Below are 56,320 nucleotides of genomic sequence, written 5' to 3'. Positions count from 1 at the left end.
GGTCCCGCTCTCACGTCGGCAACGGCTAACGCCGGTGGTCTCGGCATCCTGGCTTCGGCGACGATGACGTACGACGAGCTCGAGCACGCGATCAAGAAGACGAAGCAGCTCACGGACAAGCCGTTCGGCGTCAACATGCGTGCCGACGCCACCGACGCGCCGCAACGCGCCGACCTGCTCATCCGTGAGGGCGTCAAGGTCGCGTCGTTTGCTTTGGCTCCCAAGAAGGAACTGATCACCAAGCTCAAGGATCACGGCATCGTCGTCGTGCCCTCGATCGGCGCCGCGAAGCATGCGGTCAAGGTTGCATCCTGGGGCGCGGACGCCGTCATCGTCCAGGGCGGCGAAGGTGGTGGTCACACCGGCGGTGTGGCAACAACATTGCTTCTCCCCTCGGTTCTCGACGCGGTCGATATTCCGGTCATCGCCGGTGGCGGATTCTTCGACGGCCGCGGGCTGGCTGCCGCACTGGCGTACGGCGCTGCCGGTGTCGCGATGGGAACGCGATTCCTTCTCACCAGCGACTCTTCGGTGCCCGATTCCGTCAAACAGGAGTATCTCAAGCGCGGACTGACGGATACGACTGTCTCCCGCAAGGTCGACGGCATGCCTCATCGTGTGCTCAACACCGACCTGGTCAACAGCCTCGAAGGTTCCAGCTATGCAACCGGTTTGATCGCCGCGGCCAAGAATGCCACGAAGTTCAAGGCCATGACGGGCATGAAGTGGTCGACCCTCGCCAAGGACGGTCTCGCGATGAAGCGGTCGGGTGACCGCACGCTGATGCAGATCATCATGGCAGCCAACACCCCGATGTTGCTCAAGGCCGGACTGGTCGAGGGCAACACGGAAGCCGGTGTTCTTGCTTCGGGTCAGGTTGTCGGCATGATCAACGATCTGCCCAGCTGCAAGGAACTGATCGAAAGCATCATGGAGGGTGCCGCGGGGCGTATCGACGCGCTTGCGGCTCTTCGCTGACACAGCTCTATCCGAGTGCGTCTCCCCCACTGCGCTTTACGCGTAGTGGGGGGAGGCGCACTCTTTGCGTTTGTCGGACTATCCCGTCTTCTCCTGTCCGAACCCGTCGATCACTCCGAAAAACTGGGAGATCGCCACCGCCGCCATCTGCACGGGAGCGGAGTTCCTCTTGTCTATCGTCCCGCGAATCAGCGGCCCACAGATCGAGAGACCCACCTGCAAGTGATCGAGCACCCCGATTCGCGCGCCGATACAACCCATCCCGGAATTGCAGATTCCGAACGCAACAGCTTGTTGGCGAACGTCATTGGTGTTTTGCAGCGACGCCACCGGTCTGTGCCCAGCGCTCAACAGTGATTTCCCGATGGTCGACGATTGCGCAGGGATGCGTGAGCCGACGCGAGTCTGAAGGTCGGGGACCATCTGGCTCCCGATCTTCTGGATGTAGCGCACATGGTTCCCTTCCAAAACCCCAAGGTGCACAGCATGTCCAGTCACGAGATGCAGCTGCTGAAGTAGGGGCGTAACCACTCGATCCACTTTGTTTCGATACAGCGAGAGCGCGCCCAGATCTCCTAGCTTGTCGCCTATCTCGTACTCGAGTCCTTCGCGGCGTAGCCAGTTCATCCTCACGAGTTTCAGTAGCATCCGGTGCACGGACGATCGCGGAATCCCGGTTCGGCGCGCCACCTCCCCCAATGTCAGCCGAGGCGCGTCACGAAAGCAGTCCACCACCACCGACAGTCTATCGAGAGTTGACATGGGGATGGACTCTTCGGTGATCGGTCCGACCAACATCGATGTCTCCGTTCCGGTGGCCCGCCGCTTCGGCAGCCAACATTCGTTCCGCCCATCTGAGCTTCCGTGGACTCACGACGCCAGTACGTCTCCCACGCAGCGGGAGATGCATCTGCATGGGCTTTCACCAGCATCGATACCGATGATCGGTCATGTTCGTTGAGCCCGAATCCATCCCTCGTCACAGTGATGACCGGAGCCCATCGGATCATGCGGCGCCGAGCAGAACGCTCCAAAATCAGGAGGACACATGAATGCTTCATCCCCGTCGACAGGCGTGATCATCACCGGCGGCGCATCCGGAATCGGATTGGCCTCCGCCCGCGCGCTCGCGGCGATCCGACGACCAGTCGCTCTCTGGGATATCGACGAGGCAAAAGCGGTCGATCAGGCAGCAGTGATCTCCTCCGAATTCGGCATCGACGCCATCGGAGTGGGAATCGATCTCACGAGAGCGGACGACTACGCGGCCGCATTGGCCACAACCCGTTCCTCACTTTCCTCCATCGGCGGACTTGTTCATTCCGCCGGGGTTGTCGATACCGGATCCCTCGAAGGAGTGACGCTCGACGTGTGGGAGATGGGTATCAACACCCATCTACGTCCGCTCATCCTGTTGGTTCAACAGTTGATGCCTGATTTCACGGCCAATCCCGGTTCGGCAATAGTCGGAATCGCCTCGATCAACGCAACTTTGGGCAATGCAATCAACCCTGTCTACTCCGCTGCAAAGGGTGGGATGTTGTCGATGGTCCGATCGCTTGCGGACCGACTGGGCCCGGACGGCATTCGGATCAACTGCGTCTCGCCCGGACAGATTCTGACCCCTATGCTTCAGCCAACCGTAGACGCATTGGGCGACGGGGCATTCGAACGACGCATCCTCCTCGGCAGGCTCGGTCGCCCGGAGGAAATCGCACACGCTGTCCGCTTCCTGCTGTCCGACGAAGCAAGTTACATCACCGCAACGGAATTGGTTGTCGACGGCGGCAACATCTCGTCGCAACGTATGTGACTTGCCCAAAGATTTACACCCCTTCGACTGTCGTACAACGTCGCTCGGTCCAGCCCACCGGGTGCACTCACGAAAGGAAGAACATGACAATTGCGGATGTCAATGAATCGGAAGAGGTTCGCATCATCGACCAGGGAGAACCTCCCACTCGATTTGCCCGCGGATGGCACTGCCTCGGCCTCGCCAAGGACTACAGCGACGGGAACCCCCATTCCGTCGAAGCTTTCGGTACCAAACTGGTCGTCTTCTCCGACTCGCATGGCGAACTGAAGATCCTCGACGCGTACTGCCGTCACATGGGCGGCGACCTGAGTCAGGGCACGGTCAAGGGCGATTCGATCGCGTGTCCCTTCCACGACTGGAGGTGGGGAGGCAACGGTAAGTGCACCGCGATTCCCTATGCTCGACGTGTCCCCCCGCTTGCCAAGACCCGCGCTTGGACTGCGCTCGAACAAGACGGACTGCTCTTCGTCTGGCACGACCCCGAAGGCAATCCGCCTCCTGCCGAAGTCGCCATACCGATCATCAAGTCTGCGGAGTACGAGTGGACCGATTGGGTGTGGAAGTCGATAGTCATCGATACGAACTGCCGAGAAATCGTCGACAACGTCGTCGACATGGCGCATTTCTTCTACGTGCACTTCTCGTTCCCCACCTATTTCAAGAACGTCTTCGAAGGACACGTCGCCATCCAGGAGCAGAGCGGCATCAACCGCGACGACATCGTGACCTGGACCGACCCCGACGTACCGAAGTTGGTGTCGAATCTTTCGACAGCGGCCTACCACGGACCGTCGTTCATGATCGACGACTTGCGCTACATCTACGAGAACTTCACGACCGATTCTGTGCTGATCAACTGCCACTACCCGGTGAGCCCGAACAAATTCGTACTCATGTACGGCATTACCGTCCAGAAGTCCGAGGAGATGCCCGCCGAGTTCGCGGATCAACTTGTCGACGCAATGATCGGATATATCGGCGTCGGATTCGAGCAGGACATCGAAGTGTGGAAGAACAAGACTCGCATCGACAATCCTCTGCTGTGCAGCGAGGACGGCCCGGTCTACCAACTGCGCCGTTGGTACGAACAGTTCTACGTGGACGTCGCCGCCATCACCCCGGACATGGTCGACCGCTTCGAATTCGAGTTCGACACAAGCAAGCCCACCGAAGTGTGGCACCAAGAAGTTGCGGACAACCTTGCACGCAAAGCCGCAGCAGGAGCGCCGCAATGACCATGGAGCCGCTGGACTGCGAGCGGTGCGGAACATACGTCCTCGTGGAGAAGAACAGCTGGCATCACACTTCGACCCAGTGGCGATCAGATTCGCGCACCGCATGTTTGGAGTACCGCGACGATGCTGCACCGCCGAGAATTCGATCCGGAAGTTGTTCCGCATTGAGAAATTCCATCAATCAGGCAGCGACTGACGGACGCATAACAGTTCCCGAATGACAATCGTCCTCGCGACCCTGAAGGCTCACGTCATAGCGGCGGCCAACTCCTGAGACAACGTACCTTTGTTCTCCACCTCAACGGTGTCGCAGCCCTGCCAATGCGCAGTTCTGCGAAGGAGTTCCGCTAACCGCGGCGCAGTCTCTGCGTCCGCGGTGGGTTCGGCCCATGCCGCGCGGACAAGCAGTCGAGCGTTCTGACGGTCGTTCTTGAGATCGACTCGGGCGCAGATTTTGTCGTCGATCAAGACCGGGAGCACGTAGTATCCGTGAACTCGCTTGTGCGCCGGAGTGTAGATCTCGATCCGGTAGTGAAAGTCGAAGAGCCGCAACGCTCGATCGCGTGCCCACACTACCGGGTCGAAGGGTGACAACAGCGCTTCCGCACGAATGGACCTGGGACGCTTCGCTCGCGGATCGATCCACACCTCCCTTGCCTTGCCTCGACGCTCCCAGCCGTCGACGGACACCCGGCGCACACTGCCGGCATCTTCGAGTTCCTGCAATGCCGTTCGTGCTTCTGCGCTGGGCAGACGAAAGTAGTCGGCGATGTCGTCGAGTGTGCCAAGACCATGCGCCCGCACTCCCCGCACCACCAGCTCGCGTATCGCCTCCGACCGCTCGACCCGTGCGTCGAGTATCTCGGGTGCAAGCATCTGCTCGGCCAGGCCGTAACGACGCTCGAAGCCGGCTCGACCTGCCGACACCACCTCGCCCCAACGGAACAGCGTCTCGAGGCCGACTTTCACGTCGGACCACCCCCACCACGGACCCCGTCGTGTGTTCGCTTCGTGTTCGATCTCGCTCGCCGCCATCGGACCGTTGTCGCGCAACTCCTGCCGCAACCAATCGAGGAAGACACTTCGATCGGAAGCCCATCCTCCCTTGTCGCTCAACGCCTTGGCGCGAAACTGGTCCATCCGCCAGCGGAACAGCGGCCACATGTCCACCGGTAGGAACGTAGCCTCGTGGCCCCAGTATTCGAGGTACCCCGAGCCGGGGGCGAAGGCGAGCTGATCGAGCCTGGATTTGTCGTACGCGCCCAGCCGAGCGTAAACCGGCAGGTAGTGGCTGCGTTCGAAGACATTGACCGAGTCGATCTGCAGCACCTGCAGCCGGTCCATCACGCTGACCAGATTGCGACGCGTCACCGTTGTGGGGTGCGATCTGCCGAATCCTTGAGCGGCAAGCGCTATGCGACGGGCAGCTGCCGGAGACACGACTTCGCTCATAGCGGGTCAGAGTACGCACACCCTCCGACACGTTTCAGGAGGGCGAAGTGTGACAGCCGTACAGAACTGCCGACATGAACATCTGCAGTCTGGTCGCATTTTCTGCGGCCCCGTCGAACTTCACCATGCGTCCGACATCCGGAACCAGGTTGAGCGCAGCATGAACAACGAACTTCGCCTCTACCGCCGAAAGCTCCGGACGGATTTCGCGGAGAACTCGCGCCCATTCGACCACGTAAAGCTTCTGGCGATTCTTCAGATCGCTTCGATGACTCGGCAGAAGGTTGTTCATCTCGGAAAAGTAGACCGACATCAATTCGTGCTGTGCAAACGACAACTCCACGTACATCGCCGCCAGTGCCCGGAGTACTTCTTCGTGCGACGTCGCGGAATCGAAGACCGCTGCCGTCGCCAAGTCCAAGCGATCTGCAGCTCGATAGAACACGGCGCCGAGAAGCTCGGCCTTGCTGGGAAAGTAGCGGTACATACCGGAAGCATTCAAGCCGGCGGCCGCGGCGATCTCTTCGATGCTGACGTCGTGATATCCGCGAGAGTCGAAGAGCCGCACCGCTTCCTGCAAGAGACGTTCACGTTTGTTCGTGGTCACGGTCCTAGGCAGCGAGGACTGCTCCAAGCGGCTTGCGGTGGTTGCACCCTCACCTTGATCTATCGCCAGGCACGCGTCGAGCAGAACCTGTTCCATCGCCCGTTGAGGCAGCAACAGATTATGGACGGTGATGCTGCCGATCACGCTGAACATCGCTACCACGACAAGGGTCTCGTCCCGCGCCGTCATCGCCGGATCGGAGCGCGAAAGATTCCGGGCCACTCGACTATTGACCGCGTCGGCCTGTGCTCGAACGGATTTCCGATCGGCAGCATCGAGAAACCGGCTCTCCCAACGATAGATTCCGGCCGTGCGCCGATTGCGAATTGTCGTTCGTATCACTGCAATCAGATCTTCGCGCAATCGGTCCGCATCGGTCGCTGCTGGGGCAACCGAGACGTCGTCGAGCGCACTACCGAGCGCTTCGGTCAACTCCAGTGCCGCGTGACGGAACATCGCGTACTTGTTCGGAAAGTGCCGATACAGCGCCGAACCCGAAATACCCACCGCCGACGCGATGTCATCGACACTGACAGCAGGATATCCGCGCTCACTGAACGCGATTGCCGCAGCTGCCGCGATCTGAGCCTTGCGATCCTTCGGGCGCCTCTTGACGGAGTCGGACCTCACCTGCCGAACAATCCCATTCGACGTCTGCGCGTCGACGAACTGATCGCCCAGGCTCACCATGTACCCCACTCTCCAGCCCACACGCTCGACGCACCTCTATCCGCCTGTCCATCAAACGAGAATCAGCATAAGCATGATCCCGGGAATTCATACACTTTTTTCATCACTTCGCCCGCCTGCAGCACAATCGTGGCAGTTCAAGAGCCTATCGATCGCAAGAAGAAACCGCCCCTCGGCGTTGATCGTCATGATCCCCGACCAGAATTTGCGTTAACAAAACGTTGCCTGAGGGCGCCGATGATGGGTAGGGTCACCGCTCGAAGCATCCGCTACACAACCGCGACTCAACCAGGCTGACAGATCCGGAATATTCGTAAACATACACCGGGTATGGATTCGAACAGTTCCAATACTGGCACGTCAATTGCGCGAACTCAACCAACACCGCTAGACACGCAGCGAGAATCTCGGTTCACATAATGCTTGCTTGGACACATATATGTGTGAGATGCTTCACAAGCAGTTCGCTCGACCGCCAGCGCTCGAACAGTTCGAACTCCGTGCCGAACACTGTTGATCTGCAAAGGAATTCAATTAGATGACCTACGAGCTACCAGCCGCGAAGGGCCCGGTGCGAGACGTAGCGTTACAGGGGGGCTATCTGATCGGATTCTCGGTTCAGGCACTCTTCGGCCTGTTCACGGCAATCCTCCGCAGGCGACTCTCGTTGCACGAGACTATTACTCAGACCCTGTTCATCGGTCGTGTCAGCACCGGCCCGTCGTTGCTTCTCATGATTCCGATCGGTGTTTTCATCGCCGTGTCAGTCGGTGAACTGGCCGGCCGGATCGGTGCCGGCGGATACTCCGGAGCTGTCGTGGCTTTCATCATCGTCGGTCAGGCTGCGGCGCTGGTGTGCGCGTTGATGATGGCCGGTGTCGCAGGGTCGGCGATCTGCACGGATCTGGGTTCGCGAAAGATCCGGGAAGAGATCGACGCGATGGAAGTGATGGGCATCGACGTGATCGAGCGCCTGGTCGCACCGAGATTGGTTGCAGCAGTGATCGTCTCCCTTGCACTCTGTTCGATGGTCACCTTCGGCGGCGTGATCGCGTGCTACCTGTACCACATCTACGTCCAGCACCTTCCGGCCGGAACGTTCATGGCAACGTTCAGTCAGTACGGGCGATCTTCCGACTTCGTCATGGCTTTGGTGAAAGCCGCGATCTTCGGCCTCGCTTCGACTTTGGTCGCCACCTTCAAAGGTCTCCATGCAAAAGGCGGCCCACGCGGCGTTGCCGACGCAGTCAACGAAGCCGTCGTCATCGCTTTCGCGCTCGTCTTCATCGTGAACACTGTGTTGTCCGCGTTGTATACCGTGATCGTGCCGGCAGTCGGTGAATTCTGATGTCGCTCGTCGATCTCCGGATCCGAGCGCGGCAGGCCGGCAGACCGTTGCGGACCGCAGGCGACGGCTTGGTGTCGCTCGGTCAGCATGTCACCTTTTACATCCGCACTGTCGCCTCGATCCCCTTTGCTCTCACCAAGTACCGCAAACATGTACTCGGCCAGATCAGCGAAGTCAGCTTCGGAACGAACTCGCTGTTGTCCGGCGGCGGCACTATCGGCATCGTGTTCGCGATGTCTCTTGCAGCCGCGATGATGCTGGGCGTGGAGACGCATCGCGGACTCGAACTTGTCGGGATGACCTCACTCTCCGGCATGCTTTCCGCAGTTGCCAACACACGCGAACTTGCCCCTGTTGTCGTCGCTATCGCGTTGGCCGCCAAGGTCGGGACGGGTTTCACCGCCCAGATCGGCGCAATGCGTATCTCCGACGAGATCGACGCACTGGACTCGATGGCAATCAGATCGATTCCCTTCCTCGCGGGTACGCGGGTCATCGCTGCCATGATCTGCGTCATCCCGATCTACATGATCGGACTGCTGGCCAGCTACCTCTCGACCCGACTGGTCGTCGTGTTCTTCAACGGTGCATCGGCAGGTACCTACGACTACTTCTTCCATCTGGCGATCTCGCCGCAGGACCTCCTGTACTCGGGCCTGAAGGCAGTGGTCTTCGCCGCCGTCGTCGCGCTCGTGCACTGCGCGTACGGCTATTACGCCTCGGGTGGACCGGCGGGTGTCGGTCAGGCTGCTGGCCGCGCACTACGGTCGGCCATCCTTGCGATCGGAATCCTGGACGTGCTGATGACTTTCGGCCTGTGGGGCCTCGTCCCCCAGATCCCGGGAATGGGGATCTGAGCCGTGGACAGACTCACTACACGCACGAAGATCGTTTACGCCTTACGTGGCGCGATCGCCGTCGTGGTGGCCGTCGTAGCGGCAGTAACGATGGTGCTGCGTGGATCCGGAAACCTCGAGCAGAGCACCGACGTGATCGTGGCTGTTCCAGCCACGGCGGGCCTGATCAGCGGCGAGGCACCGGTCCGGTACCACGGGGTCAACATCGGCCGAATCGGCGAAATCGAATCAGGTACCACAGAATCCGTGGTGCAACTACAGATACAGACTGAGGATGCATCGAAGATTCCCGCCGACGTGATGGCTCGCGTTGTTCCACGCACGTTCTTCGGTGACATCTACATGCAGCTCGTGGACAACCCGGCGCCGCACGGCCGAACAACTCTCGCGGACGGAGACGAGATCCGCATGGACGACGGACCCGAGGCCGTCGCCCTCTATGACGTGTACACCAAGTTGGTCGGAGTCCTCACAGCAATGCAACCCGAAAAACTTCAAACGGCTCTAACCGCGCTCGGTCAAGCCCTGGACGGAAACGGTGCCGAAATGGGCACCACGATAGACAATCTCAGTGCTGCTTCCGGAGTACTGGCTCCCGCTGCACACCAATTCCTGCGATCCACTCCGGAATTCCGATCTGTCATCGACGCATTGGACCGCGCAACCCCCGGCATTCTCGATACCTTGGCGGCCGCTACATCCGTCTCGAACAGCATGGTCGCCAACAGAGCAAATCTCGAGACCTCGATCGGCGCGGCCGCAGTCTTCGCCGCTACCGTCGACGATTTTGTCGGGGCGAACAACCGAAACATCATCACCGTGATCGATTCCGCCGGAAAGATACTCGCAACCACCGCGGCCAATCCCGGAGGACTGCGTTCCACCCTCGCCAATGCCAGTACGTTCGGCGCCTCCGGTGCGCGAGTCTTCGCCACCGGAAAGTTCGACATCACAGCAGTTGCCACGTTCGCCGAACCGCTCCCGTATACAGGCGATGATTGCCCGCAGTACGGGAACTCGCACGGGGCACAGTGTTCCGGCTCCAACCTCGCGCCTGCACAACCCGTCAGTGCCCCAGTCGTTGGCGGCGAAGCCGAAGCCGCCACCCTGCGTTTCCTCGAAGATCAACTACTCGGCGGCTCGCCGAAGCAGTCGGACGGCCCCAACCCGGCAACAACCCCCAACCCGGCAACAACACTGATGTTGGGGCCGATGGTCAGAGGTAACGAGGTGACCGTCCCGTGAAGGTTCGTCCTGGCCAGGTCATTCGGTTGTCACTCTTCTGCATCACCGGCGTCGCCTGTGCGTCGTTCGTGGCGAACACGCTGTCGGTCCCGGTGCGCGGAAGCACTGATTCGTACTCGTTCGAGTTCACCGACGTCGAAGGACTCAACCCGGGTAATCCGGTAACGATGTCGGGTGTGCGTATCGGCCGCGTGGACTCGGTTGCGTTTGCCGGCAACGGCGGCGGCACGAGCAAGGCGATCGTCGACGTCGAAATCGAATCACAGTATTCGCTCGAGTCGGATGTCCGTGCCGCGGTGCGTTACGGCGACATGCTGGGCGCTCGATATCTCGCACTGACCCAGAATGGCAGCGCGGCAACGGCATCCGCACAAAGGCTCGAACCAGGTGACACGATACCGCTGGCACAGACAACACCGCCGATCAACTTGACCGCACTGATGAACGGCTTCAAACCGTTGTTCGAAGCACTGCAGCCCGAGCAGGTGAACACTCTCACCCGAAGTTTTGTCGAAACTTTCAACGGTCAGGGACAGGCAATGACCACCCTTCTCGATCAGATCGCGACCTTGAGCTCCGGCCTGGTCGACCGTCAGGACGTCTTCGCGCAACTACTCACGAACATGAACACTCTTCTCACTTCCGTCGACGAGCGTCAACCCGAATTGGTCGGTCTGCTGGACGGTTTGAACAGTCTGAGCACCTCCGTCGCCGGGCAGAACGATCAACTGGTCTCGCTCTTGGACCAAGGAAACCGCACTGTCTCGTCGCTGGCTCAGATCATGGCCGGGTCGAACGGCGCATTCGGCCAGACCGTGCAACAACTCGAAAGTGTCACCGGCAGTTGGATTGCAAGCACCGACGAGTTCAACAGACTTCTCGCCAACCTTCCCCAGTTCGCCGACGCCGCCAACCGTATCGGAAGCTACGGAAGCTTCATCAGCCTGTATCTGTGCAATTTCACACTGAAGGCAGGCGACATGGAAGCCAACATATTCGGTCCGACACATTCGCCGGTGTGCTCATGATGTTTCTGGTCAAGCTGATCGACGTGTTCGTCGGCATCATGCTCTTCCTGTTCAAAGGGGATCGCCGACGCAGCGGCAGCGGGACAGCTCTCGCCCTGGGCAGTCTCGGGATTTTTGTTCTGGTGGTGGGGCTCGCAGCAGCACTGGGCATTCCGAAACTCTGGTACAACGTCCGCACGTCGGCATACACCGCTGAATTTGCCAATGCCAGCGGGCTTTCCGATACCGACCCCGTCTACGTGGCCGGAGTTCCTGCGGGCCGCGTGGATTCGATCGACCTTGCCGGCGACCACGTGGTCGTCAACTTCCGCCTGGACAAGGATCAGCCATTGGGAAACCAGAGCACGGCGACGGTCAGGCTCAAGACGGTCTTGGGCAAGCGTTACCTCGAGATCGTGCCGGCCGGAGTGGTCGACGACTCCGACGGGCGGGTCATCCCGCTCTCGCGCACAACCGTGCCGTACAGCCTCGACGACGTCAGCAGTGATGCCACCAACGCGGCCACCGGCGTCGACCTACAGGCGATGGAGTCCATGATGAACACCCTTTCGCAGGTGATTCCCACGGATTCCGATCAAGTCGGGCGGGCCCTGGCCGGAATCAGCGGCGCCTCGGCGGCTTTCGCGCAGAATGGTGAACAGATCGACCAGATCCTCACGATGTCCCGCGAGCTGTCCGACATGGCGGTGGCACAAACCGATTCGATTGTCGGCACCGCCGCAAACGCTCAGACGATCGTGCGTACTCTGGCCGTCCGCAAGGACGCGTTGACTCAGTTGGTAGACAACCTGACAATCATCATCTCGAAGCTCTCGACGACGTTCACAGACCGTCAGGACGAGTTCGGAGCAATGACCGACAACCTCGTCGCAGTCACCGCCACGCTGAAGAACAACGCCGATCAGATCGACCTGCTGTTGACTCGTCTTCCGTCCGCTCTTCGTTCGGTCACCGACTCCACCGGCACCGGCAATTGGACCGATGTCAACGCCCCGGCAGCCGTGATCCCGGACAACCTGCTCTGCGCGCTCGGCATCATGGAGGGCTGCAAGTGAATACACGAAAATCCGTCACCGCCATGCTGGTCGTGACCCTGGCGATTGCTCTCCCCGGTTGGTACATCTTCGGACGAACCGATCAGTCCAAGACTGTGTACGCCGATTTCAGTTACGTCGGTGGGATTTACGAGGGAAGTAAGGTCACCGTCCTCGGGGTAGGCGTCGGGACGGTCACGTCGGTGGAACCTCGCGGAACTTCTGTTCGAGTAGCGATGTCGATGCCCAACTCCGTCGATCTGCCCGCCGACGCTTCGGCCTATGTTCTCAATCCGTCGGTGATCAGCGATCGCCACATCGAACTCGGTCCGGCGTACACCGGTGGAGAGACGCTCGAAGACGGCGACGAGATTCCGATCGAACGTGCTTACTCCCCCATAGATTTCGACGGGTTGATGGGAAGCGTCAGCACCTTGGCCGACGCATTTGCCGGGGACGGTGGCAATCTCGGCGATCTCGTGAGCCGCGGCGCCGCCGGGTGGCAGGGTCAGGGCGATCAATTCAACACCGCCATTCGCAACCTCAGCACGGCCACCGGAGTTATCGGCGCTCGGTCGGAAGACATCGGTGCACTCGTCGACAATCTCAATACCTTGATGAATGCGTTGGACACTCGGCAGGTCAGCTTGGACGAACTTGTCGGTGACCTCGGCGAATTGGGCGATCAGTGGGCGAGCCAGAACATGGACATCTCCCAACCGCTGCAGGATCTGCAGGTCGTCTTCGATCAACTGAACAGCTTCATGACATCTCACGGCGACGATGTCGGTGCCATAGCCGACAACGTGAGAGTTCTCGGTGACACTCTGGCTGCCAAACAACCTGGCCTCGCCGAGTTCATGGACCTGGTGCCGTTGATGATGCAGAACCTCTCCCAAACTATCGGCCCTGATCAGCGCGGACGCATTCGGCTCAATGTCTCGACTGCATTGACTCAGTTCGCCGTCGCCAAGCCGCTGTGCGACGCGTACAAGTTGCCGATCTGCACCGGTGCCGGATTCACGAATCCGATTTCCTTCCCCCTCAGCACTTCTGATCCGCTCGGCATCGCCTCCGCGATTTCCGGCGGCGCCGTCCCCGGAGGTGGCAATTGACGAGGCAATCGGTTCGGATAGTCGCCGGCGTCGCGATCATCGGTATGGGTTGTGCGGCTGTGTTCGCCTTCGGCGGCTGCAGTGCAGGCATTCAGGACCTTCCGCTGGGTCGTTCGGCCGACGGTGACGCGTACACCGTGTCGCTACAACTGGCCGGCGCTGACGGCCTGGTGTTGGGAGCAGACGTCCGCAGTGGCCAGAAAGTCATCGGTCGAGTATCCGCACTGTCAGCCGACGTCGTCGGAGCCGACGTGACACTGAGTCTGGACGCTGCGACGCAGTTGCCGGACAACGTCGAGGCCTCCGTCGAACTCCCGTCCGCACTGGGAAACCCGTTCATTCGACTGCTGCTGCCGGAGGTTCCGTCCGGTTCCACGCTGAGCGACGGCGATACAATTCCGGAGTCTCGCACCGAGATCGGTCCGCAGGTCGAAAGTGCACTTGCCACCCTCGGTACGGTCCTGACCGGCAGCGGCATCGATCAACTCGATACCGTCGTACGCGAACTGAACACCGCGTTTTCCGGGCGCTCAGGTGAAGTTCGTTCTCTGACCGACACCCTGACCTCGCTCATGGCAGAGGCAAGCAGTCACCGAAGCGAGTTCGACGAGGCCGTCGACCTCGCTGCCCGGGTCTCCTCGCAGTTGGCCGGGCAACAAGAAGTCGTCGACAACTACCTCGATTCCGTTCCACAGGTGGTGGCGATTCTCGTGGGGCAGAAGGATCAGATCGCGAGCCTCTTGAACTCGACCGTTCAGCTCGCCACCAACGCAAACACCATTCTCGACTCCTCACCCAACGGGCTCGACACGATGCTGCACGATGCGTCGACCATTGTGGGGACTCTGGATTCGTTCAACTCGGAGATCGGTCAGACACTCGCGAACATGAACGGGCTGCTCGAAAACTTCACCGGCGCAGTCCAAGGTGACTACCTCGTTTTTGACGGCGCCCTCGATATTCCGGGAACGATCGACAAACTCTGGACCGGTGGCATGGCCGGACAATCGATCGCGCCGGCGGGAACTCTCACCGATCTACTTCAGGGAGGTCCACGTTGAGTCGCCTTGCGCTTGTTCAACTTGGCCTGTTCGCTCTGATCGCCGCTGTCGTCATCCCTTTCGGAATCGTGTACGTGGTGGGCCCTCAAGGTTTCGGTGGTCAGATCAGATTGCACGCCAACATGTCCGACGCCTTCGGATTGACCAAGGGCACGGTCGTCACGTACCGCGGAGTGCAGGTCGGCAAAGTCGGTGATGTTGTCCTCGATTCGAGCACCCGATCCGCTCGCGTGGAACTCTCACTCAACGACAAAACCGAAATACCCACCGACAGCGTCGCCAAGGTGACGATGGGAACTGCCGCGGGAATCCAGAATGTCGACATCTACCCCAACACCGATCACGGCCCGTATCTTCGGGACGGCGACGAGATCGCCATGCCCGCAGATCAGCAGCCAGTTCAGATGAGCCAGTTGATGCTTCAGGCGTCCGGCGTCCTGGAAGGGATTGATCCGCAGGCGATCAGCGACATCGGGACCGAACTGGGGAATTCGTTCAACGGGCTCGGTCCGAGCTTGGCGACCATGATCGACAACGGCGGGACAATGTCGGCGCAGTTGAACGACCAGTCGGCCGAACTCGCCGCGCTGCTGTCGCGGACCTCCACGCTGATGGACTCCATGGCGACACAATCGGATTCGTTCGTCCGAGGAATGGCGGCAGCAAAGAACTTCACCGAACAACTCGAGTCCAACGCCCCCGTACTGATTTATCTCACCGACCATTCACCCGCCGCTCTCAATAGCGCCCAGCAGTTGTTCGACAAGTACCACAACACTTTCGGAGCGGTGCTGGCCAATCTCGTCACGGTCGCTCCGATCATCTCCGACCGCACGGATGCCCTGGAAACCGGACTCGTCACGATCCCCGACGGTCTCGCCAAGCTGGCATCCATCGTCAAAGGCGATCGAGCTGATTTCGCCTTGGTGGCCACGCAGGGGCCGGTGTGCAACTACGATACCCCCAGACGAGAGGTAGGCGATCTCTCCCCCACCAGTCCGAGTCTGGCGATGTACTGCCCACCCGCCGACGACCTGGTCCAACGCGGAGCACAGAATGCTCCGAGGCCGAACGACCTCGGATTGCAGAACTCGACTGTCCCCGGCACTCCGATCGGACCGCAGGTCGTCGCGGATCCGATTCTGATTCCGACCGGAGTCGACGCCTTGAACTATTGGAGATTGATGTTGGAAGGACTGGGAAATGGCACACGGTGAGAGCACACTCCTCGACGAAGCAGAAACCGAGGTGACCGAACATCCGACTCCCCCGTCGTTCTTTCGTCGGCTGAAAGAGCCTCGCAACGCACTGATCTCGCTGTTGGCGGTAGCACTGGTCGCAGCATTGGTGGTGCTCGGATTTCACCTGTATTCGGTGAATGAGGAGGACACGTTGCGACAGGAAGCGCTGGACACCGCGCGGGATTACTCGATCATCATGTCCTCCTTCGACTATCAGAACTTGGACGCCAACAAGGACACCATCGCGTCGATGTCGACCGACGAGTTTGCCGGCACCTACCGAACGATGGTGGATTCACTGCGCGAGGTTGTCGCTGGAGGCCAAGGTCAGGCGAGTGCGACGGCAACAGACGTCGGCATCACGTCACTGGAAGATTCGTCGGCAAAGGTGCTTGTCTTCGTCGACCAGCAGGCCAAGAACATTGCTGCACCAGAGGGCAATACACAGAAGTACCGGATGGTCGTGTCCCTGGTTCGTTCGGACGACCGCTGGCTCGTGAGCAACGTCGAGACCAAGTAATTCACCGCGCACGGAGGAGGATCGATGCCCACTCACTACCTGGATTCGGGAAAGTCCGAGTCGTCTCTTCGAACCGATCAGACACGCATCACCATCACGGCCGAGCGTAAGCGGTGGGCCCGTAAACCCGCACACATCACCGACGCACTCGATTTCTGGTCATTCGCAGGGGCCGCCGCCAATGTCATCCTGCAACTCGGTTGGCCCGAGGTGGCGTACGGCGTCATGGAAAGCAAAGTCGAATCGGGTGCCCTGACCGCGCATCCATGGAAGCGCGCACGGACCACAACGCAGTACCTGACGGTCGCAATCCTGGGCAACGAGGAAGAGCGAAAGGCCTACCGCGAGGCCGTGAACTCGGTGCACCGGCACGTGAAGTCCGATGCGAACAGCCCGGTCAAGTACAACGCCTTCAATCGCGAACTCCAATTATGGGTTGCCGCTTGCCTTTTCATCGGTTTCGAAGACAGCCATCAGTTGTTGCACGGCAAGATGTCCGAAGAACAGGCGGAATCGTTTTATCAGTCCGCGTCAACTTTGGGAACGACACTGCAGGTCACCGAAGAGATGTGGCCGGCAACCCGCGCAGACTTCGAGCGCTACTGGAACCTCGGTTGCGAACGCGTAGTCATCGACGAACGCACCAAGCAGTACCTGATCGACCTGGTCAATCTACGGATGATCGCCTGGCCGATACGCCTGGTGTTTCGAAACCTGTTGCGGTTCCTGACGGTCGGATTCCTTCCGCCGATCTACCGCGACCAACTCGACCTCGAGTGGACCGAAGACGACCGCCGTCGATTCGAGCACCTCTTCATCTTCGTGTCGTTCGTCAACAGGTTCATCCCACGCTCCATCCGTCAGGCCGGAAACACCATTCAGATGCGCGACATCCGTCGCCGGATCAAGGCGAGCAAGAATCTCGTCTGATCGCAGAGCCGACAACTCGATACTCGTATCAATTCTGCTGCCCCACAGGTAAATCGGGGCGGTCGGTCGACAACACATCAAGCCTCGATTTGAGCTCCAGCGCGACAAAAACCGGGGTCGAAAAGTCGGCAAAACGAGCCAATCGGGCGACACATTCGCTTCATATCGACGCCTTTACGGCGCCCTATTGGTGACTTGCATCACACTTTATCTCGATTATGTAACGCCGAGAGCGTTGGCATATCGCCGCGCGACCTGGGAAGACACTCTTTGATGCATTTCTGTTGCACGAACCTGTGTCGACACGCCGACCCGTGACCAATCCGTAATCATCTCCTATGGTTGGTGACAGCCCGATCAACCGGGCATTACCGAATCGCCACCGCCAGTCCCACCCCGCGGTTCGGATTCGACAACTTTCCTAGTGGTGGGAGCGGAGCTGAGACGGTCACCGTCCTCCGCCGGCGTGACTCGAGAGGATTTACCCAAATGACCAAGACCACCGTTACCCGCGCCCTTGCTTCTGTCGCCGCAGCCGGAGCCCTCGCAGCCGGAGCCATTGGACTGAGCGCCGGCACCGCATCCGCAGCCACCCACGACTGGTCGGGTGTCGCTGAGTGCGAATCCTCGGGCAACTGGGCTGCGAACACCGGAAACGGCTACTACGGCGGCCTCCAGTTCAGCCAGAGCACGTGGGCGGCCTACGGCGGAGCGGGCACTGCAGCCAACGCCAGCCAGGCAGAACAGGTCCGCGTCGCGGAGAACGTCCTTGCAGGTCAGGGCGTCGGCGCGTGGCCGGTTTGCGGACAGTACCTCCGCTGATCTCAGCTCGATTAGTGCGTCACTGCCCGGTGCTCGTCGGAGATTCGACGGCTACCGGGCAGTGTGCACACCGATACCTACTTCCCACCACCACTACTGTTGAAAGATGTTACGGCGGTGCGTGATCCGTCGGGATGACGCGGAGCGAGCGAGGTATATCGACTCGCCTTCCGATCCCCCATCATCCCGCGAAGAATCATCGACAACCTTTGGAGCATCCTTCTGAACCGGGTGCGAGAACTGACCGGTGCTGCCGTAGACGCGTACGGGATGGGTTCCTTGCGCACGTAGTGCTCCATAAGCCCAGCGTAGCCGCCTTTCGGCGCTGAAATGCTCGATTAAGGGAATGCCTCGCAGCCCTCACAGTGTCCGAACAAATCGATCCGGCGAACTCGGCGGTCCATCCTTGACCAGGCATGCGAATCGGTCGGGTAAATCGCGTGGCCCGAACACTTCTCGACCGCAGTGTGACAGAAGGCGGTCAACGCTCCACCACTCGAAGTGCTCGACCAACTCCGCGGCTAGCGCTTCGCGCCCCAAAGATCCACAAGGATCGAATGCGACCGGTACCGGCACGAGGAAATAGTCATTGACCGCCCCGTCCCAACCCGGCAATATCGTCGGATCACGGATCTCCTCATGCCACACGTGTGTGGCGGCGCCGTAGTCGCGCAATCCGATCTCCTCGTCCAATTCGCGCGCGAGCGCCTCGGGCGGGGTTTCGTCTCCTTCCAAGCCGCCGCCTGGAGGACACCAGACCGTCAGCCCATGCACGGGCGCGATGAATCGGTAGAGCAGAAGACGGGACTGGCCGTCAACGACCAACCCCCTGGCCGAGTGCCTCAGACGCATGAGTGCCACTGTAAGTCAGCAGGTCAGGCGATGACGGCCAGCTCCGGAAGTCCGGCAACCACAACCGCGAGGTTGTAACCCGACATCCGCAGTTCTCCGTTGTCTCCGGTCCTCGCGTACTCCGCATGCCCGAACGCCCGCTCGTGCTTCACTCCGTCCGGGGTGATCCCTTCGGCCGTGGACAACCGATGGAACTCGGTGCGCGTCGGATCGCCGCCGAAACGGCCGAACCCCGCGATACTGTCGCCTTCCGCTTTCATGACGTAGACATGACGGTCGGCGATACCGAGATCTGACTCCACCTTGGCCCGCACTCCGGGTGAACCGTAGAAGACCACGTCGTCGACTGCGGCGCTGGCACCACGTTGCAACGCAAGAGAAGTCGCGAGCGATCCGTAAGAGTGGCCCAACGCGGTGATATGGACGCGTTCGTTGACCGACGCAGAACGAAGACCGTGAAAAAAGCTGCCCAATGCGTCGGCGGCTATGCCGGCCTTCGAAGATCGACTGACGTCGAAGCTGGCGCGACCGATGTCGAACTTTCCCGGCCCGATGACCTGTGGCGCGTCGTATCCGATCCAGGCGATCGTTGCCACGCTTTCCTTTCGACCGGCCAGTTCGAGTTGGCGCATCGCCTCGGCTCGCAATCGTGTCGCCTCGCCGACCATTCCGCGCATCGAGTCCTTGACGTTGGTGTTCAATCCGGGAATCGTCACGGAGATGTGATCCGCTGTGTCCGGATCACCGATCGCAATCGCGGCAAATCCTCGTTCACCCGAGCGCATGTCCATGAGCAGTAACCGTCGACAAGGTTCGGCGTGAAACAACTCGTCGAGCGCGTCCAAATCCTCGAGTTTACGTTCGGCGTACCACTGGCCCGCCCCGGTGTTACTCAGCCTGCCACCGAAGAACTCCCGGTGAAGTTCTTGCGAGATTCGCACCGAATCATCTTGCAGCCGTGCTCGTTCTGATTGAATCCGATCGAGATTGGCGGGACTTCGCACCGCTGCGGGAATGCCGTCGAGGTTGGCAATCAGACTGGGTGCATGGCGCAACATCTGACGCTGCCGATCAAGGCTGAATGCTCGCCACTCCTCTCCCACACGCACAGCCTTGTCACGGAGGTCGGTGCCAACCTGGGACCGAAGCGACAACGCATGATGAAGATCCGCGCTGACCAGCAGTGCCTCACCGATCAGTTCGCGAACGGCAACCTCGAGCAGTTGGGCGTGCACGTGGAGCGGGTGTCCGTCCGCGATGGGCGCAACCGCAGAGACGGTTCCGTCCTGGCGAATATGCAAGTCGTCGGCGACGGCTTCTTTGCGCAGCGTATTCAGCCGTCGACGGATGTCGCGGACGCGATGAGCGACCAGAACGCCTTCGAGCCCAGCGGACAGCTGATCCAAAGCTTCGACGTCCCATACGTCGATATCTGTGAGATCCACTCGAGTCAGGACGAGCGAGCTGCGATCCGAGCCTGTACTTCCGGACGACGCAACGGCGGGACCGTCTGAGGTGGCTGCCTACGAGGCGGCAGGGCGCTGAGCAGGCGCGTCGTCGTTTCGGTTACCTCATGCACTGCCTGTTCGAAGGCATCTCGGTTGGCGTCGGACACCTTGGCTATTCCGCTCACCTTACGTACGTATTGGCGAGAGGCTGCCTCGATTTCCTCCGGCGTAGCTGCGGGCTCGAGTCCACGAAGTTCAGTGATGTTTCGGCACATAATTCGACGATAACCCTGCTCACCGACGCCGTCACGGTTCGATACATCAATGTATCCAAACTGCCACGCAGATCCGGGCATCACGGTAGTTTCAGTGAAATTCCCCCAGTGACTGGAAGTAGCCACTAACTCATGGACTCAGCACTCACCTCGGTCGGTCTCCCCGCCGCACTCGCCATCATCATGTTCGGCCTCGGGCTGTCCCTGACAGTCGGAGATTTTGCCCGCGTGGCAAAAGCGCCCAAGGCCGTCTCGATCGCTCTGATCTGTCAATTGTTGTTGCTGCCGGCCGCAGCCTTCGGCTTGGTCACCTTGTTCGACCTCGACCCACTACTCGCCGTCGGCATGATGCTCCTCGCCGCGTCACCGGGTGGCACCACGGCAAACCTGTTCAGTCACCTGTTCCGCGGCGACGTTGCCCTCAATGTGACACTGACTGCGGTCAATTCGGTGATCGCGGTGGTCACCCTTCCGTTGATCACCAACTTCGCGTTGGGTTACTTCGAACCCGAGGACGCGGACGGCACTCTCGGACTTCAGTTCACGAAGGTCCTCCAGGTCTTTGCCGTCGTCCTGATTCCGGTCGCCCTCGGAATGTGGGTTCGGTTGCGCTCGAGCGCCTTTGCCGAGCGCATGGACAAGCCCGTCCGCATCGGATCCGCGATTGTTCTCGCGCTGGTGATCGTCGGAACGGTTGTATCCGAGCGCGATAACATCGCGGACTATCTCGTCGACATCGGCGTCGTCGCTGCATTGTTCTGCCTGCTGAGCCTCTCGATCGGCTACATCGTTCCCCGAATCTTCGGCATCGAGGACCGTCAGGCCATCGCCAGTTCCATGGAAATCGGCATCCACAACAGCACGTTGGCGATCACCATCGCCGTCAGTCTTCTCGACAACGTGCAATTGGCAGTACCGGCCGCGGTGTACGGCGTTCTCATGTTCCCGCTCGCCGCCGCCTTCGGCGCCACCATCACCCGCAAGTCACGGACGATGGCCGAAATCGACTAATATCAGGCGGTTTTCGATATAGGTGATCTGGTATCGCCAACCCTACGATCGATACGGACTCAGACCGAAGGGTATCGAAAAAATGCTGACCAATACACCTACCGTGCCAGACGAACGCGTCTGGCAAGAGCTAGTCGACGCACTTACCCGTCGCCAATTCGGCATCGGAGCCGGGATGGCAGCAGTAGCAACTATTCTGTCGTCCTGCAGTTCCAGCGACGGTTCAGGCACCGCTGATGACGCTCAAATGCGCACCGTCACCACGCCGTTGGGGACCTATGACATCCCTACCAACCCCAAGCGGGTCTTGGCCGTCGACGCCCGAACCGACCTCGAGCTCGCCATTGCCTTGGAACTACCGGTCTTCGGATACAACATCTCACCCGCCACCGAGTGGGTGCCTGTCGACGGCTCGGCCGAATACCTCAGCGACAAGCCCAATCTGGAGCAGATACTCGGACTCGCACCCGATCTCATCATCTGCGTCAACGCCGACAACGAGTACTGGCCCGCTGCAAAGCTCCAAGCCATCGCTCCTGTCCTGACGACCGAATCGAAGCAGACGTGGCGGGAGAACCTGACCCGGCTCTCCGATTGGCTGGGACGAACACCCACCATGGATCGCCTGATCACCGATTACGACGCTCTGATCACCGACATTCGCACTCGACACGCTTCCGCGATCGCGGGCAAAACCGTCGCAAGCTTGTCCTACAGTCCGGACAAAGCCACGATCTACATCGACAGCCTGCCCGTGTCGGAGGAAACGGGAAAGAAGAATCGTCAACCCACCGACATGACGCTCGCCGATATCGGCGGAAGAACATTGAACACAACCGGTTTCGATAATCAGGGGCGACTGAGCATCGAGGAGATGGATCGTCTGCAAGACTGCGAAGCGTTCATGGTTTCCGTCACCGACAGCAGCGACACCACCTTCGATCAACTCTCGGACAACAAGTTGTGGCAACGACTTCCGGCTGTGCAGGCCGGGAACGTCACCGTTCTGCAAGGAAGTACGTACTACGGGTCCATCTACACCAACATGTACGTCGCCAAGGGCTGGGACGAACTTTATTCGACGCTCGACTAGTCGGACTTGTCCATGGAAATGCCGACCGCTCCCACGCGGTCGGCATTTTCACGTTTCGAGGTCGATGCCCAACGCTCCGGAGAGGGTTCGCAGACAGATCACCCTCAACTCCTCGTGCGGTATGGAAGGTTGGTCGAGCCAGTCGAGACACACGGCCCGGACGAATGCGATCCATCCCCGCACCGCGACTGCAGCGATCTGTCTTTGTTCGCCCTCGAATCCGAGTGCGTCGAGGATCCGAATCTGTTGTTGTTCGAGTTCCCGTTCGACGATCGCTCGGATACCTGCCTCAGCCGAGAGCGTCCCGACGTTGATGGCGCGCACTCCCCTACTGTGTGACCTCACGTACGCGAAGTAGGCATCCAACCCGGCTGCCACCTGTTCGCGCACCGGTAGCGTCGCGTCCGGTGCGGTCACCTCGAGTAAGTGCTGCGATTCGCGCTCGACGATTGCCGCGAAGAAGTCTCGTTTGGTCGGGAAATAGTGGTACATCAACCCGCGCGAGACGCCTGCGATCTCGGCAACCTCTTCGATCCAGACGTCCTCGTACGAGCGATCGGCAAAAAGTTGCGCGCCGATGTCGAGCAACTGCGTGCGCCGCTGCTCTCGGTCCAGGCGTTTTCGTGGTGCAACCATAGGCAAGTCAGATTACTACTTGACACCAATTCAGTAAGGCGTACTTTGCGTACTAGACACCAATTCAGTAAGCGATCTCACCCGGGGGACACATCATGAGCGTCGACACCACTCCAGAGGCGACGACCGATGCTCGGATCCCGCATCCGGCATGGCGCCTGCCAGTCCTAGGCGACGTCCTCGGGATCAACATTCGGACGCCACTGCAGAACTCCGTGAGCATCGGCCGCGAACTCGGCCCGATCTTCGAAAGAAACGTCCTGGGAAATCGCTTTGTCTTCGCCTCGGGCGCAGACATGGTGGCAGAACTGTCCGACGAGTCCCGGTTCGCAAAACACCTTGCACCAGGAGTGAAGGCGCTACGCGGAATCGGCGGCGACGGATTGTTCACTGCCTACAACCACGAGCCCAACTGGGGCAAGGCACACAATCTCCTGGCACCGGCGTTCAGCCAGACTGCGATGCGCTCGTACCACCGCACCATGCTCGACGTGGTCGGCGAGTTGGTCGACCATTGGGACAGTCGTGAAAGTGACTCCCCCATCGACGTCTCCGCAGACATGACCAAGCTGACGCTGGAGACCATCGGACGCACTGGATTCAGCTACTCGTTCGACTCTTTCGAACGTGAAGAGCAGCATCCGTTCGTCAAGGCAATGGTCGGAGCGCTCTCCCATTCACAGCGCACGACATTCCTGAAGTCGACCGCCCTCGGGCGAGTGCTCGCACGTCGCGCCGATCAACGTGACGAGGTCCGCAAGGCGTTCATGGCCGAGGTTGTGGACGAGGTGATCCGTGCCCGGCGCACAAGTACCGAACCGGGGCCCGAAGACTTACTCGAACTGATGCTGCGGGCAGCTCGCGAAAACGATCCCAACCGTATCGACGAACTGAATATCCGCCATCAGGTCGTGACGTTCCTCGTCGCCGGGCACGAAACAACTTCCGGCGCTTTGTCGTTCGCATTGTATTACCTCTCGCAAAACCCTGACGTACTGGCCAAGGCGCAAGCTGAGGTCGACAAGGTCTGGGAGGGCGAGGAGCCCGCATTCGAGAAGATCGCGAAACTTCGATACGTACGACGCGTCCTGGACGAATCATTGCGTCTGTGGCCGACAGCACCGGCATACGGCCGCGCGGCACTCGAAGACACCACGCTCGTTGGGAAGTATCCGATGAAGAAGGGCGACTGGATCCTCGTGCTCATCCCGTCACTTCATCGTGATCCGGTGTGGGGCAACGATCCCGAGACTTTCGATCCGGATCGTTTCCTGCCTGCCAACATCAAGGCCAGGCCGGCGCACGTGTACAAGCCGTTCGGAACGGGTGAACGTGCCTGCATCGGACGACAATTCGCCATTCACGAAGCGGTTCTCGTGTTGGGCACCATCTTGCAGAAATACACGATCGAAGCCGATCCGGATTACGAACTGAAGGTGGCCGAACGGCTCACCCTCATGCCCGAAGGCTTCAACTTGACGGTCCGCCGACGCTGACGTCGAAAAACTGCGTCGAGTAAGTCGGTTGAACAGTCCCAAATGCGGTAATCCCAGAGTTGGCAGCAGCGAGCACCGGCGCACCCTGGGAGTTCACATGACAAAGAGGCCTGCAGTGGGAATCGTCTTGCTCTCGGTGGTATTGGTCACGGGAGCGTGCTCGACGAGCGTCGGGACGCCGCAAGTGGACAAGTCCGAAGTCGCAAGTCAGATCTCCACTCAACTCGCGGAGAAGATCGGCGAGCCACCCGACGACGTGACGTGTCCGGAGAACCTCGACGCCGAAGTCGGCGCATCGATCACGTGCATCCTGACCGAGCAGGGCACCGAATACAACGTCACAGCTACCGTGACCAGCGTTGACGGCGAAAGCGCGAACTTCGACATCAAGGTCGCGGATGTGCCGAATAACTAACTGCTGTGCGCCTTTATTAACCGCCGGCGGTTAATAAAGGCGCACAGCAGGGATCAGAGACGCTCGATAATCGTCGCGTTTGCGGTGCCGCCACCTTCACAGATGGTCAGCAGGCCGTAACGGCCGCCAGTGCGCTCGAGTTCGTTGAGCAGGGTTGCCATCAGCTTGGTGCCGGTCGCGCCGAGCGGGTGACCGAGTGCGATCGCGCCGCCGTTGACGTTGACCTTGGCCGGATCTGCGCCGATTTCCTTGATCCAGGCCAGGACGACCGGGGCGAAAGCTTCGTTGATCTCGACGATGTCGATGTCCTCGATGCTCAGACCGGCCTTCGCGAGAGCATGCTTCGTGGCCGGGATCGGCGCGCTGAGCATGAAGATCGGGTCGTCGCCGCGTGCGCTGAGGTGATGAATCCGGGCGCGGGGCTTGAGGTTGTACTTCTCCACCGCTTCCGCCGACGCCAGCAGCAGCGCACTCGCGCCGTCGGAGATCTGGCTTGCCACTGCTGCGGTCATGCGGCCGTCGTCGACGAGAACCTTGAGCGTCGCCATCTTTTCGAGGCTGGTCTCGCGGGGTCCTTCGTCGACGGTCGCGTCACCCATGGCGACGATCTCGTTGTCGAAACGACCCGCGGCGATCGCAGCCTTGGCGCGCTCATGGCTCTGCAGGGCCCACTTCTCGAGCTCTTCGCGGCTGATGTCCCACTTCTCGGCGATCATCTCGGCGCCCTTGAACTGGGAGACTTCCTGGTCACCGTAACGCTCGGTCCAACCGACCGAACCCGAAGTCGGCGTGTCGAATCCGTACTGCTGGCCGACGATCATCGCTGCCGAGATCGGAATCTGGCTCATGTTCTGAACGCCGCCGGCGACGATCAGATCCGCGGTGCCCGACAGGATGGCCTGAGCGCCGAAGTGCACTGCCTGCTGACTCGAACCGCACTGACGGTCGACGGTCACGCCGGGAACGTGCTCCGGGAATCCCGCTGCGAGCCAGGACATACGGGCGATGTTGCCGGCCTGGCCGCCGATGGCGTCGACGCAACCGAAGATCACGTCGTCGACGTCACTGGGGTCGATACCGGTGCGCTCGACCAGTGCCTTGACGACGTGCGCACCGAGATCGATGGGGTGCACGCCGGACAGCGCGCCGCCCCTCTTGCCGATCGGTGTGCGAATGGCGTCGACGATGTAAACCTCGGACATAGCGTTAGCTCCTAGTTTCGTTGTGCAGCAATAATTCTTGAAGTTTTTTCAACAGTTGCCGGATCGGAGAGCCCGTCGAGCACGATCGCGAGATATTGAGCCGCGACGGCGTGAGCCGAGAGGGATCCACCCGGGCGGTACCAGCGAACCGCGACCCACACGGTGTCGCGCATGAAGCGGAAGACCAATTCGACGTCGATGTCGGAGCGGAAGGTCCCGTCCGCGACGCCGGCCTCGAGGACGCCGACCCACAGGTCCCGAAACTCGGTGTTCCGCTCGGCCAGGTACGCGAAGCGCTCGTTCCCGACGAGGTGCTTGACCTCGTCCTGGTAGATCGCAACGGCCGAGTGCGAGGCGTCGATGGCCTCGTACGACGTCACGACCAGCGCTTCGAGCGTCGCGCGACTGTCCAACCCCGCCGCAACGATCTCGCGGTATTTCCCGAAGAGTTCGTCGAGGAACTGGTGGAGGATCTCGTCGACCATCGACTCCTTGGAATCGAAATGGTGATACAGACTCCCGGAGAGGATCCCGGCGGCGTCGGCGATATCGCGGACGGTCGTCGCGCGCACTCCGCGATCGGCGAACAGCCCGGCCGCGATCTCGAGCAGCTCGTCGCGGCGCCCGGACTTGCCGTTGGATTCGTCGGAATTTCGAGGTGGCGTCATGTATTCAATCCTATCCAGGGCCCTCCCCTGTGCGCGGTCAGCGAGTCCAGGGACTCCTCAACCGCGCACGGGGACGCTAGGCCCTCTGCGAAGAAACGGAGACGATCTCGCCGGTCATGTAGGTGGAGTAGTCGCTGGCAAGCATCGCGATGACCGTTGCGATCTCCCAGACCTCCGCGGCGCGGCCGTAGGCCTCGCCGGAAGCCAACTGGTCGAGCAGTTCCTCACTGGTGACCTTCGCCAGGAACGCGTGACGCGCAATGGAGGGCGAGACCGCGTTGATACGGACTCCGTACTCCGCTGCTTCGATTGCGCTGCACCGAGTCAGCGCCATGACACCGGCCTTGGCTGCGGCGTAGTGCGCCTGGGAATGCTGCGCCCGCCAACCGAGGACGGACGCGTTGTTCACCAGAACACCGCTGTGGGGAACGCTCTTGAAGTACCGCAGCGCGGCGCGCGTCGAACGGAAGGTGCTGTTGAGGGTGATGTCGAGAACGCGATCCCACTGATCATCCGTCATGTCGACGACGGGAGTCTCGCCGCCCAGGCCGGCGTTGTTGACGACGATGTCGATGCGCCCCAACTTCTCGGCGGCGCCGACGAACAGCGCGTCTACCTGCTCGGTGCTCGACACGTCGCAGATGATCGATTCGATCTGCTGACCGGGGAATTCGGCCTTCAGCTTCTCCACCGTCTCACCGAGACGACGCTCGTGGAAGTCGGAGACGAGAACGTCGCCGCCTTCGAGAAGCACCCTGCGCGCAGTTGAGAAACCGATGCCGGTTCCGGCGGCGGCGGTGATGATTGCCTTCTTGCCCGCGAGCAGTCCGTGACCCGGCGTTTCCTCGGGCGCAACGGAAAGCGGGGACGCGGCTTTGGTGTCAGACATTAACGAGCCTCTCGGGGAAGACCGAGCACGCGCTCGGAAATGATGTTGCGCTGAATTTCGTTGGAGCCGCCGTAAATCGTGTCGGCGCGGGTAAAGAGGAAGAGGCGTTGCCACTCGTCGAGCTCGAGATGTTCGGGGTCGGTGATGTCCGAGGCATTGCCCTCGGAATCCGCCCATGGCGCAACCAACGACGACGCACCTTGCACGTCCATCGCCAGCTGTCCCAGATCACGATGCCAGTTGGCCCACAACAGTTTTGCGACGGACGCTTCTCCGCCACCGGTTCCGGCGTCGACCGCGTCGAGAGTACGCATCGCGTGGGCGCGCATCACGCGCAGACCGACCCAGGCGCGCGCGATCTTTTCGCGGATGTGCGGATCCTGGTCACTGCCATTGGCTTTCGCCAGGTCGACGACGCCTTGGAGCTCGCGGGCAAATCCGATCTGCTGTCCGAGCGTGGATACACCGCGCTCGAAGGTGAGCAGCCCCATCGCGATCTTCCAGCCCTCGCCAGGTTCGCCGACCACCAGATCGGCGTCGGTCACGGCGTCGTCGAAGAAGACCTCGTTGAACTCCGACGTACCGGTGAGCTGCTGGATGGGCCGAACTGTCACACCGGGCTGATCCAACGGGACCAGCAGGAAGCTCAAGCCCTGATGACGCTTGGAGCCCACTTCGGTGCGGCAGACCACGAAGCACCATTGCGCGACGTGGGCCAGCGAGGTCCACACCTTCTGGCCGTTGATGATCCACTTGCCGTTTTCGAGGCGTGCGGTGGTGGAGACGTTCGCGAGGTCGGAACCGGCGCCGGGCTCGGAGTAGCCCTGCGACCACAGTTCACTGACCGTGTTGATGCCCGGAAGGAATCGACGCTTCTGCTCATCCGTGCCGTACGCGATCAGCGTCGGGCCGAGCAGCTCTTCACCGATGTGGCTGACGCGAGCGGGCGCGCCGGCCTTCGCGTACTCCTGATGGAAGATGACCTGCTGAGCGATGCTTGCTCCCCGTCCGCCGAATTCCTTCGGCCACCCGAGGCACGTCCATCCTGCGGCTGCGAGGTGCTTGTCCCACTCGAGTCGTTGCTCGAAGAACTCGTGCTCGCTGCCGGGGCCGCCCTTACCCTTGAGCTGGGCGAATTTGCCCGTCAAGTTCTCGGCCAACCACTGCGCGACCGTGGTCGCAAACTCGTCGTCCGTCATCTGCCCGTCCGGGCTCTCGCTCTGGTCCACATATGTAAGATAACCTACCAAGCACTTGCTAGGTAGCGTGTCAGGTAGGAGTCCAGTGACCGAACAACCGAGAACCATCCCATCAGCCCTCATCCGGGCCGCCGAGGAGTTCGGTGAGCGCACGGCTATCGCCGATGGCGACACCCGACCGACCTTCGCACAGCTACACCAGCGTGTCCGCGATTTCGCCGGCGCACTGATCAACCGTGGGGTGAAGGCAGGCGACCGCGTCGTCATCTGGGCGCCCAACACGTACCACTGGGTGATCGCCCTGCTCGGCGCTCAGTACGCCGGCGCAGCCATCATCCCGATCAACACGCGCTACACCGGCACCGAAGCTCTCGACATCATCGAGCGCGTCGACGCCGCGGCTCTGGTCATCGTCGGCACGTTCCTCAAGGCCGATCGGTACCAGCAGTTGCTCGACGCCAACCCGAGCCTGTCGATCCCCACCGTCATCCAGGTACCGATCGACGGAAACGACGACCGTGACGGCGTCATCGAGTTCGAGGACTTCCTCGCGCTCGCCACCGACGCCGCCCGCACCGAAGCCGATGCGCGTGCTGCGAAGGTACAGCCCGACGACGTCAGCGACATCCTCTTCACCTCCGGCACCACAGGACGCAGCAAGGGCGCGATCACCGCGCATCGTCAGTCCATCGCCGTTGCCAGGTCGTGGGGCGAATGCGCCGAGGTCACCGCTGACGACAACTTCCTCATCATCAGCCCGTTCTTCCACACCTTCGGGTACAAGGCCGGAATCCTGGTCTGTCTGTTGAACGGTGCGACGATCGTGCCGGTGTCCGTCTTCAACATCGACGACACCCTCGCACTGGTCAACAGCGAGAAGATCAGCATCCTGCCCGGCGCCCCGACGATCTACCAGACCATCCTCGACCACCCCCGCCGCAGCGAGTACGACCTGTCCTCGCTCCGCATCGCGATCACCGGCGCCGCACCCGTGCCGGTTGCTCTCGTCGAGCGCATGCAAGCAGAGCTTTTCGACGCCGTCCTTACGGCATACGGCCTGACCGAGGCGGTCGTTGCGACGATGTGCCGCACCGACGACGATCCGGTCACCGTCTCCACCAGTTCCGGCCGCGCGACAGCCGATTTCGAGGTCAAGATCGGCGACCAGGGCGAGATCCTGCTTCGTGGACCGAACGTCATGCTCGGGTACCTCGACGACCCGGAATCCACCGCCAAGGCAATCGACGCCGACGGCTGGCTGCATACCGGAGACATCGGAACCCTCGACGAGCGTGGATATCTCGACATCACCGACCGTCTCAAGGACATGTACGTCAGCGGCGGATTCAACGTCTACCCCGCCGAGATCGAGGGCATGTTGGCTCGCCTGCCCGGTGTCCACGAATCGGCTGCCATCGGCATCCCCGATCACCGGATGGGAGAGGTGGGCCGCGTCTACATCGCCCAACTCGACGGTGCCGGCCTCACCGAAGAGTCGGTGATCGCGTTCCTCAAAGAGAAGATCGCCGGCTTCAAGGTGCCCCGCGAGGTGCGCTTCGTCGATCACCTGCCCCGAAACCCCTCGGGCAAGGTCCTCAAAACGGTTCTGCGCGAGGAACAGTCATGACCGTTCCTTTCGAAGCCGACGTCGTGACCTACGAGGTTCGCGACTCGGTCGCCGTCGTGACCTTGAATCGTCCCGATTACCGCAACGCCCAGAACTCGGTCGTGACGTACGCCCTCGACGCGGCATTCCAGCGCGCCGTCGAAGACGACGACGTGAAGGTAATCGTCCTGGCAGGCAACGGACCGCACTTCAGTGCCGGTCACGACCTGGGGACCCCGGGACGCGACCATCACGTCGAGTACGAGAACAAGGCCACCATGTGGTGGGATCACGTCGACAAGCCAGGCGGTGACCAGCGTTTCGCCCGCGAGATGGAGGTCTACCTGGGCATGTGCCGTCGCTGGCGGGAGATCCCCAAGCCCACCATCGCGATGGTGCAAGGCGCCTGCATTGCCGGCGGGCTCATGCTCGCCTGGGTCTGCGACATGATCGTCGCGTCCGACGACGCCTTCTTCTCCGATCCCGTTGTCCGCATGGGCATCCCCGGCGTCGAATACTTCGCGCACCCGTGGATGGTCGGTTCACGATTCGCCAAGGAAATGCTCTTCACCGGCGATCGGTTCACCGCGCAACGTGCCTACGAAATCGGCATGGTGAATCGCGTCGTCGCCCGCAAGCACCTCGAGAAGGAGACGTTCGAGCTCGCCGGACGTATCGCCGAGATGCCGCGCTTCGGACTGGCTTTGACCAAGAAAGCCGTCAATCAGTGCGAGGACCAGATGGGGATGCGTAACGGCATCGATTCCGTCTTCGGTCTGCATCACTTCGCTCACGCTCACAACGCCGAGGTAGGCAAAGACTCGCTTGGTGGTCTCGACGCCAAAGCCATGGCTGCCAGTGCTCGCACACCGCAGGAAGGAACAAACTAGTGGATCTCGTATTCGACGACGCCACAACCGCATTCCGGGACGAGGTCCGCTCGTTCCTGGAGGCGAACGTCCCCACCACTCCGCTGAAGTCCATGGACACGGCCGAAGGCTTCGAAGAACATCGGCAGTGGGAACACACCCTCGCCGACGCCGGTTACGCCGTCGTCTCCTGGCCCAAGGAACTCGGTGGCCGCGACGCGTCCCTGCTCGAGTGGGTCGTCTTCGAGGAGGAGTACTACCGCTCGGGCGCGCCCGGTCGTGTGAGCCAGAACGGCATCTTCCTGTTGGCTCCCACACTGTTCGAGCATGCAAATGCCGAGCAGTTGGCTCGCATCATGCCGCGCATGGCTCGTGCCGACGACATCTGGGCACAAGCCTGGTCCGAACCCGAGTCCGGTTCCGACCTCGCGAGCCTGCGTTCGAGCGCCAAGAAGGTCGACGGCGGCTGGCTGCTCAACGGCCAGAAGACGTGGAGTTCGCGCGCCAGCTACGCAGACTGGGGCTTCGGCTTGTTCCGCTCCGATCCGGATGCGCAGCGCCACAAGGGCATCACGTATTTCATGTTCGACCTCCGCTCGAAGGGTGTCACTGTTCGCCCGATCGATCAGCTCGACGGCGAGCCCGGCTTCGCCGAGATCTTCCTCGAGGACGTCTTCATTCCGGACGACCCGGCCAACCCTGGCGAGTCCGGTGTGATCGGAAACGTCAACGAAGGTTGGCGCGTCGCGATGAGCACCGCAAGCAACGAGCGTGGTCTCTCGCTGCGCAGCCCCGGCCGCTTCCTCGCGACAGTCGACCGCCTGCTCGAGCTGTACAAGTCCAGCGGACGCACTGACGACAGCGCTCTGCGTAACCAGGTCGCCGACGCCTGGATCGGCGCTCGCGCTTACCAACTCAACACATTCGGCACCGTCACCCGTCTGGCCGACGGTGGACAGCTCGGCGCCGAGTCCTCGATCAACAAGGTCTTCTGGTCCGAGTGGGACATCACCACCCACGAGACTGCTCTCGAACTTCAGGGCCCTGAAGCCGAGCTGGCCGACAACTGGATGGACGGATACCTGTTCTCCCTGTCCGGCCCGATCTACGCAGGCACCAACGAGATTCAGAAAAACGTCATCGCTGAGCGTCTGCTCGGCCTACCGAAGGCGGACCGATGAGATTCGCGCTCGACTCCTCCCACCAGGACTTCGCTGCAAGCATCGATGCGCTGCTGACCAAGTCCGACATGCCCGCCGTCATCCGTTCGTGGAACGACGGTGACACCGAACCGGGCAAGAAGCTCTGGCAGCGCCTTGCCGAGACCGGCGTCAACGGCCTCGTCATCTCCGAAGAGCACGACGGGCTCGGCGCCGACGCTGTCGATCTGGTCGTTGCGCTCGAACAGCTCGGTCGCCACGCAGTACCCGGACCGGTCGTCGAAACGATCGCCGTGGCGCCGACGCTCTTGGCTTCCGTTGCACCGGAACGTCTCTCTGCTCTCGCTGAGGGTGCGCTCGCAACCGTCGCCGCTCCCCCGCACACACCGTTTGCGCTCGACGCCAATGCAGTGGACCTGGTGCTACTTGCACAGGACGGCGCGGTCTCCGTGGGCATCCCCGGCGAGGCCAAGGCGTCGGTGGATCTCTCCCGCAAGCTCTACGAGGTTTCCGCCGGCGAATCGCTGGGCTCTGCCGACTTCTCGGCAGCCTTCGACATGGGCGCTCTTGCCACTGCTGCGCAGTTGCAGGGTCTCGGCCAGACACTGCTCGAGGTCACCACCGAATATGCGAAGCAGCGCAAGCAGTTCGGCAAGGTCATCGGACAGTTCCAGGCCATGAAGCACCACCTGGCCGAGGTTGCCGTCTCCCTCGAGATGGCCCGCCCCCTGCTGCACGGTGCCGCACTGTCGGTTCGCGATCAGTCGGCCGACGCCTCGCGTGACATTTCAGCCGCCAAGGTCGCGTGCGGCGATGCCGCCTACAAGGCCGCCCGCGTCGGACTCCAGGTTCACGGCGCCATCGGCTACACGATGGAACATGATCTCTCCCTGTGGCTCACCAAGGTGCGAGCATTGCTCACCGCGTGGGGCACGCCGTCCGAGCACCGCGCACGCGTCGTCGAAGCACTGGTTGCGTCATGAGCATCGACACCGAAGACCAGGCAGCACTGCGTGCGTCGGTACGCGATCTCCTGAGCAAGCATTCCGACTCCGCTGCCGTCCGCGCCGCCATCAACACCGAGATCGGCTACGACGCCGCGTTGTGGAGCAAGCTGTGCGAGCAGATCGGCGTCGCCGCGCTGGCGATTCCCGAGGAGTTCGACGGCGTCGGAGCAGGTTTGGGCGAGGTACACGTGGTCCAGGAGGAACTGGGCCGCACGCTGACACCCTCACCGATGTTGGGTTCCGCAATTCTTGCCGCACAGGCACTGCTGCTTTCCGGTGACAACGACGCATGCTCGCGACTGCTGCCCGGTGTCGCGGCCGGTGAGAGCACGCTCGCCCTGTGCTGGGCGGGTGCCGCTGGTTGGAGCACCTTCGGCGTCGAGGCAACCGAGGATGCGTTGAACGGCACGGCGTCGTACGTCCTCGACGGGCACGTCGCAGACACCCTGCTCGTTCTGACTGCCGACGGATTCTACGAAGTGGATCCCGCCGCCGAGGGCGTCTCCCGCCGACGCGTCCCCACCATGGATCCGACACGACCGCTGGCGGAGGTCACGTTCTCCGGTGTTCGCGGTCGACCACTGCAGTGGTCAGAAGATCTGGTCGATCGAATCCGAACCGTCGTCCTGATCGCGTTGTCTGCAGAGCAGGTCGGCGCAGCCGCAGCGATCGTCGAACAGACCGTCGAATACACCAAGTCGCGCAAGCAGTTCGGTCGCGCGATCGGTTCTTTCCAGGCACTCAAGCACCGGATGGCCGACATGTACACGTTGGTCGAGACGGCGCGGTCGATGACGTACGCCGCCGTGGCGACGCAGTCGGCTGACGACGCGGCGGTGGCGAAGGTCTACTGCTCGGAAGCGTTGCAGCAGATCACCTCCGAAGCGGTTCAGTTGCACGGCGGAATCGCGATCACCTGGGAGCACGACGCTCAGCTGTACTTCAAGCGTGCACACGGCAGCGCTCAGCTCTTCGGCCAGCCGAGCACCTACCTGCCGAGCCTCGCGCAGGCAGCGGGTTTGTAGGACACGTCGGTGCTAGTTCGCTCGGGATTGCGAGCGAACAAGCACTGACGCTGCCCAGTCAGTGGAATGCCCGGCAGATTAATAGCTCTGGATCACGCAGAATCGAAACCAGACAGCTGTCCATCCCACAGACCGGAGTTTTCTCGTGAATCGATTCGACGACAAGCGCGTCCTCATCAGCGGCGCAGGATCCGGAATCGGCCAGGCCACCGTTGCCCGCATCCTGGCAGAAGGTGGCACCGTCGTCGCCGCCGACATTTCCGAGACCGGCCTCGAACAAACGTTGAACGCAGCGAAGGACGCAGGCCATTCCGATCGCCTGACCACGGTGAAGGTCGACATCTCCAGCGAAGAGTCTGTTCGCGAACAGGTCGGCGCTGCGATCAAGGCTCTGGGCGGTCTCGACGTGTTGGTCAACGCGGCGGGCATTCTGCGCTCCGCGCACACCCACGAGATGACACTCGATTTCTGGAACACCGTCATCGGGGTCAACCTCACCGGAACGTTCCTCATGACGAGGGAGTCCCTGCCGGCACTGCTCGAAAGTGGAGCAGGCGTCGTGGTCAACTTCAGTTCCACATCGGCGACATTCGCCCACCCCTACATGACGGCGTACGCAGCGTCGAAGGGTGGAATCCAATCCTTCACGCACGCACTCGCTCTCGAGTACAGCAAGCAGGGCCTCCGCGCCGTGGCCGTCGCACCCGGCAGCATCGCTTCGGGCATGACGTCCGATCCCGGATTCCCGGCCGACATCGACTTCACGCTGCTCGGCAAGTTGGCCCCGGCGATCGGGGAGGGTTTCGCTCCCCCGTCTGCGGTCGCCGGCGTGATCGCGATGCTCGCTTCCGAGGACGGCTCCTTTGTCACCGGAACGGAAATCCGCATCGACGGCGGCACGCATATGTGACTACTTGCTGTGCGCCTTTGTTAACCGCCCGCGGTTAATAAAGGCGCACAGCAGCGAGGCGGCATACTTGTCTGGTCGCTCGGAACCGGTCCGGCGGTACGACGTGCGGTGGGAGCCAGCGGTGAGCGAGTCAACAGGCAGTACGAACCTCGAGCCCGTGCTGATCAGTCCCGTAGTCGGCGGAATGATTCGCACGTGGTCCGAGGACGAGACCCGCCTGTGGAGTGTCGACGATCCCGAGGCGCTCGGCGCGCTGCTTGGACGCGGCACTGTTTCCCGTACTGCTCTGCCGGACAACAAGTTCCGAGAAGTTGCATTTTTCGACGCCCTGACGCAGACCCTCACTGTGCAGCCGCGCTTCGCTTCCCCGGACAGCACTGCCCTCGCCGCACCGTTCAAGCTCACCGATGCGTCGGCCCCGACCACCGACGCTTGGGAAGATCTCGAGTCGACACTCGCCTCGATCGCGATCTCCGCTGCTGGACGCGGCGAATTCTGGCTCGCGGAACTCGGCGGGTGGGATTCTCCCCACGAGCCGAATTGCCTCTTCACGACCGTCGACGAATCGGGCCTGGCCAATGCAGTCATGGAGGCCACCCCCGCACCCGCGGGCACAGGCGTCTGGCCGGAGGTTCCGAATGGCCAAACCGGTGTTTCGGTCTCGGCGCCAGCCTCGCAGGACACCATCGAGGCCGCCGGAATCTTCGCAGTATCAGCTATCGAGACCTGGGGCGTCACACCGTGGGACATCAACCTCACCTTCGGCAAACTGGTTGATTTCGCCTGATCAACCGCCCCGACAAGCGGCGGTGAGTTGTACGTCTCCCCTCAGTCGACGGCTCACGGTTCGTCACAACACGCCCAATGGCGACGACATCGGGCCCCTCGGTGGGCATACTGAGGGAACTGGGGTTACTCCCGGTCACAAATACCCGTGGATCCGCGTCGGGGCGGGTGCGGTCCGACAACACGCGAGCAGCCACAGACACTGGCGGCTCCGAAAGGTTCAATCATGGCAACCGACCAATTACAGACGGTTGTATTGCACGGCGACCAGCTCAAGTACGTCGACCAAGGCAGTGGCCCCGTTGTGGTGCTCATTCACGGCCTGCTGGGCGCGCACTCCAACTGGGAGCCGCAGATCGAGACGCTCTCACGCCACTACCGCGTCATAGCTCCTGATCTCTTCGGACATGGTGCGTCGGACAAGCCTGCCGGCGACTACTCGCTCAGCGCTCACGCAGCCACTGTGCGCGATCTTCTCGAAGCCCTCGACATTCCGTCGGCCACCCTGGTCGGTCACTCACTCGGCGGCGGGATCGCGATGCAGACGCTGTATCTGTTCCCCGACCGCGTCGAACGACTGTGCCTGGTGGCCAGCGGCGGACTCGGCCCCGAGGTCAGCCCCCTCCTGCGGGCGGCGACTCTGCCCGGCAGCGAACTGGTGCTTCCCGTCCTCGCGTCCAGGACTCTGACCGACGTGACCGACAAAGCGCTCGGACTTTTCAACAAGATCGGACTGTTCAAGCTCGGCGCCAGCGCGAGTGAGGCGCGTAAGAGCTTTGCTTCGGTATCGGACGCGTCGACACGTCAGGCATTTCTGGCGACCGCACGATCGGTCATCAACTACAACGGCCAAACCGTCAATGCCACCCCGCATTTCGCCAACTTCAAGAACTTGCAGGCACTATTGGTGTGGGGCGAGGAAGACACCATCATCCCCAACGCCCACACCGAGAACGCTCGCGCCGAGCTACCGCTCGGGCGGGTCGAGATCTTCAAGCGCGCCGGACACTTCCCCCATCTGGACTACCCGGATCGCTTCGACCGTGTCTTCTCCGAATTCATGACGGACTGCGGCGTCGGTATCGGCACCGGGCCCAAGGCCGTCAGCAGCTGAACTAACTCCCCGCAACCAACTCTTCGAGGTAGCTTGCCACTCCGTCCTCGTCGTTCGTGGGCAGAATTCGGTCGGCAAGTTCGATGACCTCAGCTCGGGCGTTGGCCGGCGCCAGAGCCGTTCCGGCCCAGGTCAGCATGGCAACGTCGTTGAACGCGTCGCCGGCTACCGCAACTTCCGACGCGTCTATGCCGTCGATTGCGCACAATTGCGCGAGAGCGCTGGCCTTCGAGACGCCCGCCGCAGCCATTTCCATGTACGGAGCGCCGGAGTGGGTCAACTCCACACCCTCGATGCCCTCAGCGACCGCAGTTCGATAAAGGTCGGCGCTGGGAATTTCCGCATGCCGAGCCACGATCTTGACCATCGGCTCGACGTCGAGCGGTAAGGTGTCGGCCAGCACCATCTCGTGCAGGTGCCGGTGATGGTCCGCGAACTCACACAGAGCGGCATACTCCGGCTCGGCAAAGAACTGAGTGGGTCCGACGTTCGCGAACACGACGCCTGGGACCAGTGCGCGAACTTGCTCCATAGCCGTTGCCGCCAAGGACATTTCGATCGAAACGGTGTCGACGATCTTCGGAGTACCATCGGCGAGGTCGAGAATGACAGCTCCGTTGGCACACACAGCTTTACCGCGAAATCCGCACGAGCTCGCCAACGTATGTACCGAATGTCGAGCGCGGGCCGTCGCCCACACAACTTCGATACCCGCCAGCCGCGCGTTCTCCATGGCTTGCGCGGTGCGCGTCGAAATCGTTCGGTCGGAGCGCAGCAGGGTGCCGTCGAGGTCGGTCGCGAACATACGAATGCGGGTCACCAGACCATGATGGCAGTCCGTTCGCAGTCCTCACCAACTACATGACATTGGCCGTTGCTCTGTCAATTACCTGACTGGCCCTCGAGAAGGTGGCGGCGCATCTCACCGAACACCACACCGAGACGCTCGACATCCCGCGGACTCAGCAGATCGAACATGTTCTTTCGCACGGCGGCGACGTGGGCCGGGCTTGCCGACGCCAATTTCTCGGCGCCCTGGTCGGTCAGCTCCGCATTGGCGCCACGCTTGTCGTCGACACACTCGACCCTACGCACCCAACCGGCACCGACCAGGCGATTGACGGCCCTGGTCACACCACTTCGGGTCGCCATCACAGCATCAGCGAGCTCACTCATGCGCAGTTGCCGCCCAGGCGCTTCGGATAGAGCAACCAACAGTTCGAAGTCCGTGAACGAAATGTCGGAGTCTCGCATCAATTGTTGGTCGAGCACACGCTGCAGCAGTCGCGTCGAGTCCAGATACGCCCGCCAGGCCGATTGCTCCGAGTCGGTCAACCACCGCACTGATTCCATAACGCCAGCATATCCGAAGTAGTTGACAACGAAATCAAATGAGCTATTCTCAATGTAGTTGATCAGTCAACTACTTGTTCGAAGTGAAGATTCAACCGGGAGGCGGGCGCCATGAGCGACGACAACGCAGTGCAGGACGACAACGCAGTGCAGTTCGAGGAACGCCGCGCCGAGATCAGGGATCGACATCTGATCCCCGCCGACAAACGACCCACATCGACCGCACGCGGTCTGCACCATACGGCCCTGATCAGCAGTGACGTCGAGCGAACCGTGAAGTTCTATCAGGATCTCCTCGGCTTCCCTCTCACCGAACTGATCGAGAACCGTGACTATCCCGGGTCTTCGCACTTCTTCTTCGACATCGGCAACGGCAACCTGCTGGCCTTCTTCGACTTCCCGGGCCTCGACGTGGGCCCGTACCAAGAGGTACTCGGCGGCCTCCACCACATCGCGATCAGCGTCGAGCCGGCCAAGTGGGCGAAGTTGCGCACCAGACTGACCGAGGCGGGCGTCGAATTGATCGAGCACAGCGAGGTTTCGTTGTACTTCCGCGATCCCGACGGCGCTCGACTCGAACTGATCGCAGATCCCCTCGGCGAGATGTACGGCAATCACGTCCTCTGAAAACTTGCTCTCCCCCACACCATTCGGAAGGCACCCCATGACCTCCACCTTGTCGCTACCGAACTTCGACGTCCGCCGATCGGGCGATCGCTTCAAGTCCAATGCGGGCTGGCTGGACTCGAAGCACTCCTTCTCGTTCAGCAATCACTACGACCCGAAGAACACTCACCACGGCCTTCTCCTGGTCAACAACGACGACATCGTCACGCCGGGAATGGGATTCGACACCCACCCGCACCAGGACATGGAGATCGTCACCTGGGTTCTGAGAGGTTCTCTCGTGCATCAGGATTCGATGGGTCATTCGGGGGTCATCTACCCCGGACTCGCCCAGCGGATGAGCGCCGGAACTGGCATCCTGCATTCCGAGAAGAACGACTCGTGGCGACTCGGTGACGTGGCCGGCAGCCACTCCGACAAGCACAGCGACCCGGTTCACTTCATCCAGATGTGGGTCATCCCCGACGAAGCCGGAATCACCCCCGGCTACGAGCAGTTGGAGATCGACGCCGAATTGCTTGCCGGTGGACTGGTTCCCGTCGCCTCGGGTATGGACGCGTACGCCGATCACTCGGCAATCCGGATCAAGAACAAGTACGCCGCGATGCACGTCGCGCGTCTGCAACCCGGACAGCCCGTGACCCTGCCGGACGCACCGTTCCTGCATGTTTTTGTCGCCGACGGTCAGGCGGCCATGGAAGGCGTCGGAGTGCTCGAACAAGGTGACGCGGTACGAGTGTCCGGCGGCGGAGGCCAGCAGGTCAGTTCCGATACCGGCGCCGAGGTCATCGTCTGGGAAATGCACGCCACCGTTTCGCAGGGATGACATGAAGTCCTTCTCGTACGACGCTTCACCGGCTCGAATTGTCTTCGGCCAAGGGACGATCGGCTCGATCACCGAAGAAGTGAGACGGCTCGGCCGTAGCCGAGTGATCGTGCTGGCAAGCCGTCGACTGGACGCGCTTGCCGCCGACGTCACCGAATCTCTCGGTGACATGGCCGTCGTGCGCTTCGACGGCGCCGTGATGCACACTCCGATCGAAGTCACGACAGCCGCGCTGAAACTTGCCCAGCACCATCACGTCGACACCGTCGTCGCGATCGGCGGCGGCTCGGCAACCGGGTTGTCCAAAGCACTCGCACTGCGAGCGGGGTTCGATCAGATCATCGTTCCGACGACGTATGCGGGATCAGAAGTCACTCCGGTGTTGGGTGAAACCGAGAACGGACGCAAGACAACTCGCTCGTCACCCCGCATCAGACCCGAAACCGTCATCTACGACGTCGACCTCACTCTCGATCTGCCGCTGGACACCACCGTCACCAGCGCCGTCAACGCGATGGCTCACGCGGTTGAAGCGTTGTATTCCGCCGAATCCAATCCGATCACCGACTCGATGGCAATCGAGGCACTCTCCGGGATCGCCCGTGCTTTGCCGATCGTCGTCGATGATCGGAGAAATGTGGAAGGCCGGGCCGACCTGCTGCAATCTGCCTGGTTGGCCGGAACCTGCTTGGGCACAGTCGGCATGGGACTTCATCACAAGTTGTGCCACACCCTCGGCGGCAGCTTCGGTTTGCCGCACGCCCCCACCCACACCGTTGTCCTCACCCATGCAATGGCGTTCAACGCGCCTGCCGTCCCGGAAGTGATGTCGCGAATAGCAACCGCTCTGGGTGTATCCGATGCCGCCAGCGGCGTATTCGACCTCGTCACCGCGAGCGGCGGACCGACCTCTCTGCGAGAGGTGGGAATGAGTCACGATCAGATCGGCCGGGCAGTCGAACTCGCGACCTCCGCCGCCTATCCGAATCCGCGTGAGATCACCGCGCCGGGCCTGAGCGAACTCCTCGAGAACGCCTGGTCCGGGCGTCGCCCCGCCATCAGGTGAGAACGAATCAGGCAGTACCGCCTCGCGGCCTGACATGTTCGAAGATCAGAATCGTCTCGGTCGCAGCAACCGCCGGATGCGCCGAGAGATTGTTGACGACGAAGTCACGCAACTTCGCCGAATCCGTCGTTGCGACGTGCAGCATGTAGTCGTCGACACCGGCCACGAAATACACGTTGAGCACGGAGTCCAGCTTGGCGAAGTCGTCACCGAGCCGGTTGAGATGCGACCGCGCGTTGGCCTGCAGTCGAACTGCGATCATCGCCTGCAGATCCATTCCGAGAGCGGCGGGGTCGATGTCCGCATGGAATCCCCTGATCACGCCGTTGTCCACCAAGGCGCGCACACGTCCGAGGCATGTCGACGGCGCAATTCCCGCGATCGCAGCCAGCGCATTGTTCGGAATCCTCGCGTCCTTCGCCAGCTCTTCGAGCAGAACCCGGTCGATCTCGTCCAACTTCATTGCTGCCCGAACATGCTTCGGCGAGGCAGCCGTCTGAATACCGATTTTTGAACTTTCACGCACCATGCATACAGCGTAGAGAATTATCTTCACTTCTCTTCTCTATCTGACGACGAAACTTCATGCTTGGCACCTGCCATTCGAAGAAACAACAGACTCAGTTCGGAGCCGTGTCATGAAGGTCGGAATCCCCCGCGAAATCAAAAACCACGAGTATCGCGTGGCCATCAGCCCAGCAGGCGTGCACGAACTGGTCGGCCGAGGGCACGAGGTCGTCATCGAAACGGGTGCAGGCGTCGGTTCCTCCTTCAGCGACGAGGATTTCAAGGCTGCGGGCGCACAGATCCTCGGGTCCGCGGATCAGGTCTGGGCGGACGCAGATCTGCTCCTCAAGGTCAAAGAACCTATTGCAGAGGAGTATTCGCGCCTCCGTAAGGATCAGGTGCTCTTCACCTACCTGCACCTGGCGGCGTCGAAGGAATGCACCGACGCGCTCCTGGCGTCGAAGACCACCTCCATCGCCTACGAAACCGTTGTCGGTTCCGACGGTTCACTGCCGCTCCTCGCCCCGATGAGCGAAGTAGCCGGACGCCTTGCACCGCAGGCCGGCGCCTACCACTTGATGCGTCACGGCGGCGGACGCGGAGTGCTGATGGGCGGCGTGCCGGGAGTACGTCCTGCCAAGGTCGTGGTGATCGGTGCGGGAGTCTCCGGCAAGAACGCCATCGCCGTGGCCTACGGCATGCAGGCCGACGTCACCGTTCTCGATCTGTCGATCGCGCGTCTGCGGGAAATCGACGAGCTGTACCACGGCCAGGTCAAGACCATCACGTCCAACAGCCTCGAACTGGAACAGGCAGTTCTCGACGCCGATCTCGTCATCGGCGCAGTGCTGGTCCCAGGGGCGAAGGCTCCCACTCTCGTGTCCAACAGCCTGGTCGCGCGCATGAAGCCGGGTTCGGTACTGGTCGACATCGCCATCGACCAGGGCGGCTGCTTCGAGGACTCGCACGCGACCACCCACGCCGATCCGACGTACCAGGTTCACGGTTCGGTCTTCTACTGCGTTGCGAACATGCCCGGCGCCGTTCCCCGCACATCGACGTACGCGCTCACCAACGCGACACTTCCGTACGTCGTCGCATTGGCCGACAAGGGATGGAAGGCCGCCGTCGCGACTGTTCCCGGCCTGGAATCGGGACTGAGTACACACGACGGTCTGCTCTTGTCGGACAGTGTCGCAGCAGCACATGGGTACTCGGCTGCCACGCTCTGACCCCGGCGAGGAAGGCTGGAGATCGCTAGCCTTGATCCATGAGCAATCCTGACATCACGCTGAATTCCGGAACCACGATCCCGCAACTCGGCCTCGGAGTCTGGCAGGCCACCAACGACGAAACCGAGCATGCAGTGCGGTTCGCACTCGACGAGGCCGGCTATCGGCACATCGACACTGCAGCCGCGTACGGAAACGAAGAGGGCGTCGGACGAGGTATCGCCAACTCGTCCGTCGCGCGAGAGGACATCTTCCTCACCACGAAGCTGTGGAACGCGGACCAGGGCTACGAGCCGGCGTTGAAGGCTTTCGACACCAGTATCGACAAGCTTGGCGTCGACTACGTCGACCTCTACCTGATCCACTGGCCGCTGCAGGACAACGACCGCCTTCTCCGCACTTGGGAAGCACTCGAAAAGATCGCGGAATCGGGCCGTGCCAAGGCAATCGGGGTGTGCAACTTCGAGCCGCACCATCTGCAGCTTCTTGTCGATCGCGGCGGAATGTTGCCCGCCGTCGATCAGGTGGAACTGCATCCGCACCTCACGCAACACGCGATCCGGGACAAGGCCGCCGAGCACGGGATCAAGGTCGAATCGTGGAGCCCACTCGGCGGCACCAGCAACGCAGGTTGGGGTAAGGCTTCGAAGCCCAACACGCTGCTCACCGATCCGATCATCACTCGAATCGGTGACCGCCACAGCAAGACTGCCGCACAGGTCCTCATCCGCTGGCACCTTCAGAACGGCCTGATCGTCATCCCGAAATCAGTGCACGACGCTCGGATCGCTCAGAACATCGACGTATTCGACTTCGAACTCACTGATCTCGATCTGAGCGAAATCGACACTCTCGACGACGGCACGCGCGTCGGCGCGCATCCCGATGAACTCAATATCGGTGCGCCGAGCTGATCAAGCCGCTCGTTTGGTGGGGCGAAGCGCATCGATTCCGTTTCGCCTCACCATGGTTCCGAGGGTCTTCCACCACGGACGAGCTGGATCCGGCTCGTTGCCGTCGCCCATTCTGTGCAACTGATCGGTGTGCCACTGCAAGTCGAGTGCACCGTCGAGCATCGAGATGTCGGCAACCTTCCCCAACAATTTTCGCGCTCCAAACTCGACAGTCGGGACGTTCAATCGTTCCCGATCCGATTCCAGGAGAACGCTTGCCGCGTCGGGAATGGTGATCGTCGGCCGGCCGAGGCCGATCACGTCGCACGCGCCGGAAGCGAGTGCCTCGACCATCGCCGATCGCGAGCGGAAGCCGCCCGTGACTGCCAACGGAATGTCGCCGGCGATCGCCCGGACAGTCTCGGCATATTCGAGAAAGTATGCTTCTCGGTCACGAGTGCTCTGCTTCTGCGCTTTACCCATCATGGCCGGCGACTCGTAGCTGCCACCGCTGATCTCGATGAGATCCACCGACTCTTCGGTCAACGCGCGCACTACTTCTCGCGACTCGTCTTCGGAGAAGCCACCGCGCTGAAAATCAGCCGAGTTGAGTTTGACCGAGACCGCGAATCCGGGAGCAACGGTAGAGCGTATGCGCCGAACGATCTCGATCAGAAAGCGTCGGCGACGCTCGGGATCTCCACCCCACTCGTCCGTGCGCTGATTGGACAACGGCGAAAGGAACTGCGCAACAAGATAACCGTGCGCTGCGTGGATCTGTACGCCTCCGAATCCCGAGGACTCGGCGACGCGAGCGGTTTCCGCGAACCTGTTGATGATGTCTTCGATCTCGGCGGTCGAGAGTTCTCGCGGCGCAGCCATTCCCGGGATCTTCAGCGCGATCGGACTCGGGCCGACCGGGCGGCCCCTGCTGGCAATCGGGTTGGATTGTCGCCCTGGGTGGTTCAGCTGCATCCAGATCTCGGCGCCGCCGTTCTTGGCAGTCTTGGCCCAAGCCGTCAGCGCTTCGGCATCTCGATCGTCGTCGACCACGACGTTGCCCGGTTCGGCGATCTGAGATCGATCGACCATGACATTGCCGGTGATCAGCAACCCGAACCCGCCGCTGCCCCAACGACCGTACAGAGTTTCCAGTCGGGTGGACGGTCCATGTGTCCGGTCCCCCAGAGCCTCGCTGAGCGCAGCTTTCATGGTCCGATTTCGCAGTATCTGCCCACAGGGCAAAGTCAGCGATTCTCCGAGCGTGGTCATGAATGCCTCTCGCGTGAATGGGGGAAGAAGGTCAATGGCGGGGCGCAGAACCGAAGTGCCGCTTGGTATCGCGCACGAAGCTCGAGAAGATCAGTGAGTTGACCGGCAGACCGCCGCGTACCGCGAGCGACAGCTTCGGACGCGGTGAGAATGCAAAGGTCCACTGCAGTCTCGAGCCCACTGCAAGTTCGTCGACGCGGTAGTCCTCGGCAAAGGATTGGAACAGTGGAACATTCGACTGCTCGACGTAGAACGAGTGCCGACGTGTTTCGTCGTCCCAGGTGATGAACTTTTCGCGCATCTGCATCGCACCACCGCCCACCTCCGCGATTCGCCGTGTGCCGACACCGTACGGGCGAGGCGAGGTGTAGTGAACTTTCGTGAGCAGTCGGCACCACGACAACGGTTCGTCCGCAGTCAGACCGGCCCAGACGTCATCCGGTTCGGCGGCGAGATCGATCGAGTACGTGAAGATATGCGGTGCCGCGTCGAAGAAATCGACACCGACCGGTTCGAGGTCGAACCAATGTGTCATCGCCCGCTCCTGCCCAATTAGCCGTTACATGAAGTTACGGATACTCGACGGCCGAAGTCAACCCCCGAGCGCTCAGCTCGACCACGCTTGCGAACGCGAAAGCCCCTGCAGCGAAGCGATGACCTGTTCGAGCGGTTCGATACTTCGAGTCGTCTGGCATACAGCCACGGCACCTTCGACCGACGTGATCGTCAAATTTGCCATCGATTTTGCTTGCACTACAGGATAACCCGCGGTTTCGAGTTGTGATTCGATCAACTTCTGCCATCCCAGTAGGACTTCAGCCGCCACTTCCGCGACCTCCGGTTCACTGGCACGGGCCAATCCGCCGGCAATCACCGGACAGCCGATCGCGAAGTCCGAGCGCGTGAGATTGAGTCGCCAGATGTCGCCGACCGCTTCGATCACGTCGGCAGTGGAACCGGTAGCCGCAGCCGAGCTGATTCGTCTGGTGATGATCGCGCCGGCCGCACGCACGGCTTCGACCATCAACTCGGTCTTACCGCCAGGAAAGTGGTGGTAGATCGACCCACGGGGTGCGCCGCTGTGCTTGATGACGTCACTGAAGGACGTCGCGTCGACACCGTTGCGGCTGATCAGTTCAACCGCACTGCGAATCATGCGATCACGTGAGCTCAGCTCTGCCATGTCACAGATCCTTCGGCCGTCGGTACACCTGTCGACTCATACGCTACGTTATGTATGACGACCTACATAGTGATGGGATGAAACAATGAGTGACGAGACAACAGCGACCGTCGATCCGGCGCAGATGACAGGCCTCGAACTTCTCCGCTGGATGGGGACACAAGTCAACGATCGCCCGAGCATCGGGCGCCTCCTCGGGATGGAGATGCGCGAGGTCAACGAAGGATCCGTGAGCTTCGCTCTGACGCCGCGCGCTGATTTCAGCAATCCCCTCGGCACGGTCCACGGCGGCATCTGCGCAACGCTGCTCGACTCGGTCATGGGCTGCGCGGTACACACCATGCTTCCGGCCGGCGTCGGATATACGACCCTCGAACTCAAGCTCAACTACATCCGCACCGTGCCTCTCGACGGCGATGAACTGACCGCACACGGCAGTGTCATTCACGTGGGTGGGCGTACCGCGACCGCGGAGGGCAAGGTACTCGACAAGGACGGCAAGTTGGTGGCGCATGGAACCACGACGTGCATGATCTTTCGCTAAGCCCGACGTGAGCAGGGCGCGAGTGTCGATGTACGATCGGCTCGTGACCCTGCTCACTGCGCACCTCTGGTGGCCCGACCGCTGACGGTCAGCCGCAACTGCGTGCTGCCCGGACCGATATCGGGTGGTCCAGCAGGCTCCTCTCAGGATCCCCGATCCGGCAAATGCCGTACGCGTCGTCGCTGCGACCGCCAAGATCAGGTACCGAATCCACGAAGGAGAGTTAGTTGACCACCACCCCACTCAACCGTTCGCTCGAGCCTTTGGGCGTTTCTGTCCCGTCGAAAGTGCCGACGCACTGGTACAACTTGGCGGCCGACCTCCCCGAGCCTGTTCCCCCGCACCTGCATCCGGGCACGCGGGAGCCGCTCGGCCCCGAGGACTTGGCGCCGCTGTTCCCGATGAATCTCATTGCGCAGGAAGTCGCAACCGAGCGCTACATCGAGATCCCGGAGACGGTTCGCGAGATCTACGGCATGTGGAGGCCTTCTCCCCTGTTCCGTGCACACCGACTCGAGCGCGCTCTGGGCACACCCGCCCGCATCTACTACAAGTACGAAGGCGTGAGCCCGGTCGGTTCACACAAGCCGAATACTGCTGTCGCGCAGGCTTACTACAACGCAATCGAGGGAACCACCAAGCTCACCACCGAAACCGGTGCGGGCCAGTGGGGTGCGTCGCTGTCGTTCGCGGGCGCGCTGCTCGGACTCGACGTCGAGGTTTGGCAGGTTCGCTCCTCCTTCGATTCGAAGCCGTACCGCCGCATCCAGATGGAGGCGTACGGCGGAATCTGTCACCCGTCGCCTTCCGACTTGACGGAAGCCGGACGCGCACTGCTGAAGTCGCATCCCGACACCACTGGCTCACTTGGTATGGCCATCAGTGAGGCCGTCGAGGTCGCCGCGCAGGATCCGAACACGCACTACTCACTCGGTAGCGTGCTGAACCACGTCATGCTGCACCAGACCGTGATCGGTCAGGAAGCAATGGTCCAGCTCGAAGAAGCCGGCGACGCCGTCCCCGACACCGTGTTCGGTTGCGCCGGTGGCGGTTCCAACCTCGCCGGACTCACCTTCCCGTTCCTGGGACGAAACCTTCGCGAAGGCACCAAGACTCGTCTGGTCGCCTGCGAGCCGTCGGCATGCCCGTCCCTCACCCAGGGCGAGTACCGCTACGACTTCGGTGACGTCGCCGGCCTGACGCCGCTGCTCAAGATGCACACTCTGGGTAAGGATTTCGTACCGCCGGCCATCCATGCCGGTGGCCTCCGCTACCACGGCATGTCGCCGATGGTCTCGCACGCGGTCAACCTCGGACTCATGGATGCGATTGCCGTCGATCAGGACGACGCACTCCAGGCCGGTCTGATCTTCGCCCGCGCCGAAGGAATCATCCCGGCTCCGGAATCGACCCACGCAGTTGCCGGCGCCATCGCTCACGCTCGTGCCGTCACCGAACCCGAGGTGATCGTTATCGGCCTTTCGGGCAACGGTCAGTTGGATCTCCCGGCGTACTCGCCCTACGTCTGACGCCGCCGGTGTGGTGGTCTCGTGTGTACGAGGCCACCACACTTCGTCACACCGAGCACGTTCTCTATTCGTATCCCAGTTCGTCGACGGACCGGACAGTGATCGAACTTGTCCCCAACACGGTACCGGGGGCTATCCAAGGATCTTCCGGAGCGGCGCCCGCGACCCGTCGTTCGCCGATGAACTCGCCGGTACCCGGATCGATGATCAAGTCGCGACGCTCGCGAACGCCGTTGAGTCCGAGTGCGATTCCGACCCGACCGTCGAGCGTGGTCTGTTCCACGGTCTCCACACCATCGATTCCGGCGATCGCGCGATACCACTGCGCTTTGACATCTGGCGGCATCATGCCGGCTCTCAGTATTTCAATCGCGATGTGGAACATCGCTTCCGGCGTCGAACCGCGCGGCGCCGTGTAGTCGCGCAACCATCGAAGCAACCCCTCGGGGTCAGCGGGCAGCGACCGATAGAAGTTGGGGTCGTCCCAGTCGTCCGGAACGCAGTTGATGTTGTCGCGATTGTCGTCGAAGAATCTGCCGCAGCGGGCACGCCATTCCCCGTTTCGGGTTTCGTCGATGTAGAGAGCTGATTCACTCTCCGGCGTCGTGCCGCCGAGCCACCGCGACTGGCCAGTTGACCGCCGCTCGAGCCATTCTTGTGTTTCGTCTGCCGGAATCCATAGCTGCGAACGGGTTTCGAGCAGGTAGGTGTAGCCGTTGCGTGGAGCGTCGGGACCTGCTTCGTAGGGAGATCCGAACTCCATCCCCTGTTGGACCCACGCGTGCTCCTCGACGAGTCGAAACGGTCCCTGTCGAGCGGAGGTCATCTCGATCGATTCGAGCGAGCGCGCGGCTTGTTGTAGGACGTGTTCGGCGGAGGCGAGTTCGATGGAAGGCACCGGCAGCGACGCACCACCCGTAGTGCCTGTCTGCTCTGCAGGTGTGAACTGCACCAGCACCGCAGCCAGGCAGACGGCCATGAGCACCGCGGCACCGGCGTAGACCGAAGCGGGCACGCGCCGCAGAGCAAACCTGCGACTGGGTACCGGCGGAGAACTTTCCGCCGCTTCCGCGTCGGCGAGGACCCGATTCCGGATCGCTGCCAACGCGTCGACGTCCGGCTTGTCGAGCGCATCGCGGAGTTCGAGCAACGTGTCGTCCAGGGGATCGGTCCGAGGATTCGGCATCAGTTCTCTCCCGAGGCTTGTTGGAGGTTTTCGGAGTCGAGCAGCAAAGTCCGCAGGCGAGTACGCGTGCGGTGCAGCCTGGACCGGACAGTGCTGGCCGGCACGGACAGGATCTCCGCGATCTCGGCCGGTTCGAGATGGGCCCAGGACGAGAGGAGGAGCACGTCGCGTTCGTCCTCGGTCAGCTCGGCGAGGGCCGACGCGATCACCTCGAGGCGACGGGACGCGTCCACCCGAGCCGTGACAAGGTCTTCCGGCGCAGTCTCGGACACGACGCGTTCGCCATGTACCCGCGCGAGTGCGCGTTCGGCGCGATCCTGGGAACGAAAGTGTGCCCGGAGCAGGGTGTGGGTAATGCCGAACAGCCAAGCTCGAACGGGAGCCCGACCAGCGTCGTAGGTGGATCGACGATCGATTGCGACGGCAAAAGCCTCAGCGACGAGGTCGTCGGCGTGATGTTCGCCGGCTCGAGCGCACACGTACCGGCGAAGATCTGCGGCATGGGCGTCGAAGAGCTGAGCGAAGACCTCCGCCACGCGCGGGCCGTGCAGGTCCGGGTCCGGTGTGGCGCGATCACCGGGCGGGTTCGAAGATGTCACGGTGATACTTGGTCGGTGCGGCCCGTAGCGTCCCCGGGGTGGCGGAACGGGTAGCGATGACGACCCACGATCCGCACTTTCTCCCGAGCTTTCACCATGCGCAGCAGTCGGTCCTCAGTCTCTTGGTCGGAGACCAAACGCTACCCGGCACTGACGCGAGGTAGGCCTTGGGAGCGATCTCGCGGCCAGGATCAAGCCCGGCGGGCAGCGAAACGAACCGTTCAGTTTGCTCGATCGGTTACGGTCTTTCGATGCAGCTTCGGTTGAAGGAACACTGGAAACTGGTCGCCCTCGGGTTGGCGTTGATCGTGGCGATCGCGTTCATCGTCGTATCGGCACTCTCCGACTCCACTGAAGCGGCCTCGCCGAAGCAGAAGTCAGGCGGTCCAATCGTCGAGCAGGGCGTTGTCGACGTGGACCTCTCCGATCCTCCGCAACAAGCCTGGGAACTCGATGTCCGAACCCTCACGGATAACTCCGGCGACGTGTTGTTGTCGATGCCTTCCGGCCTCGATCGCTACTACGGCTACGGAAACACGTACCAGGTCGGTGACGTGCTGGTGGCCGCGACGGCTTATCCCCTGCCCAAGACCGACGAGTCTTCGTCGGGCCAGGGAGTCGGTGACGTCTCACTGGTCGGTGTGAATCCCGACGACGGAAGTCCGCTGTGGAAAACACGAATCGGCGGAGTCATCGGCCAGTGCAGCCAACAGAACGAGTCCACGATCATCGCGTGCTGGGGCGATCGACGAATGATCTTTGTCGATACCGCGACCGGAACTCTGTTGTCCGACCTCGGAACCGACTTCGATCTCAGTGGTGCCGCCATCACCGGAGACACTGTGTACACGTCCGGCGAGAGAGTGGACGGAACCGTTCGCACACGAATTCTTGCCAGCGGCAACACCACCGATGTGACGGCCAACTTCGTTCGCACCTTCGAACCAAGTGAAAGGTTCGGATCGGTCTACACGATCCCGAGCACCAACACGGTCATTGCGATGGAACAGGGCGATGGCGGGGACCCACAGTACCGCTATCGAATCTACGATCTGGATTCCGGCGCAGAACGATTCAGATTCGAGGGTGATTCGCTCGTCCCTGCCGGGAACGGATTGTTCCTCACCAGTGTCGGTGGCAGATCAGGCTATGTAGGAACCCAAAACCTTTTGGCTTCCGACGGATCCACGATTCGTGCGATACCGATTCCCTCTTCCTCATCGTCGTCCTACCCGAGTAAGCCCTCGACAGCGGTGCCGATGTTTCTCGGCGACGGCGCCTACGACCCGGAGTCCGGTGACGAACTTTGGCGCAGTTCACAAATCGTCAATACCGAGATGGCCGGGACGGGAAGCGCCATTGCCGCAGTGGTAGGAAAGACAATCCTGGTCACCTCACCGGAGACCCGCACAATCTCGGGTCTCGACGTCGAGAGTGGTCGACAGCTGTGGCAGACACCCTGGCAAGACGCGTACTGGGTTCGAAACGGAGCGACCGATGGCGACCACTTCGTCTTCAGCGACTACACCGGCATGCACGCAATCCGGGCTCGCGACGGAAAGATGATGTGGTCGGTTCCCCTTCCGCCAGAAGTCGATCCGCGCGGAGTTGTCGTCTCGAATGCCGGCAAAAACGTGTCGTTCTCCTGGCAGAACCATTTCACCGTTTGGCGATAGGCCGGCAACATCACCGATACCGTGTCGTACTGACCAGCCTGCTCACCAACAAGCAAGTGGATAGACGTGCAGCAATCAACGTCCACAATCCGATCTTGCGCATTTGTTCAATATCGGGGGAACGATCTCGGACAACTGCATATATCTCCGCGACTCCAACTTCGGAAAGATCAGACCAGACCTGCAGTGAAGGGGTGCGTACACATCGCTCCGACTAAGGTGCCTGATCCACTCCAACCATAAAGGGAGCCAACGGGAATGGACGCGAAATCCTCTGTTCGCAGTCGGCAAAAAATAGTCCAGTTTGCGCGCAAACATCTGCGTACTGGAGGACCGGACTCAGACCAAATTCGTCGTCATTTCGGTTTGCAAAAACGCGCGTTCTTCACACAGCTCGACACTCATCTCGACGATTCTGCACTTTCAATGCCCGAAAAAGTTGCACTCCGCCGCATCTGCCGACAAGAAAATAGAAGATGCCCGATCAAACGTATGAACATCTCAGCAGGTCAAGCCGACTCATCCCGGCCGATGAACGACGCGCTGCCTTTCCCACCCCCTGAACCATCCCGCTTGATGATCGAAAGCCGCCAACTACGTTGAGCCGCTGGATTCTTCCGCTGTCCCTCTTCTCGGATCGGGATCATCGGAGATCCAACAGTCGCGCGACTTTCAGGCTCAAATGCAAGGCCAACCGGTCGTCGCCGTTTGCCAGGTCTGCGCGTGTTATCTCCTGAATTCGCCGCAACCGATAGTACAAGCTCCCCCGATGCACACAGAGCGCCTCGGACGTTCGCTTTACGTCACCGGCATTGTCCAAAAAGCTCTCCAGCGTCGCGAGTAGGGCCTCACTCTTGGTGTCCTCATGGCTGAGCAAGGACTGCAGCCCAGAATGAATACTGTTCTCGAGCCGATCCTCCGACAGTTCGGCCAGAAGGCCGTAGACACCGAGATCCCGATACCGCACAACATTTCCGAGCACCTTGACGACCTGGGCCACATCTGCGGAACGCCTGGACTCTTCGTAGGATTCGCGCACGTCTGCAACCGAGGTTCGCGATTCACCGATACCAACCCAACAGTCCAGGTTCTGACGCCCACTTTCAGACAAGATTCGCTTTTGGGCTGCAACGATCAGCGAGTCCAGATGGGTATGCGTCGAGCGTTCGGCCACCGATACGATGAGCAGACTGTGGTCGGGGCGGTCGAGTTGGATTGCACTGTTCCGCGGGAGCCTCCGCCGAAGCTGATCGACGCCGACGGCAACACTCAGACGATCTCTTTCGGTCAATGTCGACCGGTCGACAGGACGGAGCAACATAGTGACCACGACTGCTGGACCCGCTGCCAACAAGCCCCCCTCGGCCAACCTGTTTGCCGCGTCCTCGCGGAGCGACCGCTCGCCGGAAAGTACGTCACGAGTAAGTTCCCGCTCCCGACTTCGAGACAACTCGTCCAGTAGCTGTTCTCGGTGAAGGATCGTTGCTGCCGCGTCAGCCGTGCGCCTCAAGACCTCGGCTTGATCCTCGTCAACGTCGCCCTCCGAAGTCAACAGCCAGACGAAGCCCAGCAGCGCATTGCGGTACCGGATCGGCATCCCGACCCGGCCAAGGGTCAGCCCTAGTTCCTCGTTGACGGGAACAGCGAAGACATCAAGGGCTTCACGGCCTCCACTCGAGAAAATGAAGTCTACGATCTCACGTGAAACATTCCGCTGTAGAACGGAATTCATCCTGACGGGATCAACGGCACTGTCATGGGAGTTGTACGCGAGTAGACGGATCTGTGCATCATCGATCGCAACGGAACGGTCGAGACGGCGCCCGGTGGTGTCCACCAAATGCTGTAGTTCTCCGGCCATGGTCGAACTGTACGAGTTGCGCTCTCCTTTTTGCAACAAATGACCAAATCTATCGTCGGCATTTTGCACAAATGCCAGTGATGCAACTAACTTTCGCACCATAAGCTCGCTTCATGCCGAAGCACTCGAGACCCGGAACGTCTTCACTCGGTCTGCGACCCGGCAGACGTGGCATCGAGAGGTCGGACGTTCAGCAGCGACGAGATCTGTTGCAGCCGTGAGATTTGCAAAGTTGAGCCCGAGGCCCGCCCGGCACGAATTCCCTCTGGCAAAGTCGCCTCCGACCCGAAATCGACAATGCCCTACGTTCACCAGTTCAATGTCGGATCCCACCGACCTCTTTCAATTTCGAATACCTCGAATGACGACTGTGACGTCACAAAAACGTTGCCATTCAGCATATCCCGAGAGGAATCAGTATGACCGGCACAGCAAATGCTCCTGTAGAGCAGGAGACCGCGACTTCACCGGAACGTCGATCCGCGCGCCGTAGGGCCCTGATTGCCGGCGCGACAGGCAACATCGTCGAATGGTTCGATTTCACGATCTACGGATTCACAGCCGCAGTTCTCGCGACAGTGTTCTTCCCTCCGGAGTTCGGCAGTGGCGCACTGCTTGCCACCTTCGCTCTTTACGGAGTCGCATTCTTGGCCAGACCTGCCGGCGGCATCTTCTTCGGAAGACTGGGTGACCGTCTCGGCCGACGGAGATCATTGTCCCTGGCAATCACGCTCATGGGCTGCTCGACGGCGGCTATCGGTCTCCTACCGACATACGCTTCGATCGGTGTTGCCGCACCGCTGTTGCTGCTGCTGTGCCGATTGGTTCAAGGATTCTCGGCCGGGGGCGAATACACCGGAGCTGCCACCTTCGTCGTCGAGCATGCGCCGTCCCACCGCCGAGGCTTGTACGCAGGGATAATCAGTTCTTCGTCGTTCGTCGGCAGCATCTTGGCCACGGTCACAGTCTTGTCATTCAGCTCGGTCGGCGCTGAGCACTTCGCCGACGGAGGATGGCGTTGGCCGTTCATCATCGGAGGCGTTGTCGCCATGGTGGGTCTGTTCATGAGGCTTGCCGTCGAGGAGACTCCGGCGTTCAAGGAAATGCAAGAAAACGATTCCCTTCCAACCCGCCCACTGGCAGATCTGTTCCGCAATCACTGGCGGACTCTGCTCACGTCCTTCGTGTACTTCGCCTCGCTCGGTGTCGTTACTCATATGCTGCTCGGCTACATGCCGACATTTCTGGTTCTCTCAGCCGATGTTCCGAGCACGGTTGCACTGCTGATGACAACCGGCGCTTTGGTTCTCGCAGTCCCGCTGTTCATCTTCTTCGGCGCCACAGTCGACCGAATCGGCCGGAGGCCACTCGTCAGAATCGGGATGGTGATGTCAGTTTTCGTATCGGTGCCCAGCTACATGCTCATCGGCACCGGGAATGCTTTCGCGATTGCCGTTGCCCTGGCCGCTCTGGTCGTCGCGCTCTCCTTACTTGCTTCCGCTTTGCTCGTAATTCTCGAAATGATGCCGACGCATGCGCGATTCACCGGCACGGCAATCCCTTACAACGTCGCGTATGCGCTCTTTGCGGGAACTGCGCCTCTGGTGTGCGCATCGTTGGTCAACGCCACAGGAAGCCATCTGTCGCCGGCCTTCTACGCAACCGCCATCGCTTTGATCGCGCTTCCCATTCTGTGGCGAGGGATTCCGGAAACGAAAGACCGGTCAGCCACGCAGAGCAGTTCGACGAAACATTTCTGACAATGGGCGCGCCATGGTTGCGATTTTTTGCGCAGCTGTCGATAGCGTTCCGCGTGCCGCCGAGCGAGAGTTGAGGATGACGATCTTCTGGGCCTTCAGGTGCGAAATCAGGCAAGGCAGAGCCCATTCCGAGAAGTCGGGGTGCGGCTCTCCAGAGGAGGTCGAAGCCGTCAGGCTTACCAAGAACCCAAGCTCGCCAGTCGAAGAGATGCGCTTTCGACCTGGCGAAGCCACAAGAAGGAGGGGCCGAAAGTGCCTAACAACAAGACCGACGCAGTTGTCGTCGGAGCTGGAGTAATCGGCAGCTCCATCGCTTATGAACTGGCCGCTCGAGGTTACGAAGTCCTGGTCATCGACAAGTCTGGCGGTCCGGGCTACGGCTCGACCAGTGCATCCAGTGCGGTTATCCGGTTCAACTACTCCACATTCGACGGTATGGCTGCAGCTTGGGAGTCGCTGCATTGCTGGCAAAACTGGAACGAGCATCTCAACGCGACAGTCGACGGCGCGCTTGCGAAGTTTCGGCAATGCGGAATGGCACTGCTCGACGTCGACGTCGCACCCCA

The 56,320-nt window shown here is 61.2% G+C and carries 56 protein-coding genes and 1 pseudogene (2 of these 57 cut by a window edge); 37 read left to right on the top strand and 20 right to left on the bottom strand.

The features are described 5' to 3' along the window. On the top strand, window positions 1-978 hold the 3' portion of the coding sequence (locus ACFWAD_RS19195) for an NAD(P)H-dependent flavin oxidoreductase (protein WP_378546651.1). Its footprint begins 84 nt before the window's first position; 978 of the gene's 1,062 nt are visible here — the last part of the coding sequence; its start codon lies beyond the left edge, outside the window; it ends in the stop codon at window positions 976-978. Between the two features lie 78 nt (window positions 979-1,056). Here the strand turns inward: ACFWAD_RS19195 and ACFWAD_RS19190 are convergent, their stop codons facing one another. Next, window positions 1,057-1,740 (bottom strand): IclR family transcriptional regulator, encoded by a 684-nt coding sequence (locus ACFWAD_RS19190; RefSeq protein ID WP_378535187.1) that lies wholly within the window; start codon window positions 1,738-1,740, stop codon window positions 1,057-1,059. A gap of 286 nt (window positions 1,741-2,026) precedes the next feature. On the opposite strand from ACFWAD_RS19190, the gene ACFWAD_RS19185 reads away from it, so the two are divergent. Continuing rightward, window positions 2,027-2,791, top strand: a complete 765-nt coding sequence (locus ACFWAD_RS19185) for an SDR family NAD(P)-dependent oxidoreductase (RefSeq protein ID WP_378546648.1) — start codon at window positions 2,027-2,029, stop codon at window positions 2,789-2,791. Between the two features lie 83 nt (window positions 2,792-2,874). Next, window positions 2,875-4,029, top strand: coding sequence for a Rieske 2Fe-2S domain-containing protein (locus tag ACFWAD_RS19180; protein ID WP_378546645.1), 1,155 nt, complete (start codon window positions 2,875-2,877; stop codon window positions 4,027-4,029). A 246-nt stretch (window positions 4,030-4,275) separates the two neighbouring features. Here the strand turns inward: ACFWAD_RS19180 and ACFWAD_RS19175 are convergent, their stop codons facing one another. Both ACFWAD_RS19175 and ACFWAD_RS19170 read right to left on the bottom strand, forming a co-directional pair. Then, complete coding sequence (locus ACFWAD_RS19175) at window positions 4,276-5,481, bottom strand: winged helix-turn-helix domain-containing protein (RefSeq protein WP_378535179.1); 1,206 nt, start codon at window positions 5,479-5,481, stop codon at window positions 4,276-4,278. A gap of 34 nt (window positions 5,482-5,515) precedes the next feature. Beyond that, on the bottom strand, window positions 5,516-6,778 hold the full coding sequence (locus ACFWAD_RS19170; protein ID WP_378546641.1) for a TetR/AcrR family transcriptional regulator: 1,263 nt from the start codon (window positions 6,776-6,778) through the stop codon (window positions 5,516-5,518). Window positions 6,779-7,316: 538 nt separating this feature from the next. On the opposite strand from ACFWAD_RS19170, the gene ACFWAD_RS19165 reads away from it, so the two are divergent. The 11 genes and pseudogenes from ACFWAD_RS19165 to ACFWAD_RS19115 form a co-directional block, all read left to right on the top strand. Then, window positions 7,317-8,126 (top strand): ABC transporter permease, encoded by an 810-nt coding sequence (locus ACFWAD_RS19165; protein ID WP_230814857.1) that lies wholly within the window; start codon window positions 7,317-7,319, stop codon window positions 8,124-8,126. Continuing rightward, window positions 8,126-8,983 carry an ABC transporter permease gene (locus ACFWAD_RS19160; protein WP_378546637.1) on the top strand — a complete coding sequence of 286 codons (858 nt, stop codon included), beginning with the start codon at window positions 8,126-8,128 and terminating at the stop codon, window positions 8,981-8,983. Before ACFWAD_RS19165 ends, ACFWAD_RS19160 begins: the two co-directional genes overlap by 1 nt. A 3-nt stretch (window positions 8,984-8,986) precedes the next feature. Beyond that, on the top strand, window positions 8,987-10,228 hold the full coding sequence (locus tag ACFWAD_RS19155; RefSeq protein ID WP_378546634.1) for an MCE family protein: 1,242 nt from the start codon (window positions 8,987-8,989) through the stop codon (window positions 10,226-10,228). Continuing rightward, on the top strand, window positions 10,225-11,256 hold the full coding sequence (locus ACFWAD_RS19150) for an MCE family protein (RefSeq protein ID WP_378546631.1): 1,032 nt from the start codon (window positions 10,225-10,227) through the stop codon (window positions 11,254-11,256). Before ACFWAD_RS19155 ends, ACFWAD_RS19150 begins: the two co-directional genes overlap by 4 nt. Beyond that, window positions 11,256-12,311, top strand: coding sequence for an MCE family protein (locus tag ACFWAD_RS19145; RefSeq protein ID WP_378546706.1), 1,056 nt, complete (start codon window positions 11,256-11,258; stop codon window positions 12,309-12,311). Before ACFWAD_RS19150 ends, ACFWAD_RS19145 begins: the two co-directional genes overlap by 1 nt. Beyond that, window positions 12,308-13,405: an MCE family protein gene (locus ACFWAD_RS19140; protein WP_378546628.1), complete on the top strand. Its 1,098-nt coding sequence runs from the start codon at window positions 12,308-12,310 to the stop codon at window positions 13,403-13,405. The genes ACFWAD_RS19145 and ACFWAD_RS19140 overlap by 4 nt, the downstream gene beginning before the upstream one ends. Next, a complete protein-coding gene (locus tag ACFWAD_RS19135; protein WP_378546625.1) occupies window positions 13,402-14,466 on the top strand; it encodes an MCE family protein in 1,065 nt (354 codons plus the stop codon). The genes ACFWAD_RS19140 and ACFWAD_RS19135 overlap by 4 nt, the downstream gene beginning before the upstream one ends. Further along, complete coding sequence (locus tag ACFWAD_RS19130) at window positions 14,463-15,683, top strand: MlaD family protein (protein WP_378546622.1); 1,221 nt, start codon at window positions 14,463-14,465, stop codon at window positions 15,681-15,683. The genes ACFWAD_RS19135 and ACFWAD_RS19130 overlap by 4 nt, the downstream gene beginning before the upstream one ends. Beyond that, window positions 15,670-16,227: a mce associated protein mas1a gene (locus tag ACFWAD_RS19125; protein WP_378535162.1), complete on the top strand. Its 558-nt coding sequence runs from the start codon at window positions 15,670-15,672 to the stop codon at window positions 16,225-16,227. The genes ACFWAD_RS19130 and ACFWAD_RS19125 overlap by 14 nt, the downstream gene beginning before the upstream one ends. Before the next feature lie 24 nt (window positions 16,228-16,251). Continuing rightward, a complete protein-coding gene (locus ACFWAD_RS19120; protein WP_378546619.1) occupies window positions 16,252-17,157 on the top strand; it encodes an oxygenase MpaB family protein in 906 nt (301 codons plus the stop codon). Window positions 17,158-17,646: 489 nt separating this feature from the next. Next, window positions 17,647-17,973: pseudogene (locus ACFWAD_RS19115) on the top strand (transglycosylase family protein); the annotation flags it as partial. A gap of 366 nt (window positions 17,974-18,339) precedes the next feature. On the opposite strand, the gene ACFWAD_RS19110 reads toward ACFWAD_RS19115, so the two are convergent. The 3 genes from ACFWAD_RS19110 to ACFWAD_RS19100 are packed head-to-tail and all read right to left on the bottom strand — an operon-like array spanning window position 18,340 to window position 20,554. Beyond that, complete coding sequence (locus ACFWAD_RS19110) at window positions 18,340-18,831, bottom strand: NUDIX domain-containing protein (protein WP_378546616.1); 492 nt, start codon at window positions 18,829-18,831, stop codon at window positions 18,340-18,342. Between the two features lie 23 nt (window positions 18,832-18,854). Next, entirely contained in the window at window positions 18,855-20,276 is a 1,422-nt protein-coding gene (locus tag ACFWAD_RS19105) for an alpha/beta hydrolase (protein ID WP_378546613.1), read from the bottom strand. 5 nt (window positions 20,277-20,281) lie between these two features. Further along, entirely contained in the window at window positions 20,282-20,554 is a 273-nt protein-coding gene (locus ACFWAD_RS19100) for a DUF2277 domain-containing protein (protein WP_378546610.1), read from the bottom strand. A gap of 132 nt (window positions 20,555-20,686) precedes the next feature. Here ACFWAD_RS19100 and ACFWAD_RS19095 point away from each other — a divergent pair, with 132 nt between their 5' ends. Together ACFWAD_RS19095 and ACFWAD_RS19090 are read left to right on the top strand one after the other, a co-directional pair. Continuing rightward, complete coding sequence (locus ACFWAD_RS19095) at window positions 20,687-21,565, top strand: bile acid:sodium symporter family protein (protein WP_378448928.1); 879 nt, start codon at window positions 20,687-20,689, stop codon at window positions 21,563-21,565. A gap of 103 nt (window positions 21,566-21,668) precedes the next feature. After that, on the top strand, window positions 21,669-22,658 hold the full coding sequence (locus tag ACFWAD_RS19090) for an ABC transporter substrate-binding protein (protein ID WP_378546608.1): 990 nt from the start codon (window positions 21,669-21,671) through the stop codon (window positions 22,656-22,658). 48 nt (window positions 22,659-22,706) lie between these two features. Here the strand turns inward: ACFWAD_RS19090 and ACFWAD_RS19085 are convergent, their stop codons facing one another. Then, window positions 22,707-23,294 carry a TetR/AcrR family transcriptional regulator gene (locus tag ACFWAD_RS19085; protein ID WP_378546605.1) on the bottom strand — a complete coding sequence of 196 codons (588 nt, stop codon included), beginning with the start codon at window positions 23,292-23,294 and terminating at the stop codon, window positions 22,707-22,709. 95 nt (window positions 23,295-23,389) lie between these two features. Between ACFWAD_RS19085 and ACFWAD_RS19080 the strand changes: the two genes are divergently transcribed. After that, the gene (locus tag ACFWAD_RS19080; RefSeq protein WP_378546602.1) at window positions 23,390-24,790 is read left to right on the top strand and encodes a cytochrome P450; all 1,401 of its coding nucleotides are present in this window, start codon (window positions 23,390-23,392) and stop codon (window positions 24,788-24,790) included. 97 nt (window positions 24,791-24,887) lie between these two features. Beyond that, window positions 24,888-25,205, top strand: a complete 318-nt coding sequence (locus tag ACFWAD_RS19075) for a DUF4333 domain-containing protein (RefSeq protein WP_378546599.1) — start codon at window positions 24,888-24,890, stop codon at window positions 25,203-25,205. Between the two features lie 53 nt (window positions 25,206-25,258). Here the strand turns inward: ACFWAD_RS19075 and ACFWAD_RS19070 are convergent, their stop codons facing one another. The 4 genes from ACFWAD_RS19070 to ACFWAD_RS19055 form a co-directional block, all read right to left on the bottom strand. Beyond that, window positions 25,259-26,407 carry an acetyl-CoA C-acetyltransferase gene (locus ACFWAD_RS19070; RefSeq protein WP_283307081.1) on the bottom strand — a complete coding sequence of 383 codons (1,149 nt, stop codon included), beginning with the start codon at window positions 26,405-26,407 and terminating at the stop codon, window positions 25,259-25,261. A gap of 11 nt (window positions 26,408-26,418) precedes the next feature. After that, window positions 26,419-27,075, bottom strand: a complete 657-nt coding sequence (locus ACFWAD_RS19065; RefSeq protein ID WP_378546595.1) for a TetR/AcrR family transcriptional regulator — start codon at window positions 27,073-27,075, stop codon at window positions 26,419-26,421. 76 nt (window positions 27,076-27,151) lie between these two features. After that, window positions 27,152-27,964, bottom strand: a complete 813-nt coding sequence (locus ACFWAD_RS19060; RefSeq protein WP_378546592.1) for an SDR family oxidoreductase — start codon at window positions 27,962-27,964, stop codon at window positions 27,152-27,154. Further along, window positions 27,964-29,193 (bottom strand): acyl-CoA dehydrogenase family protein, encoded by a 1,230-nt coding sequence (locus ACFWAD_RS19055; protein WP_378546589.1) that lies wholly within the window; start codon window positions 29,191-29,193, stop codon window positions 27,964-27,966. Before ACFWAD_RS19055 ends, ACFWAD_RS19060 begins: the two co-directional genes overlap by 1 nt. A gap of 55 nt (window positions 29,194-29,248) precedes the next feature. Here ACFWAD_RS19055 and ACFWAD_RS19050 point away from each other — a divergent pair, with 55 nt between their 5' ends. From ACFWAD_RS19050 to ACFWAD_RS19015, 8 genes are all read left to right on the top strand, one after another. Next, window positions 29,249-30,790 (top strand): FadD3 family acyl-CoA ligase, encoded by a 1,542-nt coding sequence (locus tag ACFWAD_RS19050; RefSeq protein ID WP_378546586.1) that lies wholly within the window; start codon window positions 29,249-29,251, stop codon window positions 30,788-30,790. Further along, window positions 30,787-31,659: an enoyl-CoA hydratase gene (locus ACFWAD_RS19045; RefSeq protein ID WP_230814834.1), complete on the top strand. Its 873-nt coding sequence runs from the start codon at window positions 30,787-30,789 to the stop codon at window positions 31,657-31,659. The genes ACFWAD_RS19050 and ACFWAD_RS19045 overlap by 4 nt, the downstream gene beginning before the upstream one ends. Further along, window positions 31,659-32,819, top strand: a complete 1,161-nt coding sequence (locus ACFWAD_RS19040) for an acyl-CoA dehydrogenase family protein (RefSeq protein WP_378546583.1) — start codon at window positions 31,659-31,661, stop codon at window positions 32,817-32,819. The genes ACFWAD_RS19045 and ACFWAD_RS19040 overlap by 1 nt, the downstream gene beginning before the upstream one ends. After that, complete coding sequence (locus ACFWAD_RS19035) at window positions 32,816-33,781, top strand: acyl-CoA dehydrogenase family protein (protein ID WP_378546581.1); 966 nt, start codon at window positions 32,816-32,818, stop codon at window positions 33,779-33,781. The genes ACFWAD_RS19040 and ACFWAD_RS19035 overlap by 4 nt, the downstream gene beginning before the upstream one ends. Continuing rightward, window positions 33,778-34,830, top strand: a complete 1,053-nt coding sequence (locus ACFWAD_RS19030; protein ID WP_378546578.1) for an acyl-CoA dehydrogenase family protein — start codon at window positions 33,778-33,780, stop codon at window positions 34,828-34,830. The genes ACFWAD_RS19035 and ACFWAD_RS19030 overlap by 4 nt, the downstream gene beginning before the upstream one ends. 145 nt (window positions 34,831-34,975) lie before the next feature. After that, window positions 34,976-35,740, top strand: a complete 765-nt coding sequence (locus ACFWAD_RS19025; RefSeq protein ID WP_003945543.1) for an SDR family NAD(P)-dependent oxidoreductase — start codon at window positions 34,976-34,978, stop codon at window positions 35,738-35,740. A gap of 121 nt (window positions 35,741-35,861) precedes the next feature. Further along, the gene (locus tag ACFWAD_RS19020) at window positions 35,862-36,527 is read left to right on the top strand and encodes a hypothetical protein (protein WP_378546575.1); all 666 of its coding nucleotides are present in this window, start codon (window positions 35,862-35,864) and stop codon (window positions 36,525-36,527) included. 225 nt (window positions 36,528-36,752) lie between these two features. Then, window positions 36,753-37,640 carry an alpha/beta fold hydrolase gene (locus tag ACFWAD_RS19015; protein WP_003945464.1) on the top strand — a complete coding sequence of 296 codons (888 nt, stop codon included), beginning with the start codon at window positions 36,753-36,755 and terminating at the stop codon, window positions 37,638-37,640. Window position 37,641: 1 nt separating this feature from the next. On the opposite strand, the gene ACFWAD_RS19010 is transcribed toward ACFWAD_RS19015, so the two are convergent. Together ACFWAD_RS19010 and ACFWAD_RS19005 are read right to left on the bottom strand one after the other, a co-directional pair. Beyond that, window positions 37,642-38,460: an HAD family hydrolase gene (locus ACFWAD_RS19010; protein WP_378546572.1), complete on the bottom strand. Its 819-nt coding sequence runs from the start codon at window positions 38,458-38,460 to the stop codon at window positions 37,642-37,644. Between the two features lie 62 nt (window positions 38,461-38,522). Beyond that, window positions 38,523-38,993 (bottom strand): MarR family winged helix-turn-helix transcriptional regulator, encoded by a 471-nt coding sequence (locus tag ACFWAD_RS19005; protein ID WP_378546569.1) that lies wholly within the window; start codon window positions 38,991-38,993, stop codon window positions 38,523-38,525. Window positions 38,994-39,104: 111 nt separating this feature from the next. On the opposite strand from ACFWAD_RS19005, the gene ACFWAD_RS19000 reads away from it, so the two are divergent. Genes ACFWAD_RS19000 through ACFWAD_RS18990 form a run of 3 tightly spaced genes read left to right on the top strand, consistent with a single transcriptional unit; the run spans window position 39,105 to window position 41,512 of the window. After that, complete coding sequence (locus ACFWAD_RS19000; RefSeq protein ID WP_378546565.1) at window positions 39,105-39,620, top strand: VOC family protein; 516 nt, start codon at window positions 39,105-39,107, stop codon at window positions 39,618-39,620. 37 nt (window positions 39,621-39,657) lie between these two features. After that, window positions 39,658-40,446, top strand: coding sequence for a pirin family protein (locus ACFWAD_RS18995; protein WP_378546562.1), 789 nt, complete (start codon window positions 39,658-39,660; stop codon window positions 40,444-40,446). A 1-nt stretch (window position 40,447) separates the two neighbouring features. Then, a complete protein-coding gene (locus ACFWAD_RS18990) occupies window positions 40,448-41,512 on the top strand; it encodes a maleylacetate reductase (protein ID WP_378546558.1) in 1,065 nt (354 codons plus the stop codon). A gap of 7 nt (window positions 41,513-41,519) precedes the next feature. Here ACFWAD_RS18990 and ACFWAD_RS18985 read toward each other — a convergent pair whose 3' ends face one another. Then, on the bottom strand, window positions 41,520-42,041 hold the full coding sequence (locus ACFWAD_RS18985; RefSeq protein WP_378546555.1) for an Lrp/AsnC family transcriptional regulator: 522 nt from the start codon (window positions 42,039-42,041) through the stop codon (window positions 41,520-41,522). 109 nt (window positions 42,042-42,150) lie between these two features. Here ACFWAD_RS18985 and ald point away from each other — a divergent pair, with 109 nt between their 5' ends. After that, window positions 42,151-43,251: an alanine dehydrogenase gene (gene ald, locus ACFWAD_RS18980; RefSeq protein WP_378546551.1), complete on the top strand. Its 1,101-nt coding sequence runs from the start codon at window positions 42,151-42,153 to the stop codon at window positions 43,249-43,251. Between the two features lie 38 nt (window positions 43,252-43,289). Continuing rightward, the gene (locus tag ACFWAD_RS18975) at window positions 43,290-44,165 is read left to right on the top strand and encodes an aldo/keto reductase (protein WP_378546548.1); all 876 of its coding nucleotides are present in this window, start codon (window positions 43,290-43,292) and stop codon (window positions 44,163-44,165) included. On the opposite strand, the gene ACFWAD_RS18970 is transcribed toward ACFWAD_RS18975, so the two are convergent. From ACFWAD_RS18970 to ACFWAD_RS18960, 3 genes are all read right to left on the bottom strand, one after another. After that, on the bottom strand, window positions 44,166-45,416 hold the full coding sequence (locus tag ACFWAD_RS18970; RefSeq protein WP_378546545.1) for an NADH:flavin oxidoreductase/NADH oxidase family protein: 1,251 nt from the start codon (window positions 45,414-45,416) through the stop codon (window positions 44,166-44,168). 31 nt (window positions 45,417-45,447) lie between these two features. Further along, window positions 45,448-45,951 (bottom strand): SRPBCC family protein, encoded by a 504-nt coding sequence (locus tag ACFWAD_RS18965; RefSeq protein WP_378546542.1) that lies wholly within the window; start codon window positions 45,949-45,951, stop codon window positions 45,448-45,450. A 72-nt stretch (window positions 45,952-46,023) separates the two neighbouring features. Further along, complete coding sequence (locus tag ACFWAD_RS18960; RefSeq protein WP_378546539.1) at window positions 46,024-46,599, bottom strand: TetR/AcrR family transcriptional regulator; 576 nt, start codon at window positions 46,597-46,599, stop codon at window positions 46,024-46,026. A gap of 85 nt (window positions 46,600-46,684) precedes the next feature. On the opposite strand from ACFWAD_RS18960, the gene ACFWAD_RS18955 reads away from it, so the two are divergent. Continuing rightward, window positions 46,685-47,143 (top strand): PaaI family thioesterase, encoded by a 459-nt coding sequence (locus ACFWAD_RS18955; protein ID WP_378448905.1) that lies wholly within the window; start codon window positions 46,685-46,687, stop codon window positions 47,141-47,143. Between the two features lie 227 nt (window positions 47,144-47,370). Then, the gene (locus ACFWAD_RS18950) at window positions 47,371-48,672 is read left to right on the top strand and encodes a TrpB-like pyridoxal phosphate-dependent enzyme (protein WP_283307245.1); all 1,302 of its coding nucleotides are present in this window, start codon (window positions 47,371-47,373) and stop codon (window positions 48,670-48,672) included. A 64-nt stretch (window positions 48,673-48,736) separates the two neighbouring features. On the opposite strand, the gene ACFWAD_RS18945 is transcribed toward ACFWAD_RS18950, so the two are convergent. Both ACFWAD_RS18945 and ACFWAD_RS18940 read right to left on the bottom strand, forming a co-directional pair. Then, a complete protein-coding gene (locus tag ACFWAD_RS18945) occupies window positions 48,737-49,858 on the bottom strand; it encodes a CU044_5270 family protein (protein WP_378546536.1) in 1,122 nt (373 codons plus the stop codon). After that, window positions 49,858-50,457 carry an RNA polymerase sigma factor gene (locus ACFWAD_RS18940; protein WP_378535112.1) on the bottom strand — a complete coding sequence of 200 codons (600 nt, stop codon included), beginning with the start codon at window positions 50,455-50,457 and terminating at the stop codon, window positions 49,858-49,860. The genes ACFWAD_RS18945 and ACFWAD_RS18940 overlap by 1 nt, the downstream gene beginning before the upstream one ends. A 251-nt stretch (window positions 50,458-50,708) precedes the next feature. Here ACFWAD_RS18940 and ACFWAD_RS18935 point away from each other — a divergent pair, with 251 nt between their 5' ends. Then, window positions 50,709-52,133, top strand: coding sequence for a PQQ-binding-like beta-propeller repeat protein (locus tag ACFWAD_RS18935; RefSeq protein ID WP_378546533.1), 1,425 nt, complete (start codon window positions 50,709-50,711; stop codon window positions 52,131-52,133). A 258-nt stretch (window positions 52,134-52,391) separates the two neighbouring features. Next, entirely contained in the window at window positions 52,392-52,736 is a 345-nt protein-coding gene (locus ACFWAD_RS18930; RefSeq protein WP_378535108.1) for a hypothetical protein, read from the top strand. Window positions 52,737-52,776: 40 nt separating this feature from the next. Here the strand turns inward: ACFWAD_RS18930 and ACFWAD_RS18925 are convergent, their stop codons facing one another. Further along, window positions 52,777-53,994 carry a PucR family transcriptional regulator gene (locus tag ACFWAD_RS18925; RefSeq protein WP_378535106.1) on the bottom strand — a complete coding sequence of 406 codons (1,218 nt, stop codon included), beginning with the start codon at window positions 53,992-53,994 and terminating at the stop codon, window positions 52,777-52,779. Window positions 53,995-54,413: 419 nt separating this feature from the next. On the opposite strand from ACFWAD_RS18925, the gene ACFWAD_RS18920 reads away from it, so the two are divergent. Both ACFWAD_RS18920 and ACFWAD_RS18915 read left to right on the top strand, forming a co-directional pair. Continuing rightward, window positions 54,414-55,754, top strand: a complete 1,341-nt coding sequence (locus tag ACFWAD_RS18920; RefSeq protein ID WP_378535104.1) for an MFS transporter — start codon at window positions 54,414-54,416, stop codon at window positions 55,752-55,754. A 252-nt stretch (window positions 55,755-56,006) separates the two neighbouring features. After that, window positions 56,007-56,320 carry the beginning of an NAD(P)/FAD-dependent oxidoreductase gene (locus ACFWAD_RS18915; RefSeq protein WP_378546530.1) on the top strand. It continues 997 nt past the right edge of the window, so 314 of the gene's 1,311 nt are visible here — the first part of the coding sequence; the start codon lies at window positions 56,007-56,009; its stop codon lies beyond the right edge, outside the window.

It is taken from the genome of Rhodococcus sp. NPDC059969 (assembly GCF_042738325.1).
GTDB lineage: Bacteria > Actinomycetota > Actinomycetes > Mycobacteriales > Mycobacteriaceae > Rhodococcus_F.
This window is presented reverse-complemented; position numbering and strand designations above follow the sequence as displayed.

Excerpts from the sequence above, each read along its gene's own strand:
- ACFWAD_RS19190 (WP_378535187.1), bottom strand. The coding sequence starts at position 1,740 with ATGTCAACTCTCGATAGACTGTCGGTGGTGGTGGACTGCTTTCGTGAC.
- ACFWAD_RS19185 (WP_378546648.1), top strand. The coding sequence starts at position 2,027 with ATGAATGCTTCATCCCCGTCGACAGGCGTGATCATCACCGGCGGCGCA.
- ACFWAD_RS19180 (WP_378546645.1), top strand. The coding sequence starts at position 2,875 with ATGACAATTGCGGATGTCAATGAATCGGAAGAGGTTCGCATCATCGAC.
- ACFWAD_RS19175 (WP_378535179.1), bottom strand. The coding sequence starts at position 5,481 with ATGAGCGAAGTCGTGTCTCCGGCAGCTGCCCGTCGCATAGCGCTTGCC.
- ACFWAD_RS19170 (WP_378546641.1), bottom strand. The coding sequence starts at position 6,778 with ATGGTGAGCCTGGGCGATCAGTTCGTCGACGCGCAGACGTCGAATGGG.
- ACFWAD_RS19165 (WP_230814857.1), top strand. The coding sequence starts at position 7,317 with ATGACCTACGAGCTACCAGCCGCGAAGGGCCCGGTGCGAGACGTAGCG.
- ACFWAD_RS19160 (WP_378546637.1), top strand. The coding sequence starts at position 8,126 with ATGTCGCTCGTCGATCTCCGGATCCGAGCGCGGCAGGCCGGCAGACCG.
- ACFWAD_RS19145 (WP_378546706.1), top strand. The coding sequence starts at position 11,256 with ATGTTTCTGGTCAAGCTGATCGACGTGTTCGTCGGCATCATGCTCTTC.
- ACFWAD_RS19125 (WP_378535162.1), top strand. The coding sequence starts at position 15,670 with ATGGCACACGGTGAGAGCACACTCCTCGACGAAGCAGAAACCGAGGTG.
- ACFWAD_RS19120 (WP_378546619.1), top strand. The coding sequence starts at position 16,252 with ATGCCCACTCACTACCTGGATTCGGGAAAGTCCGAGTCGTCTCTTCGA.
- ACFWAD_RS19110 (WP_378546616.1), bottom strand. The coding sequence starts at position 18,831 with ATGCGTCTGAGGCACTCGGCCAGGGGGTTGGTCGTTGACGGCCAGTCC.
- ACFWAD_RS19100 (WP_378546610.1), bottom strand. The coding sequence starts at position 20,554 with ATGTGCCGAAACATCACTGAACTTCGTGGACTCGAGCCCGCAGCTACG.
- ACFWAD_RS19095 (WP_378448928.1), top strand. The coding sequence starts at position 20,687 with ATGGACTCAGCACTCACCTCGGTCGGTCTCCCCGCCGCACTCGCCATC.
- ACFWAD_RS19085 (WP_378546605.1), bottom strand. The coding sequence starts at position 23,294 with ATGGTTGCACCACGAAAACGCCTGGACCGAGAGCAGCGGCGCACGCAG.
- ACFWAD_RS19080 (WP_378546602.1), top strand. The coding sequence starts at position 23,390 with ATGAGCGTCGACACCACTCCAGAGGCGACGACCGATGCTCGGATCCCG.
- ACFWAD_RS19075 (WP_378546599.1), top strand. The coding sequence starts at position 24,888 with ATGACAAAGAGGCCTGCAGTGGGAATCGTCTTGCTCTCGGTGGTATTG.
- ACFWAD_RS19070 (WP_283307081.1), bottom strand. The coding sequence starts at position 26,407 with ATGTCCGAGGTTTACATCGTCGACGCCATTCGCACACCGATCGGCAAG.
- ACFWAD_RS19065 (WP_378546595.1), bottom strand. The coding sequence starts at position 27,075 with ATGACGCCACCTCGAAATTCCGACGAATCCAACGGCAAGTCCGGGCGC.
- ACFWAD_RS19060 (WP_378546592.1), bottom strand. The coding sequence starts at position 27,964 with ATGTCTGACACCAAAGCCGCGTCCCCGCTTTCCGTTGCGCCCGAGGAA.
- ACFWAD_RS19045 (WP_230814834.1), top strand. The coding sequence starts at position 30,787 with ATGACCGTTCCTTTCGAAGCCGACGTCGTGACCTACGAGGTTCGCGAC.
- ACFWAD_RS19035 (WP_378546581.1), top strand. The coding sequence starts at position 32,816 with ATGAGATTCGCGCTCGACTCCTCCCACCAGGACTTCGCTGCAAGCATC.
- ACFWAD_RS19030 (WP_378546578.1), top strand. The coding sequence starts at position 33,778 with ATGAGCATCGACACCGAAGACCAGGCAGCACTGCGTGCGTCGGTACGC.
- ACFWAD_RS19015 (WP_003945464.1), top strand. The coding sequence starts at position 36,753 with ATGGCAACCGACCAATTACAGACGGTTGTATTGCACGGCGACCAGCTC.
- ACFWAD_RS19005 (WP_378546569.1), bottom strand. The coding sequence starts at position 38,993 with ATGGAATCAGTGCGGTGGTTGACCGACTCGGAGCAATCGGCCTGGCGG.
- ACFWAD_RS19000 (WP_378546565.1), top strand. The coding sequence starts at position 39,105 with ATGAGCGACGACAACGCAGTGCAGGACGACAACGCAGTGCAGTTCGAG.
- ACFWAD_RS18995 (WP_378546562.1), top strand. The coding sequence starts at position 39,658 with ATGACCTCCACCTTGTCGCTACCGAACTTCGACGTCCGCCGATCGGGC.
- ACFWAD_RS18990 (WP_378546558.1), top strand. The coding sequence starts at position 40,448 with ATGAAGTCCTTCTCGTACGACGCTTCACCGGCTCGAATTGTCTTCGGC.
- ACFWAD_RS18985 (WP_378546555.1), bottom strand. The coding sequence starts at position 42,041 with ATGGTGCGTGAAAGTTCAAAAATCGGTATTCAGACGGCTGCCTCGCCG.
- ald (WP_378546551.1), top strand. The coding sequence starts at position 42,151 with ATGAAGGTCGGAATCCCCCGCGAAATCAAAAACCACGAGTATCGCGTG.
- ACFWAD_RS18975 (WP_378546548.1), top strand. The coding sequence starts at position 43,290 with ATGAGCAATCCTGACATCACGCTGAATTCCGGAACCACGATCCCGCAA.
- ACFWAD_RS18970 (WP_378546545.1), bottom strand. The coding sequence starts at position 45,416 with ATGACCACGCTCGGAGAATCGCTGACTTTGCCCTGTGGGCAGATACTG.
- ACFWAD_RS18965 (WP_378546542.1), bottom strand. The coding sequence starts at position 45,951 with ATGACACATTGGTTCGACCTCGAACCGGTCGGTGTCGATTTCTTCGAC.
- ACFWAD_RS18960 (WP_378546539.1), bottom strand. The coding sequence starts at position 46,599 with ATGGCAGAGCTGAGCTCACGTGATCGCATGATTCGCAGTGCGGTTGAA.
- ACFWAD_RS18955 (WP_378448905.1), top strand. The coding sequence starts at position 46,685 with ATGAGTGACGAGACAACAGCGACCGTCGATCCGGCGCAGATGACAGGC.
- ACFWAD_RS18945 (WP_378546536.1), bottom strand. The coding sequence starts at position 49,858 with ATGCCGAATCCTCGGACCGATCCCCTGGACGACACGTTGCTCGAACTC.
- ACFWAD_RS18935 (WP_378546533.1), top strand. The coding sequence starts at position 50,709 with ATGCAGCTTCGGTTGAAGGAACACTGGAAACTGGTCGCCCTCGGGTTG.
- ACFWAD_RS18930 (WP_378535108.1), top strand. The coding sequence starts at position 52,392 with ATGGACGCGAAATCCTCTGTTCGCAGTCGGCAAAAAATAGTCCAGTTT.
- ACFWAD_RS18925 (WP_378535106.1), bottom strand. The coding sequence starts at position 53,994 with ATGGCCGGAGAACTACAGCATTTGGTGGACACCACCGGGCGCCGTCTC.
- ACFWAD_RS18920 (WP_378535104.1), top strand. The coding sequence starts at position 54,414 with ATGACCGGCACAGCAAATGCTCCTGTAGAGCAGGAGACCGCGACTTCA.